At 55.8% G+C, this 55,545-nt stretch carries 57 protein-coding genes and 1 other RNA gene (2 of these 58 only partly in view); 27 read left to right on the forward strand and 31 right to left on the reverse strand.

What is annotated here, in order from left to right:
* The 3 genes from acrB to ykgO form a co-directional block, all read left to right on the forward strand.
* Positions 1–856, forward strand: partial view of a multidrug efflux RND transporter permease subunit AcrB gene (gene acrB / locus AB6T85_RS17975; RefSeq protein ID WP_253455024.1) — the final stretch only. It extends 2,291 nt beyond the left edge of the window; the window shows 856 of its 3,147 coding nt (coding positions 2,292–3,147); the start codon falls outside the window, past its left edge; its stop codon occupies positions 854–856.
* Positions 857–1,300: 444 nt separating this feature from the next.
* On the forward strand, positions 1,301–1,552 hold the full coding sequence (locus tag AB6T85_RS17980; RefSeq protein WP_253455026.1) for a type B 50S ribosomal protein L31: 252 nt from the start codon (positions 1,301–1,303) through the stop codon (positions 1,550–1,552).
* Positions 1,553–1,561: 9 nt separating this feature from the next.
* A complete protein-coding gene (gene ykgO, locus AB6T85_RS17985; RefSeq protein ID WP_125288450.1) occupies positions 1,562–1,702 on the forward strand; it encodes a type B 50S ribosomal protein L36 in 141 nt (46 codons plus the stop codon).
* A gap of 279 nt (positions 1,703–1,981) precedes the next feature.
* Here ykgO and AB6T85_RS17990 read toward each other — a convergent pair whose 3' ends face one another.
* The 3 genes from AB6T85_RS17990 to AB6T85_RS18000 are packed head-to-tail and all read right to left on the reverse strand — an operon-like array spanning position 1,982 to position 4,382.
* Positions 1,982–2,860: a metal ABC transporter substrate-binding protein gene (locus AB6T85_RS17990; protein WP_301729883.1), complete on the reverse strand. Its 879-nt coding sequence runs from the start codon at positions 2,858–2,860 to the stop codon at positions 1,982–1,984.
* Positions 2,857–3,723 (reverse strand): metal ABC transporter permease, encoded by an 867-nt coding sequence (locus AB6T85_RS17995; protein WP_301252350.1) that lies wholly within the window; start codon positions 3,721–3,723, stop codon positions 2,857–2,859. The genes AB6T85_RS17990 and AB6T85_RS17995 overlap by 4 nt, the downstream gene beginning before the upstream one ends.
* Positions 3,720–4,382 carry a metal ABC transporter ATP-binding protein gene (locus tag AB6T85_RS18000; protein ID WP_301252349.1) on the reverse strand — a complete coding sequence of 221 codons (663 nt, stop codon included), beginning with the start codon at positions 4,380–4,382 and terminating at the stop codon, positions 3,720–3,722. The genes AB6T85_RS17995 and AB6T85_RS18000 overlap by 4 nt, the downstream gene beginning before the upstream one ends.
* Positions 4,383–4,793: 411 nt before the next feature.
* On the opposite strand from AB6T85_RS18000, the gene AB6T85_RS18005 reads away from it, so the two are divergent.
* From AB6T85_RS18005 to hha, 3 genes are all read left to right on the forward strand, one after another.
* Positions 4,794–5,147 (forward strand): hypothetical protein, encoded by a 354-nt coding sequence (locus AB6T85_RS18005; protein ID WP_253455033.1) that lies wholly within the window; start codon positions 4,794–4,796, stop codon positions 5,145–5,147.
* A 143-nt stretch (positions 5,148–5,290) separates the two neighbouring features.
* Positions 5,291–5,671, forward strand: a complete 381-nt coding sequence (gene tomB / locus AB6T85_RS18010; protein ID WP_125288630.1) for an Hha toxicity modulator TomB — start codon at positions 5,291–5,293, stop codon at positions 5,669–5,671.
* A 28-nt stretch (positions 5,672–5,699) separates the two neighbouring features.
* Positions 5,700–5,918: a hemolysin expression-modulating protein Hha gene (hha, locus tag AB6T85_RS18015; RefSeq protein WP_125288446.1), complete on the forward strand. Its 219-nt coding sequence runs from the start codon at positions 5,700–5,702 to the stop codon at positions 5,916–5,918.
* Between the two features lie 42 nt (positions 5,919–5,960).
* Here the strand turns inward: hha and ffs are convergent.
* Positions 5,961–6,057: signal recognition particle sRNA small type (gene ffs, locus AB6T85_RS18020), an RNA gene on the reverse strand.
* A gap of 189 nt (positions 6,058–6,246) precedes the next feature.
* Between ffs and AB6T85_RS18025 the strand changes: the two genes are divergently transcribed.
* Positions 6,247–6,558 (forward strand): MGMT family protein, encoded by a 312-nt coding sequence (locus tag AB6T85_RS18025; RefSeq protein ID WP_253455034.1) that lies wholly within the window; start codon positions 6,247–6,249, stop codon positions 6,556–6,558.
* Positions 6,559–6,585: 27 nt separating this feature from the next.
* On the opposite strand, the gene AB6T85_RS18030 is transcribed toward AB6T85_RS18025, so the two are convergent.
* Complete coding sequence (locus AB6T85_RS18030) at positions 6,586–7,146, reverse strand: YbaY family lipoprotein (protein ID WP_301252345.1); 561 nt, start codon at positions 7,144–7,146, stop codon at positions 6,586–6,588.
* Between the two features lie 199 nt (positions 7,147–7,345).
* Between AB6T85_RS18030 and tesB the strand changes: the two genes are divergently transcribed.
* Positions 7,346–8,206: an acyl-CoA thioesterase II gene (tesB, locus tag AB6T85_RS18035; protein WP_301252343.1), complete on the forward strand. Its 861-nt coding sequence runs from the start codon at positions 7,346–7,348 to the stop codon at positions 8,204–8,206.
* Between the two features lie 62 nt (positions 8,207–8,268).
* On the opposite strand, the gene amtB is transcribed toward tesB, so the two are convergent.
* The 4 genes from amtB to AB6T85_RS18055 all read right to left on the reverse strand — a co-directional run bounded on the left by amtB (position 8,269) and on the right by AB6T85_RS18055 (position 13,696).
* Positions 8,269–9,570 carry an ammonium transporter AmtB gene (gene amtB / locus AB6T85_RS18040; RefSeq protein WP_369896320.1) on the reverse strand — a complete coding sequence of 434 codons (1,302 nt, stop codon included), beginning with the start codon at positions 9,568–9,570 and terminating at the stop codon, positions 8,269–8,271.
* 20 nt (positions 9,571–9,590) lie between these two features.
* The gene (gene glnK, locus AB6T85_RS18045; protein WP_125288441.1) at positions 9,591–9,929 is read right to left on the reverse strand and encodes a P-II family nitrogen regulator; all 339 of its coding nucleotides are present in this window, start codon (positions 9,927–9,929) and stop codon (positions 9,591–9,593) included.
* A gap of 250 nt (positions 9,930–10,179) precedes the next feature.
* Positions 10,180–11,934 (reverse strand): SmdB family multidrug efflux ABC transporter permease/ATP-binding protein, encoded by a 1,755-nt coding sequence (locus AB6T85_RS18050; RefSeq protein WP_369896321.1) that lies wholly within the window; start codon positions 11,932–11,934, stop codon positions 10,180–10,182.
* Positions 11,921–13,696 (reverse strand): SmdA family multidrug ABC transporter permease/ATP-binding protein, encoded by a 1,776-nt coding sequence (locus AB6T85_RS18055; RefSeq protein WP_369896350.1) that lies wholly within the window; start codon positions 13,694–13,696, stop codon positions 11,921–11,923. The genes AB6T85_RS18050 and AB6T85_RS18055 overlap by 14 nt, the downstream gene beginning before the upstream one ends.
* A 571-nt stretch (positions 13,697–14,267) precedes the next feature.
* Here AB6T85_RS18055 and queC point away from each other — a divergent pair.
* Positions 14,268–14,963: a 7-cyano-7-deazaguanine synthase QueC gene (gene queC, locus AB6T85_RS18060; protein WP_301252341.1), complete on the forward strand. Its 696-nt coding sequence runs from the start codon at positions 14,268–14,270 to the stop codon at positions 14,961–14,963.
* Here the strand turns inward: queC and AB6T85_RS18065 are convergent.
* The 6 genes from AB6T85_RS18065 to clpX (AB6T85_RS18090) all read right to left on the reverse strand — a co-directional run bounded on the left by AB6T85_RS18065 (position 14,955) and on the right by clpX (AB6T85_RS18090) (position 22,310).
* Entirely contained in the window at positions 14,955–15,356 is a 402-nt protein-coding gene (locus tag AB6T85_RS18065) for an acyl-CoA thioesterase (protein WP_125288629.1), read from the reverse strand. The two genes, queC and AB6T85_RS18065, sit on opposite strands and share 9 nt — an antisense overlap.
* 103 nt (positions 15,357–15,459) lie before the next feature.
* Positions 15,460–15,795 (reverse strand): ComEA family DNA-binding protein, encoded by a 336-nt coding sequence (locus AB6T85_RS18070; protein ID WP_253455045.1) that lies wholly within the window; start codon positions 15,793–15,795, stop codon positions 15,460–15,462.
* Positions 15,796–15,934: 139 nt separating this feature from the next.
* Positions 15,935–17,806 (reverse strand): peptidylprolyl isomerase, encoded by a 1,872-nt coding sequence (gene ppiD / locus AB6T85_RS18075; RefSeq protein WP_253455046.1) that lies wholly within the window; start codon positions 17,804–17,806, stop codon positions 15,935–15,937.
* 200 nt (positions 17,807–18,006) lie between these two features.
* The gene (gene hupB / locus AB6T85_RS18080; RefSeq protein ID WP_125288435.1) at positions 18,007–18,279 is read right to left on the reverse strand and encodes a nucleoid-associated protein HU-beta; all 273 of its coding nucleotides are present in this window, start codon (positions 18,277–18,279) and stop codon (positions 18,007–18,009) included.
* Positions 18,280–18,490: 211 nt separating this feature from the next.
* Positions 18,491–20,845: an endopeptidase La gene (gene lon, locus AB6T85_RS18085; protein ID WP_125288434.1), complete on the reverse strand. Its 2,355-nt coding sequence runs from the start codon at positions 20,843–20,845 to the stop codon at positions 18,491–18,493.
* Between the two features lie 187 nt (positions 20,846–21,032).
* Positions 21,033–22,310: an ATP-dependent protease ATP-binding subunit ClpX gene (gene clpX, locus AB6T85_RS18090; protein ID WP_253455047.1), complete on the reverse strand. Its 1,278-nt coding sequence runs from the start codon at positions 22,308–22,310 to the stop codon at positions 21,033–21,035.
* A gap of 308 nt (positions 22,311–22,618) precedes the next feature.
* On the opposite strand from clpX (AB6T85_RS18090), the gene AB6T85_RS18095 reads away from it, so the two are divergent.
* Positions 22,619–23,203 carry an ATP-dependent Clp protease proteolytic subunit gene (locus AB6T85_RS18095; protein ID WP_253455049.1) on the forward strand — a complete coding sequence of 195 codons (585 nt, stop codon included), beginning with the start codon at positions 22,619–22,621 and terminating at the stop codon, positions 23,201–23,203.
* Between the two features lie 412 nt (positions 23,204–23,615).
* Entirely contained in the window at positions 23,616–24,671 is a 1,056-nt protein-coding gene (locus AB6T85_RS18100) for an acyltransferase family protein (RefSeq protein ID WP_369896322.1), read from the forward strand.
* Between the two features lie 122 nt (positions 24,672–24,793).
* Here the strand turns inward: AB6T85_RS18100 and clpX (AB6T85_RS18105) are convergent, their stop codons facing one another.
* The 4 genes from clpX (AB6T85_RS18105) to bolA form a co-directional block, all read right to left on the reverse strand.
* Complete coding sequence (gene clpX, locus AB6T85_RS18105; RefSeq protein WP_253455051.1) at positions 24,794–26,068, reverse strand: ATP-dependent protease ATP-binding subunit ClpX; 1,275 nt, start codon at positions 26,066–26,068, stop codon at positions 24,794–24,796.
* 88 nt (positions 26,069–26,156) lie between these two features.
* Positions 26,157–26,780, reverse strand: coding sequence for an ATP-dependent Clp endopeptidase proteolytic subunit ClpP (clpP, locus tag AB6T85_RS18110; protein WP_125288429.1), 624 nt, complete (start codon positions 26,778–26,780; stop codon positions 26,157–26,159).
* Positions 26,781–27,106: 326 nt separating this feature from the next.
* Positions 27,107–28,411 carry a trigger factor gene (gene tig / locus AB6T85_RS18115; protein WP_369896323.1) on the reverse strand — a complete coding sequence of 435 codons (1,305 nt, stop codon included), beginning with the start codon at positions 28,409–28,411 and terminating at the stop codon, positions 27,107–27,109.
* 320 nt (positions 28,412–28,731) lie between these two features.
* Complete coding sequence (bolA, locus tag AB6T85_RS18120; protein WP_253455054.1) at positions 28,732–29,046, reverse strand: transcriptional regulator BolA; 315 nt, start codon at positions 29,044–29,046, stop codon at positions 28,732–28,734.
* A gap of 313 nt (positions 29,047–29,359) precedes the next feature.
* Here bolA and AB6T85_RS18125 point away from each other — a divergent pair, with 313 nt between their 5' ends.
* The 8 genes from AB6T85_RS18125 (at position 29,360) to AB6T85_RS18160 (ending at position 38,497) form a co-directional block, all read left to right on the forward strand.
* The gene (locus tag AB6T85_RS18125; RefSeq protein WP_253455055.1) at positions 29,360–29,938 is read left to right on the forward strand and encodes a lipoprotein; all 579 of its coding nucleotides are present in this window, start codon (positions 29,360–29,362) and stop codon (positions 29,936–29,938) included.
* Between the two features lie 44 nt (positions 29,939–29,982).
* A complete protein-coding gene (gene ampG, locus AB6T85_RS18130) occupies positions 29,983–31,458 on the forward strand; it encodes a muropeptide MFS transporter AmpG (protein ID WP_253455057.1) in 1,476 nt (491 codons plus the stop codon).
* 788 nt (positions 31,459–32,246) lie between these two features.
* Positions 32,247–33,176: a cytochrome o ubiquinol oxidase subunit II gene (cyoA, locus tag AB6T85_RS18135; protein ID WP_125288424.1), complete on the forward strand. Its 930-nt coding sequence runs from the start codon at positions 32,247–32,249 to the stop codon at positions 33,174–33,176.
* 4 nt (positions 33,177–33,180) lie between these two features.
* A complete protein-coding gene (cyoB, locus tag AB6T85_RS18140) occupies positions 33,181–35,172 on the forward strand; it encodes a cytochrome o ubiquinol oxidase subunit I (protein ID WP_253455059.1) in 1,992 nt (663 codons plus the stop codon).
* Positions 35,162–35,776: a cytochrome o ubiquinol oxidase subunit III gene (locus AB6T85_RS18145; RefSeq protein WP_253455061.1), complete on the forward strand. Its 615-nt coding sequence runs from the start codon at positions 35,162–35,164 to the stop codon at positions 35,774–35,776. Before cyoB ends, AB6T85_RS18145 begins: the two co-directional genes overlap by 11 nt.
* Positions 35,776–36,105 carry a cytochrome o ubiquinol oxidase subunit IV gene (locus AB6T85_RS18150; protein ID WP_125288421.1) on the forward strand — a complete coding sequence of 110 codons (330 nt, stop codon included), beginning with the start codon at positions 35,776–35,778 and terminating at the stop codon, positions 36,103–36,105. The genes AB6T85_RS18145 and AB6T85_RS18150 overlap by 1 nt, the downstream gene beginning before the upstream one ends.
* A 13-nt stretch (positions 36,106–36,118) precedes the next feature.
* Positions 36,119–37,006 carry a heme o synthase gene (gene cyoE / locus AB6T85_RS18155; RefSeq protein ID WP_125288628.1) on the forward strand — a complete coding sequence of 296 codons (888 nt, stop codon included), beginning with the start codon at positions 36,119–36,121 and terminating at the stop codon, positions 37,004–37,006.
* A 126-nt stretch (positions 37,007–37,132) separates the two neighbouring features.
* Complete coding sequence (locus tag AB6T85_RS18160; RefSeq protein ID WP_253455063.1) at positions 37,133–38,497, forward strand: MFS transporter; 1,365 nt, start codon at positions 37,133–37,135, stop codon at positions 38,495–38,497.
* A 175-nt stretch (positions 38,498–38,672) separates the two neighbouring features.
* Here the strand turns inward: AB6T85_RS18160 and AB6T85_RS18165 are convergent, their stop codons facing one another.
* Positions 38,673–39,164, reverse strand: a complete 492-nt coding sequence (locus AB6T85_RS18165; protein ID WP_301252322.1) for a YajQ family cyclic di-GMP-binding protein — start codon at positions 39,162–39,164, stop codon at positions 38,673–38,675.
* A gap of 150 nt (positions 39,165–39,314) precedes the next feature.
* Here AB6T85_RS18165 and panE point away from each other — a divergent pair, with 150 nt between their 5' ends.
* Together panE and yajL are read left to right on the forward strand one after the other, a co-directional pair.
* Positions 39,315–40,229 (forward strand): 2-dehydropantoate 2-reductase, encoded by a 915-nt coding sequence (gene panE / locus AB6T85_RS18170; protein WP_369896324.1) that lies wholly within the window; start codon positions 39,315–39,317, stop codon positions 40,227–40,229.
* The gene (gene yajL / locus AB6T85_RS18175; RefSeq protein WP_253455067.1) at positions 40,189–40,788 is read left to right on the forward strand and encodes a protein deglycase YajL; all 600 of its coding nucleotides are present in this window, start codon (positions 40,189–40,191) and stop codon (positions 40,786–40,788) included. Before panE ends, yajL begins: the two co-directional genes overlap by 41 nt.
* Before the next feature lie 165 nt (positions 40,789–40,953).
* Here yajL and thiI read toward each other — a convergent pair whose 3' ends face one another.
* The gene (gene thiI / locus AB6T85_RS18180; protein ID WP_125288416.1) at positions 40,954–42,402 is read right to left on the reverse strand and encodes a tRNA uracil 4-sulfurtransferase ThiI; all 1,449 of its coding nucleotides are present in this window, start codon (positions 42,400–42,402) and stop codon (positions 40,954–40,956) included.
* A 231-nt stretch (positions 42,403–42,633) separates the two neighbouring features.
* On the opposite strand from thiI, the gene xseB reads away from it, so the two are divergent.
* The 4 genes from xseB to AB6T85_RS18200 all read left to right on the forward strand — a co-directional run bounded on the left by xseB (position 42,634) and on the right by AB6T85_RS18200 (position 46,718).
* Positions 42,634–42,876, forward strand: coding sequence for an exodeoxyribonuclease VII small subunit (gene xseB, locus AB6T85_RS18185; protein WP_125288415.1), 243 nt, complete (start codon positions 42,634–42,636; stop codon positions 42,874–42,876).
* The gene (gene ispA, locus AB6T85_RS18190; protein WP_369896325.1) at positions 42,876–43,775 is read left to right on the forward strand and encodes a (2E,6E)-farnesyl diphosphate synthase; all 900 of its coding nucleotides are present in this window, start codon (positions 42,876–42,878) and stop codon (positions 43,773–43,775) included. Before xseB ends, ispA begins: the two co-directional genes overlap by 1 nt.
* A 19-nt stretch (positions 43,776–43,794) precedes the next feature.
* Positions 43,795–45,660 carry a 1-deoxy-D-xylulose-5-phosphate synthase gene (gene dxs / locus AB6T85_RS18195; protein WP_253455070.1) on the forward strand — a complete coding sequence of 622 codons (1,866 nt, stop codon included), beginning with the start codon at positions 43,795–43,797 and terminating at the stop codon, positions 45,658–45,660.
* Between the two features lie 83 nt (positions 45,661–45,743).
* Positions 45,744–46,718 (forward strand): aldo/keto reductase, encoded by a 975-nt coding sequence (locus tag AB6T85_RS18200; protein ID WP_369896326.1) that lies wholly within the window; start codon positions 45,744–45,746, stop codon positions 46,716–46,718.
* Between the two features lie 77 nt (positions 46,719–46,795).
* On the opposite strand, the gene pgpA is transcribed toward AB6T85_RS18200, so the two are convergent.
* From pgpA to nrdR, 6 genes are all read right to left on the reverse strand, one after another.
* Complete coding sequence (gene pgpA / locus AB6T85_RS18205; protein WP_369896327.1) at positions 46,796–47,287, reverse strand: phosphatidylglycerophosphatase A; 492 nt, start codon at positions 47,285–47,287, stop codon at positions 46,796–46,798.
* The gene (gene thiL, locus AB6T85_RS18210) at positions 47,280–48,251 is read right to left on the reverse strand and encodes a thiamine-phosphate kinase (protein WP_301252317.1); all 972 of its coding nucleotides are present in this window, start codon (positions 48,249–48,251) and stop codon (positions 47,280–47,282) included. Before thiL ends, pgpA begins: the two co-directional genes overlap by 8 nt.
* A gap of 54 nt (positions 48,252–48,305) precedes the next feature.
* Positions 48,306–48,725: a transcription antitermination factor NusB gene (gene nusB / locus AB6T85_RS18215; RefSeq protein WP_125288408.1), complete on the reverse strand. Its 420-nt coding sequence runs from the start codon at positions 48,723–48,725 to the stop codon at positions 48,306–48,308.
* 16 nt (positions 48,726–48,741) lie between these two features.
* Positions 48,742–49,212, reverse strand: coding sequence for a 6,7-dimethyl-8-ribityllumazine synthase (gene ribH / locus AB6T85_RS18220; RefSeq protein ID WP_125288407.1), 471 nt, complete (start codon positions 49,210–49,212; stop codon positions 48,742–48,744).
* Positions 49,213–49,301: 89 nt separating this feature from the next.
* The gene (ribD, locus tag AB6T85_RS18225) at positions 49,302–50,402 is read right to left on the reverse strand and encodes a bifunctional diaminohydroxyphosphoribosylaminopyrimidine deaminase/5-amino-6-(5-phosphoribosylamino)uracil reductase RibD (protein WP_253455074.1); all 1,101 of its coding nucleotides are present in this window, start codon (positions 50,400–50,402) and stop codon (positions 49,302–49,304) included.
* Positions 50,403–50,405: 3 nt separating this feature from the next.
* Complete coding sequence (gene nrdR / locus AB6T85_RS18230; RefSeq protein WP_125288405.1) at positions 50,406–50,855, reverse strand: transcriptional regulator NrdR; 450 nt, start codon at positions 50,853–50,855, stop codon at positions 50,406–50,408.
* Positions 50,856–51,048: 193 nt separating this feature from the next.
* Here nrdR and lysM point away from each other — a divergent pair, with 193 nt between their 5' ends.
* Both lysM and AB6T85_RS18240 read left to right on the forward strand, forming a co-directional pair.
* On the forward strand, positions 51,049–51,489 hold the full coding sequence (gene lysM, locus AB6T85_RS18235) for a peptidoglycan-binding protein LysM (protein WP_125288404.1): 441 nt from the start codon (positions 51,049–51,051) through the stop codon (positions 51,487–51,489).
* A gap of 6 nt (positions 51,490–51,495) precedes the next feature.
* A complete protein-coding gene (locus AB6T85_RS18240; RefSeq protein WP_253455076.1) occupies positions 51,496–52,044 on the forward strand; it encodes a SadB/YajI family lipoprotein in 549 nt (182 codons plus the stop codon).
* Positions 52,045–52,089: 45 nt separating this feature from the next.
* Here AB6T85_RS18240 and secF read toward each other — a convergent pair whose 3' ends face one another.
* The 4 genes in view from secF to tgt are tightly spaced (at most 27 nt apart) and all read right to left on the reverse strand, a layout consistent with a single transcriptional unit that may run on beyond the window.
* Positions 52,090–53,058 carry a protein translocase subunit SecF gene (secF, locus tag AB6T85_RS18245; RefSeq protein WP_253455077.1) on the reverse strand — a complete coding sequence of 323 codons (969 nt, stop codon included), beginning with the start codon at positions 53,056–53,058 and terminating at the stop codon, positions 52,090–52,092.
* Between the two features lie 10 nt (positions 53,059–53,068).
* Complete coding sequence (gene secD, locus AB6T85_RS18250) at positions 53,069–54,916, reverse strand: protein translocase subunit SecD (RefSeq protein ID WP_369896328.1); 1,848 nt, start codon at positions 54,914–54,916, stop codon at positions 53,069–53,071.
* Positions 54,917–54,943: 27 nt separating this feature from the next.
* The gene (yajC, locus tag AB6T85_RS18255) at positions 54,944–55,276 is read right to left on the reverse strand and encodes a preprotein translocase subunit YajC (protein WP_125288400.1); all 333 of its coding nucleotides are present in this window, start codon (positions 55,274–55,276) and stop codon (positions 54,944–54,946) included.
* A gap of 24 nt (positions 55,277–55,300) precedes the next feature.
* Positions 55,301–55,545, reverse strand: partial view of a tRNA guanosine(34) transglycosylase Tgt gene (gene tgt, locus AB6T85_RS18260; protein WP_125288399.1) — the 3' portion only. The gene runs 880 nt beyond the window's last position; 245 of the gene's 1,125 nt are visible here — the last part of the coding sequence; the start codon falls outside the window, past its right edge; it ends in the stop codon at positions 55,301–55,303.

Raw genomic sequence — 55,545 nt, forward strand, 5'->3', positions numbered from 1 at the left:
CGGTCGTGTGAAGAAAGTTTACGTGATGGGACAAGCCGATGCTCGTATGCTGCCTGGCGATATCGATAAATGGTACGTGCGCGCCTCAAATGGCGAAATGGTGCCGTTCTCGTCCTTCGCCAGCGCGAAATGGCAGTACGGTTCACCACGTCTGGAACGCTATAACGGTCTGCCTTCTATGGAGATCCTGGGTCAGGCTGCGCCAGGCAAAAGTTCGGGCGACGCCATGAACCTGATGGAAGAGCTGGCCTCGAAGCTGCCGAAGGGCATTGGCTACGAGTGGACGGGCATGTCCTATCAGGAACGTCTCTCGGGTAACCAGGCGCCAGCGCTCTATGCTATCTCGCTGATCGTCGTGTTCCTGTGTCTGGCAGCGCTGTATGAGAGCTGGTCGATTCCGTTCTCGGTTATGCTGGTTGTGCCGCTGGGCGTTATCGGCGCCCTGCTGTTCACCACTATGCGCGGCCTGAGCAACGACGTGTACTTTGTGGTAGGCCTGTTGACCACCATCGGGCTGTCGGCGAAGAACGCCATTCTGATCGTCGAGTTCGCCAAAGATTTGATGGAGAAAGAAGGCAAAGGTCTGATAGAAGCGACGCTGGAAGCGGTACGTATGCGTCTTCGTCCTATTCTGATGACCTCGCTGGCCTTTATCCTGGGCGTACTGCCGCTGACCATCAGTACCGGCGCAGGCTCCGGCGCGCAGAACGCGGTAGGTACCGGCGTAATGGGCGGTATGGTAACGGCAACTATTCTGGCTATCTTCTTCGTGCCTGTGTTCTTCGTGGTGGTTCGCCGCCGCTTCAGCAAGCATAAAGAGGATCTGGAACCGCATCATACGGACCGTCCTCACTAAGGCATCCCGCTTGATCTTTAAGAGGCCGCTTTTGCGGCCTCTTTTTTCTTCAGGTGCCGGTAATGCCTGTTTTTGTGACCGTCTCTGGCAGCGCACGCGTCTTCTTCTTTCAATCATCTTCCCGCCATACTTTTTTGTTCTCTGTTTTCGTACCCTGCTACCTTGTTCCCTTATTCCCCTGCTCCCTTGCTCTCCTGCTCTCCTGCTCTCCTGCTCCTTTGCTCCTTTGCTCCCTTGCTCCCTTGCTCCCCTGTTCCCCTGCTCTCCTGCTCTCCTGCTCTCCTGCTCTCCTGCTCCCCTGTTCCAATGTTTTTCTGCTCCGGGGCTCTCTGTTTCTGTGTTCCGTTATCGTTGCTGGTCTGCGTGCCTCCTTTACGCTTGCATTTTAAAATCACGGCGCGCATAATTATTGTTATGTTATAACATACAAAATCAGGGGATTTTATGAAACAAGCAATCCATCCGGCTTACCGCACTGTCGCTTTTCACGACACCAGCGCCGACACCTTTTTTGTCGTCGGCTCTACCATTAAAACCGACCGCACAATCGAGCTGGACGGTAAAACGCTGCCTTATGTAACACTGGACGTCTCTTCGGCTTCCCATGCTTACTACACCGGCAAACAAAAAGAGTTTGCCAAAGAAGGCAGCGCGCACCGCTTTAACCAGCGCTTTGGCCGCTTTTTTAGTAAGTAAGGAGTGAAAATGCAGGTGCTTAACTCGCTGGCTTCGGCCAGAAAACGCCATAAAGACTGCAAGATCGTGCGTCGTCACGGCCGGGTTTTTGTGATTTGCAAAAGCAATCCGCGCTTTAAAGCCGTTCAGGGCAAAAAGAAAAAGCGCTGAGGATATGCAAGCGGCATCAAAGCCGCTTTTGCCATAAAGAATATCGTGCGCGTTCTCTTCCGGTACCGTATCCACCACGTACTCTATTTCTGTCGATTAAATGCCGGGAAAAAGCAACCGGCATGAAGTCTGCTTTTGCCATAAAAAGCGTCTGAAGAATGCGATCCGCCAGAAGGCTGCTTATGCAATAAAAAGCGCTGAGGAATGCAGTCCACAAGAAGGCTACTTTTATCTGGTCAGGAGTATTTATTCAGGCGGGCCGGTTATCGGCCCGCTTTTTTATTTCATGCTGGCCAGCATCGCCGTTACGTTATGACGAAAAGCCGCTTCCAGAGAATCGGCCGCACCGCCTTTTTCCGTCAGCGCTTCCGGGTAGAGCTCGCCACCGGGCCGGGCGCCGGTTGCCGAAGCGATCTGCTGCACCAGGCGAGGATCGGTCTGGTTTTCAATAAAGTAGCTGTGGATATGCTCCTTTTTCAGCTGGGTAATCAGCCCCGCCACGTCGGCAGCGTTGGCCTCAGATTCCGTAGAGAAGCCGACTGGCGACATAAAGGTTACGCCATAGCGCTGGCCAAAATAGCCGAAGGCATCGTGGCTGGTCAGCACTTTACGCTTCGCCGCCGGGATGGCCGCAAACTGGTCAGCGGCCCATTCGTCCAGCTTTTGCAGTCGGGCAATATAGGCCGCGCCGCGCTGGCGGAAGTCGTTTGCATCCTGCGGATCGGCAGCAATCAATGCGTTCATCACGTTGCTGGCATAGATTTCGCCATTTTTCATGCTGTTCCAGGCGTGCGGATCGGTAACCGTTTTCCCCTCCTCCTCCATAGTGCGCGTCGTAATGCCTGCTGAAGCGACAACGACATGGCCTTTGTATTCCGAGGCTGAAATCAGGCGGTCCATCCAGCCTTCCAGCCCCAGGCCGCTGACGAATACCACATCCGCTTTAGCCAGCGCCTGGCTGTCCTGCGGCGTCGGCTCAAAGCTGTGCGGATCGCCATTCGGCCCGACAAGGCTTTTTACCTCTACATGCTCGCCGCCGACCTGCTTAACGATATCGGCCAACACCGTGAAGCTGGCTACCGTCTCCAGCGTTTTCGCCATCGCCAGCGGCGTGGCACACAGGGCGGCCAGCGCCAGCATAAGGGGTAACTTTTTCATCTTTTTTCCTTATCAACAGTAAAAAAACGCGCGCGCAATATTCCGCCGCATGGCCCTACTAAAATCGAGATAAAGAACAGCAGCGCGGCGCAGAGCACCACGGCGGGCCCGGCAGGCAGCGCCAGGTAGAATGAGGCCGACAGACCGCTGAAGCTGGCGATCAGCCCCAGTGTCATGGCGGTGCCAACCATGCCGGGCAGTTCTTTACGCCAGAAGCGGGATGCCGCTGCGGGCAGCATCATCAGCCCCACGCACATCAGCGTGCCGAGAACCTGAAAGCCTGCCACCAGGTTGGTCACAACCAGTATCAGAAAAAGCGCGTGTACCAGCAGTGCAGCCCAGCGGCTCTGCGCGCGTAAAAAAGCAGGGTCGAAGGCATCGATCACCAGCGGACGATAAATCAACGCCAGCGCCAGCAGCGTCACCGACGCTATCGCGCTGACCAGCAGAAGCGAGGGATTATCAACGGCCAGCAACGAGCCGAACAGTACATGCAGCAGATCGACGCTGGAGCCGCGCAGTGAAACCAGCGTCACGCCCAGCGCCAGCGAGCCGAGATAAAAACCGGCAAAACTGGCGTCTTCACGCAGCGGCGTATAGCGGCTGACCGCGCCCGACAGCAGCGCTACCGACAGCCCGGCGATAATGCCGCCAATGCCCATTGCGACCAGCGAAAGGCCGGAAATCAAATAGCCGATAGCCGCGCCGGGCAGCACCGCATGGGAAAGCGCGTCGCCGACCAGGCTCATGCGACGCAGCAGCAAAAAGACGCCCAGCGGCGTGGCGCTGAGCGAAAGCGCAATGCAGGCAACCAGCGCGCGGCGCATAAAGGCGAATTCGATAAAAGGCTGTAAAAGCGTCATGCTGACTCCAACACGATCGGTTCCGGCGATTGCGTGATCCATTCCGCCTGAGTGGAGTCCAGCCGCAGGATCTGCGGGAAGGATCGCGTAACCATCGTCATATCGTGCAGCACCACGATCAGCGTGCAGCCAGCCCGATGCCGCGCCTGCAGCAGCGCCAGCAGCAGACTGGTCGTTGCCGTATCGATGCCGGTAAAAGGTTCATCAAGCAGCAGTAGCGAAGCATCCTGTACCAGTAGCCTGGCAAAAAGCACACGCTGCAGCTGTCCGCCAGAAAGCGTGCCGGGCTGCGCGGCGGCGAATTCAGCCATATTGACCTCTTCCAGCGCCGCCATAATCCGCTGCCTTTCAGGTCGACCGATAGCCCCAAACCAGCCGCAGCGTCGCCAGCAGCCCATCGCCACCAGATCGGCTACGCTGACAGGGAAATTTCTCTCAATTTCGGATTGCTGCGGTAACCATGCTGTATCCTGCGTCAGGCAGCTGAGTTGACCACTTACGGGCGGCAGCAGGCCCGCGAAGGTTTTTAGCAACGTGGATTTTCCACAGCCGTTTGCCCCCACCAGCGCGGTCATTGACCCCGGCTGGAACGTCCCGTTAAGGGACGGGGTAACGGCGCTCCCGCGATAGCCGACCCGGAGATCTGTTAGCGTAATCATGGGGATACCGCCCATCCGCTCAGCGCCAGCAAAGCCAGCACGGCGATCAGAGCAAAAAGTAAACGTGCTCGGGCTGATTGCATCAGTAATGTGGGACGAGAAGAAGCAGTAAAACTTAACATGGCAGCACTATAGTTACGTTATAACATAACAATAGCATATTACGATGATGGAAAGCGCGCTGAACTAAAATGTATCTTTTTATTTCCACAAAAAGTAATAAAAAGAGATGCGGTTATATAAAATTTCTTCACCTTAATCGGGTTTTTCTATCGCAGAAAGCGGGATCCTCTACTAAAATAATTAACAGTCAAATCATCAAGATAGTTTTTTCTCTTTTTAAGCGGCTTGATTATTTTAAAGCTAACAACAATTATCTGTATAAGCGTTTATTAACTCTGTGGAGAAAAAATGCGCAAACGTATTCCTGTCTCTTCAGCGCCTGATGAAGAAAATGAGTCCGAATGGATTAGCCTTATTCAGCGGATTATTCCCAAAATAGAAACCGAGTTAACTGGCTCACTGTTATGGTATTCACAAAATGCGCAATATGTTCCGGGAAGTGTGAAAATTATTTCAGTTGAACAAACGGCGCCGTCGGGTTACAAAATGACTTACAGTTTCTGCTGGAACGTTTTCAACGCCTGTCTTGATATCGATGCAGATGAAACGACCACCCAGTCAGTAAATTTTGAAAGCCAGCCCGATGCGCTGATATTTGATTTTATTGATACGGAACGCGCCGCAGCCGCGGATGAATTGTAATTTTTAGTAATAGTACTCAAAATACAATTTAAGAGAGTTATATTTATTAAAGCACTCGCACGAGATTCAATATCGCTTCCTGGCACCCCGCTCGCAGAAAGCCTGCGGTATACCATTTTTCACTGGCTATGGAGGGGAAAAAGATGGACGAATACTCACCGAAAAGGCATGATATTGCCCAGCTGAAATTTTTGTGTGAAAACCTGTATGATGAAAGTCTGGCCACGTTAGGCGATAGCCATCACGGCTGGGTTAACGATCCAACTTCAGCAATTAACCTGCAGCTTAATGACCTGATTGAGCATATTGCCGGGTTTACCATGAATTACAAAATTAAGCATATTGAAGACAGCGAGTTGATTAGTCAGATTGATGAATATCTTGACGATACCTTTATGCTTTTCAGCAACTACGGTATTAATGGCCAGGATCTTCAGCGCTGGCAGAAATCAGCGAAACGGCTGTTCAACGTTTTTACAGAGGAATGTGCTGTCGTTACCGCACAGACAAGCCATTCATTTTAGTAACCTTTATTTTTTCAATGGTTTAATAATGACAGATAAACTACTTACGAAAACTGATTATCTGATGCGTTTAAGACGATGCCGTTCAATTGACACGCTCGAACGCGTTATCGAAAAAAACAAATACGAATTATCTGATAATGAGCTGGCCGTATTTTATTCAGCGGCGGATCATCGGCTTGCCGAACTCACCATGAATAAGCTTTACGATAAAGTGCCGGTTTCTGTCTGGAAGTTTGTACGATAAGAGATGAAGCGGTGAGGGTTCCCCGGAGGAATTGGGTGGGGGCCCTGCCAGCTACATCCCGGCACACGCGTCACCTGCTGCGGCTGCTTCCTTCCGGATCTGACCGAGTTCACAAGTTAGCGTTGCGGGAGAACCAACCGGGCCCCCATTGATTGCCCCATGTAATGGAGCGAGGGCATTATCAATGAACCCCTGGGCAATTGCAAGCCCGCGCCCAACGACCGTTGTTTTCTTGCACAATATTGCCCTTTCCCCTGCTATTATCCGCCACCTCCCTTCAGCTTAAGACCGCTTTCGATTACTTTATTTGCAGTAACGGGGAGCAGAGATGACTGAACAAGACACTTTTCCACGCCGTATCTGGCAAATTGTTGCCGCTATTCCCTACGGTAAGGTAACCACCTATGGCGATATTGCCCGGCTGGCGGGTTCGCCGCGCGCCGCGCGTCAGGTTGGCGGCGTATTAAAACGGCTACCGGCAGGCAGCAAGCTTCCATGGCACAGAGTCATTAACCGGTTGGGTGAGATTTCGTTGACGGGCGCCGATCTCGATCGCCAACGCCAGGCTTTATTGGCAGAGGGCGTAGAAGTGGATCATAACGGAAAAATTGCGCTGGAGCGCTACCGCTGGCAGGGATGAACCGCCCCCGTAAAGGGGCGGAAACCATTACAGTGAAGTTGGCGCAGGCACGGTTGAGGTCGGCGTCACCAGCGTAGGTGAAGTCGAGGGTACCGCCACAGGCGCGCGTTGAGCCGTCGGTAGGGCTTTCGCCGGCACGGCCTTCAGGTTAAGCGTCTGGTCTTTTGTACCGCCGCCGTTAATAACCGGCTTAATAGAATCGGCTATTAATACGACGTTGCGATCGACAATTACCGCTGCACTCAGCAGGATCCTGGCGTCAGGCTGAATGTCCGCCGGATTGAAAGGCAGGATAAATTTGAACGGCGCCTGTTTACCATCGGTCAGCACTACGCGCTGTGAAATCACTTTTGCCGGTGCGTCTGACAGGGAAGCATCAGAAAGCATCACGGTTAATGAAGCATCAGGCGGCAGGCGCACGTTGGCCGGAAGCGTAATGGTTCCGCTAACGTGCGGCTGGCGCAGCGTATCTGCTTCCCCCGCGACTTTGGAAGCCAGCGTCGGCGTGGGGACATCTCTACCTTTATCAGCACATCCGGAAAGTGCGACCGCCAAAGCGGCGCCGGTCAATACAGGCCAAAGTTTCATTGATTTATTCTCCTTGCGATCAATGCGGGACATAAGGGACAGCAAGCCTGCCCCGTAAGCCTTAATTCTGGCACAGGTTATTGATTTTCGCCTGTAAGCCAAATAAGGAACGCGTGCGGAAGAATATTTTTCCCCGACGTTGACGGCAGCGGGTTCGGTTTCGCAAACTGAAAGGGAACCGACTATTGAGGAAGCCGCCATGAGTCAGGCACTGCACGAACTGTTAAATTTAATGAACCTGGAAAAGCTGGAAGAGGGCCTGTTTCGCGGCCAGAGCGAGGATCTCGGCCTGCGTCAGGTTTTTGGCGGTCAGGTGGTCGGCCAGGCGCTTTATGCCGCCAAGCAGACGGTCCCGGCGGAGCGCATTATCCATTCGTTCCACAGCTACTTTTTGCGGCCCGGCGACAGCCAGAAAGCCATTATTTACGACGTAGAAACCCTGCGCGACGGGCACAGCTTCAGCGCCCGCCGGGTCAGCGCCATCCAGAACGGCCAGCCTATTTTTTATATGACCGCCTCTTTCCAGGCGCCGGAAACGGGTTTTGAGCATCAGAAACCGATGCCGGACGTCGCTGGCCCGGAGTCCCTGACGACGGAAGGCGAAATCGCCAAACAGCTGTCGCATTTTATCCCTGAAAAGGCGCGTGAAAAGTTCCTGTCAGAAAAACCGTTTGAAATCCGCCCGGTTAAATTTCACAACCCGCTGAAAGGCCACGTTGATGAACCGGTGCGCCATGTCTGGCTGCGGGCTAACGGCCCCATGCCGGACGACAGGCGTATACACCAATACCTGCTGGGCTACGCCTCGGACTTTAACTTCCTGCCGGTCGCGCTCCAGCCGCACGGCAAAGGATTTCTGGAACCGGGAATGCAGGTCGCCACTATCGATCACTCGATGTGGTTTCACCGCCCTTTCGACCTGAATCAGTGGCTGCTTTATAGCGTGGAGAGCACGTCGGCATCCGGTGCCAGAGGCTTCGTACGCGGTGAGTTCTTTACTCAGGATGGGATACTGGTCGCTTCAACGGTGCAGGAAGGCGTGATGCGCCTGCGTCAGTAGCTGAAATAACAAACCCCGCAGAGCGCGGGGTTTGTTAGCGAGGGCGGCTCCTGCGAGTCGGCTTACTGGTTATAAGCGTTTTCGCCGTGGCTGTTCACATCCAGACCTTCACGTTCGTGATCCTCGGTTACGCGCAGGCCGACTGTCATATCCGCAACCTTAAAGGCGATAAAGGCGACCACGCCCGTCCAGACCACCGTAATGCCTACGCTATAGAGCTGCACCCAAATCTGATGCCCCATCGTTACGCCAGGGGCATAGCCGACGCCGCCCAGTGAAGAAGAAGCGAAAACGCCGGTCAGGATGCAGCCTACAATACCGCACACGCCGTGCACGCCGAACACGTCACAGGGATCGTCAACGCGCAGCCATCTTTTCAGCACGGTAACACCCCACAGGCCCGCCAGACCGCCGATAATACCGATAACCAACGCGCCGCCGACGCCAACATAGCCACAGGCTGGCGTAATCGCCACCAGACCCGCGATCGCACCGGAGCAGACGCCCAGCAGCGAAGGCTTGCCGCGCAGCGCCCACTCGCCAAACGTCCAGCTCAGCATCGCACCTGCGGTCGCCATAACGGTGTTCAGGAATGCCAGCGCCGCGATTTCGTTAGCCGCGCTCGCCGAACCGGCGTTAAAGCCGAACCAGCCGACATACAGGATCGCCGTGCCGGTGAAGACCATCGGCAGGTTATGTGGTTTAAAGGCTTCTTTGCCAAAGCCCGCACGCTTGCCGACCAGGTAAGCGCCGACCAGACCGGCAACGGCGGCGTTGATATGCACTACGGTGCCGCCGGCAAAGTCCAGCGCGCCGTCCTGCGCCAGCAGTCCACCGGACCAGACCATGTGCGCGATGGGCAGATAGGAGAAAGTGACCCAGATAGCCACAAAGATCAGCACCGCAGAGAAACGAATACGCTCGGCCAGCGCGCCAACGATCAGGCCGACGGTAATACAGGCAAAGGAAGCCTGGAACGAAACGTGAATATACTGGTAGAAGGTTCCAACCAGCGCCGTCAGCTGAATGTTTTTCAACATCGCCATGCTGAAGTCGCCAAAGAAAGCGTTGCCCGTGCTGAAGGCCAGCGAATAGCCGTAGAGCATCCAGATAACGCACACCATCGCAAAGGTCACGGAAACCTGAGTCAGCATGGACAGGACGTTTTTAGCCCGGATGAGGCCGCCGTAGAAAAGCGCAATGCCGGGTAGCGTCATAAACAGCACCAGCGCGGTGCAAATCATCATAAAGGCGTTATCGGCCTTGTCCGCCACGGCTGGCGGTGCCGCCATCGCAAGCGAGGGCAACAGGCTGAGGCTGGCGAGGCCGAAGGTAGTCATTTTTCTCATTTTATCCCATCCCATCACAATTCTTAGCCCCGAGATCAGAGTGCGGCTTCGTCCGCTTCGCCGGTGCGAATACGGATAACCCGCTGTAGTTCAGCGACAAAAATCTTACCGTCGCCAATTTTGCCGGTGTAGGCGGCCTTGCTGATAACGTCGACAACCTCGTCCAGCTGGTCGTCCGCTATCGCCACATCGATTTTAACTTTTGGCAGGAAGTTCACGCTGTATTCAGCGCCGCGATAAAGCTCGGCATGGCCTTTCTGGCGACCAAATCCCTTGACTTCGGTGACGGTCAGGCCCTGAATGCCAATGGCAGAAAGCGCCTCACGCACGTCTTCTAATTTAAACGGTTTGATTACCACGGTAACCAGCTTCATACGATCCCCTCCAGCTAAAGAAAACGGTGATTCCGCCCTGCGTTAACCAAAGCAAAGGCTGTGCCATAAATCAGAAACGTGCGTTTTAAAAGGCGCGGCGGCAGATATTGCGTACGCGTGGCGGCCTGATGATGACATTAAGCATAGAGGGAAAAAGAAAACGCACCATTAAGGTGCGTTACGCGTCGAAATTGTGCATCGCCGCTGTTTTATCAGCTCGGCCGCCTGCTTTTAGTGCAGCGAAGCGGTGTTACGTTTCTTCCAGCTCTTCGCCCGCCAGCTGGAGCTGATACATCTGCCAGTAACGGCCCTGTTTCGCCAACAGCTGCTGATGGTTGCCCTGCTCTACCGCATGGCCTCTGTGCAGCACCAGAATGGTATCCGCATCGATAATAGTAGAGAGTCGGTGAGCGATAACCACCAGCGTGGTTTGCTGACGAACGGCCTTAAGCGCCTTCTGGATCGCCTGCTCCGTGCCGGAATCAATATTCGCCGTCGCTTCATCCAGGATCAGAATTTGCGGCGAGGCGACCAGCACGCGCGCCATCGCCAGCAGCTGCTTCTGACCCACGGAAAGATTGTTACCCTGTTCGCCCAGCCGCGTATAGATATCGTCGGAGAGCGAACGCGCCAGTTCGGCAAGCTGAACGGTTTCCAGCGCGTGCCAGACCGCCTCTTCGCTTATCGAACGCCCCAGCGCCACGTTAGCGAAAAAGGTGTCGGCTAGCACCACCGGATCCTGCTGCACCATCGCCACGCCTTCGCGCAGCACGCCGTGGCTGAGCCCGGTCAGCGGCCTGCCGTCCAGGCGAATTTCACCCTGCTTCACCGGGTAGTAGCCCATCAGCAAGTTAGCGAGCGTGCTTTTCCCGCTGCCGGTATGGCCGACCAGCGCCACAAAGCTGCGCGAAGGCACGCTGAGGTTGATATCGTTGAGCACGTTGCGATCGTCGCGATAGGCGAAGCTCAGATGTTCAATCTCAATGCGCCCCGAGGCCAGCGGCCGACTATCCTGACCATAGTGCTGGCGAGGCGCGTCCATCAGTTCAAAAATGCGCTCGCCGGCCACTACCGCCTGTTGCAGCATCGACTGCTGGGTGGTCAGCTCAATCAGCGGCTCGTTCAGCCTGCCCAGGTAGTTAATAAACGCGTAAAGCACGCCAACCTCGAAGCTGCCGCTGGAGGAGAAGCCAAACAGCAGCATCAGCCCGCACAGGATCATGGCGGAAAACAGGCTGAGCAGCGGCCGGAGCAGAAAGCCATCCAGCCGTAGCGTTTCCATTCTCGCCAGATAGTGCGAGCGGCTCGCTTCGCTCATCCGCTCACCAAAGCGCGCCTGCTGACGAAACTGCTGGATCACGCTCATGCCGCTGATCACTTCATTAAAGCCGTTGTTAATATCGGCCAGATAGCTACGCACTCGCCGTACGATAGGCGTACTGTAGCGCTGATAAATCAGCATCACGGTCAGCACAGCCGGAAAAATCATTATCGCCACCAGCGCCATGCGCCAGTCGAGACTGAACATCGCCACCAGCATGGCACCGATCAGCGCCGCGCTGCGCAGCACGGTGGCTACCACGGTGACGTAGAGATCGCGCACGACTTCGGTGTCATTGGTCACGCGTGAAATAATCTGGCCAACGGGCTGGGTATCAAAAGCGCTCAGCGGCTGGCGCAGCGCGGCGTCCATGACGTCCGTACGCAGCCGCTGCACTACGCCTACCGCCGCCTCGTTAAACAGCAGCGACTGCCAGTAGTGCAGCGCGGCGGCCAGGATTTGCAGCAGGAGAAAGCTGACGGCCAGCCCGGTGACCAGCCCCAGCGGCATGGAATGCTTCGCCACCATGTTATCGATAAAATAGCTGACCAGCACCGGGCCGAGCACTTCCGCCACCGCCGCTATCCACAGCAATACTATCGCCAGGCCAAGCGATTTCCGCCACGGCGAACCGTAGCGCAGCAGGCGTTTCAGCGTGGGCCAGAGCTGATTAAGATTCGCCATGCGGCACCCCTTTCGCGATTTCGTCCTCGTCCAGCGCGGCTTCCAGCTGCTGATAACGATACATATCCTGATACCAGCCGTCCTGGGCAATCAGCGCCTCATGCTGCCCGCGCTGGGCCACCGTGCCCTGCTGCATCACCAGGATTTCACTGGCTTCCGTCAGGGCGGACAAACGGTGCGCGCTGATAATCACGGTTCTTCCTGCGCCCCATTTTCTTAAATTATGCAGTATCTGGTGTTCTGTACGGCCGTCGACCGCCGACAGCGCATCGTCCAGGATCAGGATTTCCGCGTTCAGCAGCAACGCCCTGGCAATAGATATACGCTGTTTCTGTCCTCCGGAAAGCATCACCCCGCGCTCTCCGACTTCGGTATCGTAGCCCTGGGGCAGCCGCAGAATATCTTCATGTACGCAGGCAAGCCGCGCGGCGCGCTCAATATCGCTTTGCTGCGCCGTAGGTCGACCCAATGCGATATTGTTGGCGATGGTGTCGGAAAAAAGAAACGGCGTCTGGCTGACGACCGCCATGCGGCTACGCCAGCTGTCCAGACGCAGCTGCGGCAGCGGAATACCGTGATAGCGGATGTCGCCCTGCGCAATATCGAAGTGCCGCTGGATCAGGCTTAACAGCGTGCTTTTCCCGGCGCCTGTCGGCCCGCACAGCCCCAGCATCTGGCCGGGCTTAAGGTTAACGTTGATATGGCGTAGCGAGGGCTGCTGCGCGCCAGGATAGCAAAATTCCCTGATAGCGATTTGCAGCTGGCCACGATCTTCCGGCAGCGTTTTACTGCCGTCCTCTACCGCCGGCGCCTCTGCCAGCAGCGAGCGAATACGGCTCCAGGCCGCGCTGCCGCGCTCGACGATATTGAACATCCAGGCCAGCGCCAGCATTGGCCAGATCATCAGGCCAAGGTACATGACAAAGCTGGTCAGCTGGCCCAGCGTCATCTGATCGTGCCAGACCAGCCAGCTGCCGCCGCCGATCGCCAGCAGGTTCGACAGTCCGATGGCAATATAAATAGTGGGATCGAAGCGGGCGTCAATCCGCGCCACGCGCAGGTTTTTTTGGCCCGTGTCGCGGGCGATATCGGCGAACTGTGCGGACTGATGGTCTTCCAGCCCAAAGGCTTTGATCATACGAATACTGGTCAGGCTTTCCTGCGTTCTGTCGTTAAGCGACGAAAAGGCGGCCTGAGCATGCTTAAAACGATGATGGAGCTGGTCGCCGTAGCGTTTGATCACTATCGCCATGACCGGCATCGGCAGCAGCGCCAGCAGGGTCAGCTGCCAGCTAATCTGCGTGCTCATCACCACCAGCACCGCCAGCCCCATCACCAGCGAGTCAACCAGCGTCAGCACGCCTTCTCCGGCGGCAAACACCACGCGATCCACATCGTTGGTGGCGCGGGCGATCAAATCACCGGTACGGTGACGCAGGTAAAATTCGGGATGCTGACGGCTAAGCTGACGATAGAAGTCCTGCCGCAGCTCGACGGCAAGCTGATAGGAGGCGCCGAAAAGCAGCACGCGCCAGACGTAGCGCAGCAGATAGACCACAATAGCCGTGAGCAGCATCACGCCCACCCACATCAGCAGGCGCGAAGCACTCATCTGCTGATGGGAGACGCCGTCCACGATAGTACCGACAAGCTTCGGCGGCAGCAGCTGCAGCAGCGCAATGATAATCAGCAGAAAAACGGCGCCAAGATAGCGGCGCCATTCACGCATAAAGTACCAGCTCAACTGGCTGAAAAGTCGCACAATAAACGTCCTGGTCAGGTTCGGGCGAGCGCCGTGGTTCAGCGGCAGCGCCAATGTGTATTTATTTCTCTGGACCGCCGCCATCAGCGCGACCCGGCCGCGAATATAGCCTTCCTGTTCCGGCCATTTCAAGCGTTTCCGGCATGTCGGAGTAATGAGAGACGCGGCATCCGCCATAATTTACGGTGGCCTTGTTCCGCTATCGGGTGCCGTAAAAACAGCCTGGACCCTGTTTTATCTTTTGTATGCGCCTGCAGAAGAATAAATCTCCGTTGCCCCTGTAGTTTACAGGGAATAGCGTAAATGATTTTCCCGTAAATGCGTTACGTTCAGCCTGTTGTTACCTGAAGAAACAGCGTTTTGTTCACGAACCATTGGCACGCATGACCGTAACGACCCGAGCCGCCAGGGCGTTGCCGTCAGGTTTATAGCCATGTTGTCAGCTTCCGCGCGGGCAACACAACGCCGTGCCGGGCTTCGCCTGGCTAACCAACATGCGCGGCTCCTGCCCCTGTTTTTATGCCACGTCAGGCAGTACCATACGCCCCAACAGATTAATGAGGTAAAAAGTATGAAACGTGCAGTGGTGGTATTCAGCGGCGGACAGGATTCAACCACCTGTTTGATCCAGGCTTTGCAGCAGTATGACGAAGTGCACTGCCTGACCTTTGACTATGGTCAGCGGCATCGTGCAGAGATCGATATCGCTCGCGAGCTGGCGCAGTCGCTGGGCGCAAGAGCGCACAAAGTGCTGGACGTCACGCTGCTTAACGAGCTGGCCGTCAGTAGCCTGACCCGCGACAGCATCCCCGTTCCGGCCTGGGATCCCGACGCCAGCGGCCTGCCAAGCACTTTTGTGCCGGGACGTAATATCCTGTTCCTGACGCTGGCCTCGATTTATGCTTACCAGGTTGAGGCCGAAGCGGTAATTACCGGCGTTTGCGAAACCGACTTTTCTGGTTACCCGGACTGCCGCGACGAATTTGTTAAGGCGCTGAACCATGCCGTGGAGCTGGGTATGGCGCGTCTGGTTCGCTTTGAAACGCCGCTGATGTGGCTGAACAAAGCCGAAACCTGGGCGCTGGCGGACTACTGGCAGCAGCTGGCGCTGGTGCGCAACGACACGCTTACCTGCTATAACGGCATCAAGGGCGACGGCTGCGGCGAATGCGCTGCCTGCCATCTGCGCGCCAACGGCCTGCGCGATTACCAGATTAACAGCGCTACGGTGATGCAGGAGATGCAGCGCAAAACCGGGCTACGCTGACAGCATCTCTTCCAGCCGCTGCTTCAGCTCGCCGACGATCGGCTGCGCTTTTTGCGTGCGCAGATCGATGCAGACAAAGGTCAGCGTCGCATCGGCTATTGCTTCCCCCTCCGGCAGCAGCGTGATGGTCTGGCCGATAACGCCACTTTTCCCGCCCAGCTGCACCAGATGGCTGGCAATCGCCAGCTCGTCGCCCAGCACCGCCGGGCGACGGTAGTTAATGTTAATATTGACTACGATAAAAGCCAGCCGGTTATCATTCATCCAGCGAAAGGCGGCCAGTTTTTCCAGCCAGGCCCAGCGCGCCTCTTCCAGAAATTCTAAATAGCGCGCGTTGTTGACGTGTTGGTAAACATCCAAATGATAACCGCGAACCTTAATCGTAATCTGCATAATCTTCTCCCAAAAAAGGCCACACTGACTGGTATGACCTCTTTCAGCGTAGCAGCCCGTACGCCACGATGCGTGGGGCCGCAACGGCAAGTCGAGAAAGCGATCACAGTTTCAGTTTGGTCAGGTTCCTCTCTACCAGCGCATTACCAATACCGGGCACTTCTTTTAGCTGCTCTATCTGCGTAAAAGGGCCGTATTGCTCGCGATAGCTGATAATAGCCTGCGCCTTTTTTAGCCCTACGCCGTTCATTACGGCGCTCAGCTCTTCGGCCGTGGCGTGATTAATACTGACCGATTCGCTTTGCGGCGGTTTCTTTTCCTCGCTCGGCTGCGCGCTGGCCTGCGGCGCGCTGACGTTATCGATGGCCGGCCCGGCGTACAGCGGCGAAGCGCCGCCCAGCAGCAGGGTAAAACATAAAGCCTGTAAGGTTGTTTTCATGCTGTTCTCCTCCATGTGTTTGACAGCAACGTCAGGCTACGCCCAACCAACCGGCGCCACAAACGGCAGATGACAGAAATGGAAAAGGCCGCATAAGCGGCCTTTGGGTTTGCAATAATTTGCAGGATTTTTGCGAGGCTTATTGCGCCTGCGCGGCTGCGCCGTACTTGATCTTGCCTTCTTTGCGCAGGTTGCTCAGCAGCGCTTCGAAGGCGATCTGCGCATTGTTCTGCGTGATGCCCTGCACCATCGCTTTCTTCTGCGCTTCCGGCAGCGTGCCGCTGCGTACCTGATCCAGCGCCAGCAGCACAACGTTGCCCTGCCCGTCCTCGCTGATGCCGTACACAGGCTTGTCTTTGGTCGGCTGCGCCAGCGCGAAGGCGGACTGCGTTATCGCATCCTGACCGCTGCGCGTCAGCGTTTTCTGCTCGCTAAAGCTAAGATTAGCCGCCTTCATGGCATCCATACCCTTGCCCGCCTGCAGATCGGCCAGCAGTTTTTCCGCCTGGGCCTTCGCTTCCGCCTGCGCCTTCTGGTTTTTCAGCGTGGCTACGATTTCGGCACTGACCTCGGCCAGCGGCTTAACCGCTTCCGGCTTGTGGGCGGCGATACGCAGCACAAAAGCACGATCGCCATCAACCGTGATGATATCGGAGTTGCTGCCCGGCGCGCCGTTATCCCCCAGCAGACCACCGTTAAAGATCGCCTGCTCTACCGCTCTGAAATTCAGCTCGGCCGGTGGATTGTCGTGGCTGAACCAGTCCGTTTCCACCGCTTTTACGCCTGCCGCTTCTTCCGCGCTCGCCAGCGACTCGTTGTCGTTGCTGGCCGCGTCGCTCACTTTCTGCTGCAGCTTGTAATAAGCGTCGACGGCCGTTTCGTGTTTCACCTTAGCGGCGATGTCGTCGTGTACGGCCGCCAGCGGTTTGATCTGCTGCGGCTGAACGTCATCAAGACGAGCAACGATAAAGCCGACGGAGGATTTGATCACGCCCGACAGCTGACCTTTCTGCGTCAGGTTAGCGCTTTTCAGCTCGTCCGGCGTGGTATCCGGCTCCAGCCAGCCCATATCGCCGCCTTTACGGGCAGAGATAGGATCGATGGATTTCTCTTTCGCCAGCGCGGCAAAATCGCCACCTTTTTTCAGCGCGTCCAGAACCGCCTGCGCATCGGCTTCGGTTTTGGTTTGGATCACGCTGAAACGGCTGCGCTGCGGCTGGGTATAATCCTGCTGATGGCTGTCGTACCAGCTTTGAATATCGCTTTCGCTCGGTGCTTTCTGCAACGAGGCCGCATCCAGCTTGATATAGCTGACGCGGAACTGCTCCGGCGCCATAAAGCTGTTTTTATTCTGCTCGTAGTAGTTTTTGACTTCTTCGTCGCTGACGTTCTGCTTCGCTGCCAGCGCCGCGACGTTAATAGTCGCTTCACGCACCAGGCGCTCCTGAGAAACCAGCGCGGCCAGCGATTCAGTTTCGCCCGGCAGCATAAAGTCTGTGCGGGTCACCGCCGCAATCAGCTGCTGCGTGGTCAGCTGCTTGCGCAGCGCCTGAGCGTACTGATCGGCAGTGAGATTCATCTGGTTAATAATCGCCAGATAACGGGCGTTATCGAATTTGCCGTTAGTCTGGAAGGCCGGCTGGTTGAAAATAGCCTGCTTGATCTGATCGTCGCTAACCGCCAGCTGCAGATCTTTCGCATACTGATCCAGCAGCGCTTCATCTACCAGCTGAGAAAGCGCCTGCTGGCGGATCTGCTGAAGATAAGCGGGATTGCTGGCCAGCTGTGAGAACTGCTCGCCCAGCATTTCCTGCTGACGTGAACGTTCGTTGCTGAACGCTCTTTCCAACTGGGCGCGACTGATTTCCTGGCCATTGACCTTAGCTGCATAATCTCCATTGCCGCCGATCAGGTAGTTGCCCACCCCGGTCAGAACAAAAGAGAGGATGATCAGACCCAGTATAATTTTGAGCACGACATGGTTCGACGCCGCGCGTAAATTGTCCATCATGGTGTGACAACACTCCGCTGTATTATGAATGTAAACCCTTGCGCTTGCTTCCCACGTTCCCGGGGCGCTCCACGCCGCTGCGTATCAGGCTCTTGCGACCGTTGAAACAAAAAAGGCACATCATAGTGTGATGTGCCTCGTATGGTACATGAGAACGTCAGGACAGTCCTCATTCCACCGAAGAAATTGCTTGCCTGACGTTAATTAACCGCGTCTTTCAGCGCCTTACCGGCGCGGAATCCCGGGACTTTGCCCGCAGGAATAGTAATTTCTTTACCGGTTTGCGGGTTGCGTCCGGTACGCTCTGCGCGCTCACGCACGGAAAATGTGCCAAACCCTACCAGCGCCACTTCGTCGCCCGCTTTAAGAGAGTCGGTTACCGCTTCCATAAAAGCATCCAGCACGCGTCCCGCCGCTGCTTTAGAGATATCAGCGTTTGCAGCAATGTTGTCGATCAACTGTGACTTATTCACTCAATCATCCCCTCTTTATTATTTACTTCGCAAACGGGCTTCCCCCCGTTACGAGCACGCATCAATTATCGTTGTTTGTCGAGTCGTAAAAGCAGGGCCTGTTCAGACCTTCACCGGCTTAACAGCCCCCTAAATTAACGGCACAAAAAAAAGCTGGCAAGTACGAATTCGTCTGCCAGCTCTGGATTTAGGGTCTTTTTGTCTTATATCACTATTTCGCCGTGGCAACCTGCATGCCGTATGGGGCATTTTGCAGGGCCAGGGTCAGCACTTCTTCGATACGCTTAACCGGGTGGATATCCAGATCGGCAATCACGTTGTCCGGAATTTCTTCCAGATCGCGCTTGTTTTCATCCGGGATCAGCACGGTTTTGATGCCGCCGCGATGCGCTGCCAGCAGCTTCTCTTTCAGGCCGCCGATAGGCAGAACCTGGCCGCGAAGCGTGATCTCGCCGGTCATCGCCACGTCGGCGCGCACCGGGTTACCGGTCAGACAGGAAACCAGCGCCGTACACATAGCGATACCCGCACTTGGGCCATCTTTCGGCGTGGCGCCTTCCGGCACGTGCACGTGGATGTCGCGTTTTTCGTAGAAGTCGCCGTTAATGCCCAGCTTCTCTGCACGCGCGCGTACCACGGTCAGTGCCGCCTGGATGGACTCCTGCATCACCTCGCCCAGCGAGCCGGTATAGGTCAGCTTGCCTTTGCCCGGCACGCACGCGGTTTCGATGGTCAGCAGATCGCCGCCCACTTCCGTCCATGCCAGACCCGTAACCTGTCCTACGCGGTTTTCGCTGTCGGCGCGGCCATAGTCGAAACGCTGCACGCCCAGGAAATCCTTCAGGTTATCGGCATTGATTTCGATATGGGTAACGCTCTTATCCATCAGCAGCGTTTTCACTGCTTTACGGCACAGCTTAGACAGCTCACGCTCAAGGCTACGCACGCCCGCTTCACGGGTGTAATAACGAATGATACCCACGATGGCGCTGTCGTCTACGGTCAGCTCGCTCGCTTTCAGGGCGTTACGCTCAATCTGCTTCGGCAGCAGGTGCTGTTTGGCAATATTAAGCTTTTCGTCCTCGGTATAGCCCGACAGACGGATCACTTCCATACGGTCCAGCAGCGGTGCCGGAATGTTCATGGAGTTAGACGTCGCTACAAACATCACGTCGGAAAGGTCGTAATCGACTTCCAGATAGTGATCGTTAAAAGCGATGTTCTGCTCGGGATCCAATACCTCCAGCAGGGCCGATGCCGGGTCGCCGCGCATGTCCGAGGACATTTTATCGATCTCATCCAGCAGGAACAGCGGGTTCTTCACGCCAACCTTCGCCATTTTCTGGATCAGCTTGCCCGGCATAGAACCAATATAGGTACGACGGTGCCCACGGATTTCCGCTTCGTCGCGCACGCCGCCCAGCGCCATACGGACATATTTACGGCCGGTCGCCTTAGCGATCGACTGGCCCAGCGAGGTTTTACCCACGCCCGGCGGTCCCACCAGGCACAGGATCGGCCCTTTGATTTTGCTGACGCGGCTCTGCACCGCTAAATATTCCAGGATACGGTCTTTCACGCGCTCCAGGCCAAAGTGATCGGTATCCAGCGTTTCCTGCGCCTTCACCAGATCTTTCTTCACCTTGCTGCGCGCGTTCCACGGCACCTGGACCATCCAGTCGATATAGCCGCGCACCACCGTTGCTTCCGCCGACATTGGCGACATCATCTTCAGCTTCTGCAGCTCGGCTTCGGTTTTATCGCGCGCCTCTTTTGGCATTTTCGCCGCGTCGATTTTGCGCTTCAGCGCTTCGTTTTCGTCCGGCGCGTCGTCCATTTCGCCCAGTTCTTTCTGAATCGCCTTCATCTGCTCATTCAGATAGTACTCGCGCTGGCTCTTTTCCATCTGCTTTTTCACGCGGTTACGAATGCGTTTTTCCACCTGCAGCAGATCGATTTCCGACTCCATCATCGCCATCAGATATTCCAGACGTTCATTGACGTCGGACATCTCCAGCACGGACTGTTTGTCGGCCAGCTTCAGCGGCATATGGGCGGCGACGGTATCCGCAAGACGCGCGGCGTCTTCAATGCTGTTCAGCGAGGTCAGCACTTCCGGCGGGATTTTCTTGTTCAGTTTGATATAGCCTTCAAACTGGTTAATCGCCGTGCGGACCAGCACTTCCTGCTCGCGTTCGTCAATTTCAGGCGAAACCAGATATTCCGCCTGAGCCGTAAAATGGTCACCGTTATCGGCAAGCGTAGTGATATGCGCGCGCTGCAGCCCTTCGACCAGCACTTTTACCGTGCCGTCAGGCAGCTTCAGCATCTGTAAAATTGACGCTACGGTCCCTACAGAGAAGAGATCGTTAATGCCAGGTTCATCCGTTGAAGCCTCTTTCTGTGCGACCAGCATGATCTTTTTGTCATGATCCATGGCGGCTTCAAGGCAGCGAATCGATTTTTCACGGCCTACAAACAACGGAATTACCATGTGCGGATAAACCACTACGTCACGCAACGGCAACACAGGGATTTCAATGCGTTCAGAACGCTCAGGATTCATAGAGCTCTCTCTTAGTTTAATTTCCGCCAGGGTGAGGGGAACCGCAATCGTCAGGCATGCAGTTTTACCCACAGGTAGTTGAGTATATGGGGATGAATGTAAGACATTCAACGTTATGTGCGAGAGAAAAGTAAATGGGGGAAAAATTTCCCCCATTTGCGCTAACCGGTTGGAAAGATGTGGTTATTTATTCGCCAGATGCCTGCTGCGCCTCGCCCTTGCCGTAAATCAGCATCGGATCCGATTCGCCCGCGATAACCGACTCGTCGATCACCACTTTTTCCACGTCGTCCATCGACGGCAGGTCGTACATCGTGTCCAGCAGCGCGCCCTCCACGATTGAGCGCAGCCCGCGCGCCCCGGTTTTGCGCGACATCGCCTTGCCCGCTATCGCCTTCAGCGCCTCTTCGCGGAACTCCAGCTCCACCCCTTCCAGGCTGAACAGCGCCTGATACTGCTTGGTCAGCGCGTTCTTCGGCTCGCACAGGATCTGGATCAGCGCTTCCTCGCTCAGCTCGGTCAGCGTCGCCACCACCGGCAGACGACCGATAAACTCCGGGATCAGACCGAACTTAATCAGGTCCTCCGGCTCCACCTGCGCCAGCAGCTCGCCTTCCGTCGCCTTCTCCGCCTTGCCTTTTACCGTCGCGCCAAAGCCGATGCCCGAGCCGGTATCCACGCGCTGCGAGATAACCTTGTCCAGCCCGGCAAACGCGCCGCCGCAGATAAACAGGATTTTCGAGGTGTCCACCTGCAGAAACTCCTGCTGCGGATGCTTGCGCCCGCCCTGCGGCGGCACCGCGGCGACCGTGCCCTCAATCAGCTTCAGCAGCGCCTGCTGCACGCCCTCGCCCGACACGTCGCGCGTGATGGACGGGTTGTCCGACTTGCGGGAAATCTTGTCGATTTCATCGATGTAAACGATGCCGCGCTGCGCTTTTTGCACGTCGTAGTCGCACTTCTGCAGCAGCTTCTGGATGATGTTTTCCACGTCCTCGCCCACGTAGCCCGCTTCGGTCAGCGTGGTGGCGTCGGCCATGGTAAACGGCACGTCCAGCAGGCGCGCCAGCGTTTCCGCCAGCAGCGTCTTGCCGCTGCCGGTCGGGCCAATCAGCAGGATGTTGCTTTTGCCCAGCTCGATGCCGTTGCTGGTGTCGCCGTTGCGCAGGCGCTTGTAGTGGTTGTAGACCGCCACCGCCAGCACCTTCTTCGCCCGCTCCTGGCCGATAACGTAGTCGTCCAGGTGCTCGCGGATTTCGTGCGGCGTCGGCAGCGAACTGCGCTCGCGGTGATGGGGCGCAACTTCTTTGATCTCTTCGCGAATAATGTCGTTACATAAATCGACGCATTCGTCGCAGATATAGACTGACGGGCCGGCAATCAGCTTGCGGACTTCATGCTGGCTTTTGCCGCAAAAAGAGCAGTACAGCAGCTTCCCTGAACCGTCTTTGCGCTTATCTGTCATCAGTTAACCTCATGGCTTATCAGCGGCCCTTACAGGCTGTGTTCATTAATGGACCAGATCCTAATATAGCGCATTTCAGGGGCGTTTTGGCAGCAAAACCGGGACGCGCTGCGCCTGTCAGCCGCCGTGATTTTTTATCAGTATCCGGTAAGGCAGCGGTTGCCAGGTGATGAAAAGTAACGGGAACGGCTAATAAGCCGCTGTTTTGGCAGGCAATCATTCAGCGCCGCCACAGTTGATTTAGCTGTTGAATGGATTATGCTAAACTCTTGTCACTTATACAGATCGTTTCCTATGGAGTCTAAATAATGTCTCAGGAGCCAAAGAAAGAGAGCCCGGAAGAGAAATCCTCTCTGGCGCTTAACAAGTTACTGCAAGCCCGATCTGTGATCATTTCTGGCGAAATCGATCAGGCGCTGGCGGAGAAAGTTACCGCCCAGCTGCTGATCCTGCAGGAAATGGGCGATGAGCCGATCAAGCTGTTTATCAACAGTCAGGGTGGCCACGTCGAAGCTGGCGATACCATTCACGATATGATCAAGTTCGTGAAGCCGAAGGTACAGGTTATCGGCACCGGCTGGGTAGCCAGCGCGGGCATCACCATTTTCCTGGCGGCGGAGAAAGAAGATCGCTATACGCTGCCTAATACCCGCTTTATGATCCACCAGCCGCTGGGCGGCGTGCGCGGCAAGGTTTCTGATATCGAAATCGAAGCCAACGAGCTGCTGCGCGCGCGCGACCGTATCAACCGGCTGATCAGCAAAGCGACCGGCCAGCCGCTGGAAAAAGTGGAACAGGACACGGACAGCAACTACTGGATGGGTCCACAGCAGGCGATTGAATACGGCATCGCCAGCCATCTGATCACCCACTGGGACGAGCTGAAAGGTTAATCCCTTTTCCTTCCTTCTGAAGCCTCCTTAACCGGAGGCTGAGGTTGCTGACAAACTCCTGCCCTTTCATTAAGTCGCGTTCGGGCCGGAGAATAACACCAGAGGCAGATCGGAACACGGACACGCCGTAGATCCGTCCGTGGAGGCTCGGTTGGCGCGTCCATGCGCCAAACGGTCCGTTTATCCGCTCAGCCTCTGCTGTACGAAGCTGATGTTTCGCTGTAAAAAACCAGTTCGTACAGACCCTTTAATTTTCAGCAGCCTGAAGCCTCCTTAACCGGAGGCTTTTTTTATTCTGCCTCACTGCCAAATCATAAGTAAAACTAAGCATTATCCGAATCTCCCGCCCAGGAATATGTACCAGCCATAACTCCGTGTATATTCCTTGCCGTTTATGGTTAAGGAAAAGAAAATGATCCGTAAAGAAATCTACAATCTGCAGATTGTCAGGGGGCTGGCCGCGCTGTGCGTGGTGCTGGAGCATCTCTCACCCCGCGCCGTTGCTCATTTCTTCAGTGCAGGACAGGTTGGCGTATCGATGTTCTTCTTCCTGAGCGGCTATATTATGATGCATACCTTCAGAGAGGATCAGTCAGCGGGCGCCTTTATTAAAAACAGAATAAAAAGGATCTACCCCGCCTACCTCATCCTCTCCATTCCCCTTATCTTATATACGCTCCACAAGACCGGCTCATTAACTTATCTTCTGCATAATCTCTTTCTCATCCCCTGGACGGAGTGGGACAGAGAGGCGTTGCCCTATAACTGGTCGGAATCGATGGCGAATCCGGCGGCCTGGACGCTGGTCTACGAGTTCTATTTTTATCTGCTGCTTTGCGTAGGCAAAACATTGCTGAATAAAAAAGCCTTTGTTTTCTCCTTTACCACCGTAGCGATGCTCGCCATTCTTATTGCGACCAACATGACCTGGGGTAATGACGGCTATCTGGGCTGGCACGGCGTTACGTTCAAATCCGTGGCGGGCAACCTTGCGCTGCTGTCGTTTATCGTCGGCATGTGCGGACGGCAGCTGGGTTTCCACCACGTGAAAAAAAATCCCGCCGTATTTTTGCTGATCCCTGTCGCTATGCTGCTGCTGTGGCTGATGGCCAGACAGGGCGTAACCAATCTGCAAATCCGCGATCTGCTGGGGTCATGCCTGCCTTCATGGACCTTTGTGCTGCTGATGGCCAACATGGAGGATTTTAAAGGCTTTGCCTACGATAAACTTCACGCTATCGGCATGTACTCCTATTCGCTCTATCTTTTCCATGCCAACTTTTATACCGCGAAGTGGATTGTCTTTAATAATCTTGCCCGTGTCGGCCTGGATTCTTCCCCGATCAAGGTGGCGGTTCTGCTGCTGTTTATCGCGCTGTCGCTGTTTATTTCAAAACATCTCTACCATTTGATTGAAAGAGGCGGCGCGTGGAAGATGCTGCGGAGCCGTAGCGTCAGAGCAGGCTGAGGGCACGACAGGCAGCAGGCTCCACATCTGGCTTTTCAGGCGGTCAATGGCTGAAGGATCGGGCCGATAAAAAAAGAGAGCCGGAAGGCTCTCTTTTTCAGGGGGGCAGGTCGTACAGAGAACTATTCGCCGGACGCCTGCTGCGCCTCGCCCTTGCCGTAAATCAGCATCGGATCCGATTCGCCCGCGATAACCGACTCGTCGATCACCACTTTTTCCACGTCGTCCATCGACGGCAGGTCGTACATCGTGTCCAGCAGCGCGCCCTCCACGATTGAGCGCAGCCCGCGCGCCCCGGTTTTGCGCGACATCGCCTTGCCCGCTATCGCCTTCAGCGCCTCTTCGCGGAACTCCAGCTCCACCCCTTCCAGGCTGAACAGCGCCTGATACTGCTTGGTCAGCGCGTTCTTCGGCTCGCACAGGATCTGGATCAGCGCTTCCTCGCTCAGCTCGGTCAGCGTCGCCACCACCGGCAGACGACCGATAAACTCCGGGATCAGACCGAACTTAATCAGGTCCTCCGGCTCCACCTGCGCCAGCAGCTCGCCTTCCGTCGCCTTCTCCGCCTTGCCTTTTACCGTCGCGCCAAAGCCGATGCCCGAGCCGGTATCCACGCGCTGCGAGATAACCTTGTCCAGCCCGGCAAACGCGCCGCCGCAGATAAACAGGATTTTCGAGGTGTCCACCTGCAGAAACTCCTGCTGCGGATGCTTGCGCCCGCCCTGCGGCGGCACCGCGGCGACCGTGCCCTCAATCAGCTTCAGCAGCGCCTGCTGCACGCCCTCGCCCGACACGTCGCGCGTGATGGACGGGTTGTCCGACTTGCGGGAAATCTTGTCGATTTCATCGATGTAAACAATGCCGCGCTGCGCTTTCTGCACGTCGTAGTCGCACTTCTGCAGCAGCTTCTGGATGATGTTTTCCACGTCCTCGCCCACGTAGCCCGCTTCGGTCAGCGTGGTGGCGTCGGCCATGGTAAACGGTACGTCCAGCAGGCGCGCCAGCGTTTCCGCCAGCAGCGTCTTGCCGCTGCCGGTCGGGCCAATCAGCAGGATGTTGCTTTTGCCCAGCTCGATGCCGTTGCTGGTGTCGCCGTTGCGCAGGCGCTTGTAGTGGTTGTAGACCGCCACCGCCAGCACCTTCTTCGCCCGCTCCTGGCCGATAACGTAGTCGTCCAGATGCTCGCGGATTTCGTGCGGCGTCGGCAGCGAACTGCGCTCGCGGTGGGGCGCGACTTCTTTGATCTCTTCGCGAATGATGTCGTTACATAAATCGACGCATTCGTCGCAGACATACACTGACGGGCCGGCAATCAGCTTGCGGACTTCATGCTGGCTCTTGCCGCAAAAAGAGCAGTACAGCAGCTTCCCTGAACCGTCTTTGCGCTTATCTGTCATTAACTTGCCCCTCTTGTTTAACGCTGACGGCCCAGGCCGTCAGTCTGCCTTTATGACGGCAGCAATCTCTTTTACCAACCAGCGCCGCTTAACCGCGCTGGTTCAAAATGGCGTCGACCAGACCGTACTCCACCGACTCGCTGGCAGAAAGGAAACGATCGCGCTGGGTGTCGCGCTCGATGGTTTCGACGCTCTGACCGGTATGTTTGGCCATCAGCTCATTCATCATCTGCTTGGTTTTGATAATTTCACGCGCGTGAATATCGATATCCGACGCCTGACCCTGGAAGCCGCCCAGCGGCTGGTGGATCATCACGCGGGAATGCGGCAGGCAGTAGCGTTTGCCTTTCGCGCCGGCGGTCAACAGGAAAGAACCCATTGAGCAGGCCTGGCCCATACAGATGGTGCTGACGTCAGGTTTGATAAATTGCATGGTGTCGTAAATAGACATGCCCGCGGTAATTACGCCACCAGGAGAGTTAATATAAAGGTGGATATCTTTTTCCGGGTTTTCTGCTTCCAGAAACAGCATCTGCGCGACGATCAGGTTCGCCATATGATCCTCGACCTGGCCGGTCAGGAAGATAATGCGCTCCTTCAGCAGGCGGGAAAAGATGTCGTAAGAACGCTCTCCGCGAGAAGTTTGTTCAACCACCATTGGCACTAAAGCCATATGAGGTGCTGTTTGTTCACGTTCGCCACTGTATGACATTACCGTCTCCTGGATTTTTCATTTGGCCACACTACCAATTCTACTTGAGAGCGTTCCGGAACACTATGTCCCCAACTTTATTCACCCGAAAGCTATCGGCGATCCTAAAGCCTTACCGTAACTTTACTATCTGGGGATACACCCCCGCTAATTCAAGCATAACAACGTTTTCAGGCGGCTGCTAACCAGGAAAAGTAGCATAGTCGATAATTTGCCGCTTTAATGAGCGAATAAGGCCCATAATGTCACGCCATCCGGCGGATAAAAGAAAAAAGCCCGCGGTCTTGATGACCGCGGGCTTTAATTTATCCTGAAAAATCAGACGATCAGGCCGTTTGGGTCTGGTTCATCAGTTCCTGGAAGTTTGTCGCTTTTTCGGTCACTTTGGCTTTTTCCAGCACGGCTTCCACCGCCTGTTCTTCCAGCGCGACGTTGCGCATGTTGTTCATCAGCTCGTTATTTTTGCTGTAGAACTCGATCACTTCAGCCGGATCTTCGTAGGCAGACGCCATCTCTTCGATCAGGGTCTTCACGCGATCTTCATCCGCTTTCAGCTCGTGGCTGCGGATAACTTCGCCCAGCAGCAGACCAACCACCACGCGGCGCTTAGCCTGCTCTTCGAACAGTTCGCGAGGCAGCTCAAGAGCCTGCTTCTCGTTACCGCCGAAGCGCTGTGCAGCCTGACGCTTCAGCACGTCGATTTCGCTGTCGATCAGGGCAGCCGGCACCTCGATTTCGTTAGCGCTGACCAGGCCGTCGATAGCCTGAGTCTTCACACGGTTACGCACGGCGCCTTTCAGCTCGCGCTCCATGTTTTTACGCACTTCGGTACGCAGACCCGCTACGGAGCCATCTTCCACGCCGAAACGCTTGATGAACTCTTCGGTGAATTCCGGCAGCTCGCGCTCTTCAACTTTCTTCAGCACGATCTCGAACTTCGCCGCTTTCCCTTTCAGGTTTTCAGCGTGGTAGTCTTCCGGGAAGTTCACGTCGATAGTGAAGGTTTCGCCCGCTTTGTGGCCAACCACACCGTCTTCAAAGCCTGGGATCATACGACCCTGGCCCATCGCCAGTACGAAGTCGGACGCTTTGCCGCCTTCGAACTCTTCGCCGTCTACAGAGCCGGAGAAGTCGATGGTCACGCGATCTTCAGCTGCCGCTGCGCGATCGGTTTCTTTCCAGGTCGCCTGCTGCTTGCGCAGGGTATCCAGCATGGCATCGACGTCTTCGTCGGTCACGGAAACAACCGGTTTTTCAACTTCGATTGCTTCCAGGCCTTTCAGCTCGACTTCCGGATAGACTTCGAACTCTACGGAGAAAGTGAAGTCTTCGCCGGTTTTGTATTCGCCCGGCACGTAATTTGGCGCGCCAGCCGGATTGATTTTCTCTTTGATGATCGCATCAACAAAGTTGCGCTGCATCAGATCGCCCAGCACGTCCTGACGAACAGACGCGCCGTAACGCTGTGCAACCACGGTCATCGGCACTTTCCCTTTACGGAAACCGTCGATACGCACTTTTTTCGCTACGCTGACCAGCTCATTTTTCACCGCGTTTTCGATCACATCTTTAGCAACGGTAATCGTAACGCGACGGCCCAGGCCCTGAGTTGTTTCTACTGAAACTTGCATCTTATTACCTCAAAAAATCACGTGCTCGGTCAACTTCAGACTCGCTCTACCCGTCAGGGCAAAGTAAGACTAAGAACCGGGACGGCCTCTGATGTCAGAACCGCATTCCCTGTTGTCAGAAGCGTCCCGAAGACATTCGGAAAAACAGACGCAGCATTATAGCGGCAACGGCAAAGCGAGTCGAGGCTGCAACGCGCCGCCATTTTGTTAAGGTTCACGCTTTTTGCATCTGAAAGGAGTAAAAGAAAGGGTTAACGCGGTTTTTTCGACCAGAAACAACAAAGCGGCCCGCAGGCCGCTTCAGATTTTCAGAGATTGCCTCAGGCCAGCGTACCGGCACCGCGACAGTTGGGCGAAGCCGGAACCGTGTCCTGTAACCCTACCCACTCTTTTTCGGTATAGGTATGCAGCGCCAGCGCGTGAACGCTTCCCGCCAGCTCGTCGGCCAGCACGCCATAAATGGCGCGATGCCGCATCAGAAAGCGCTGGTTAAGAAAGCTGTCGCTGACGATAACTATCTTGAAGTGACTTTCCGCCCCTGCAGGCACATTGTGACGATAGCTTTCGTCATGAACCTCCAGGTGCACGGGTGTAAATGCCGTTCTCAACTTTTCTTCTATTTGTTCGCGGATCATAACCACACTCCTCTACGACCTGATGCGCCCCATCTTATTCAATATTAGCCGGATTTCGCCGCCTGCCGATCCGTTTACGGAATTCGCCGCCTGCCGATCCGTTTACGGAAAAATATCCGCCGTTCAGGCGCGCTACTGTGCATTTTCCCGCTGGCGGCTGCAACTGTCCGCGCCCAGAAAGCGCGTCCGACCGCCCGGGTGAAAAGATAAGGTAATGAATTTGCGCGTCGCCGGGGCTTCCTCTTGCTACAGGCAATGTTATGATGACCTCGGTTTTGTCCGGACTACACCCCATAAAATCGAGAACATAAGCATGCTAAAAAAATTATTCTTCCCTCTGCTGGCGGTATTTATGCTGGCCGGCTGCGCCACCAACAGCACCACGTTGAACGTTTCGCCAGTCATCAAACTGCCGCAGCAGGATCCGAGCCTGATGGGCGTCACCGTCAGCATTAACGGTGCCGATCAGCGTAGCGATAAAGCGCTCGCCAAAGTGAACCGCGACGGCCAGCTGGTCACGCTGACCCCGTCCCGCGATCTGCGTTTCCTGCTTCAGGAAGTGCTGGAGAAACAAATGGGCGCGCGCGGCTATATGATCGGCCCGAACGGCGCGGTTGATTTGCAGATCGTGGTGAACAACCTTTATTCAGACGTTACCCAGGGCAACGTGCGCTACAGCATTACCACCAAGGCCGATATCTCTATTATTGCTACCGCAAAAAACGGCAACAAGCAGGTGAAAAACTACCGTCAGACCTACAGCGTCGAAGGCGCGTTTAACGCCACCAACGATAAGATCACCAACGCGGTCAACGCGACGCTGGGCGACGTCATCGACGATATGGCGCAGGACACCAGCATTCACGAGTTTATCAAGCAAAACGCCCGTTAATATAGCCTTGCCCGCCGCGCTGGCGGGCACTGTTTAAGGTTTGTATGCCCAGTCACTATCTGCAAATTTTCACCCGTCGTAACGCCGCCCTTCTGCTCCTGCTCGGTTTCTCTTCCGGTTTGCCGCTGGCGCTGACGTCCGGCACGTTACAGGCCTGGATGGCCGTAGAAAATGTCGACATTAAAACCATCGGCTTTTTTTCGCTGGTTGGGCAGGCGTACGTCTTTAAGTTTCTCTGGTCGCCGCTGATGGACCGCTATACGCCGCCGTTTTTAGGACGTCGGCGCGGCTGGCTGTTGGTGACCCAGCTGCTGCTGATCGTCGCTATTGCGCTGATGGGCTTTATGCAGCCGTCACGCGATCTGACGCTGCTCGCCTCGCTGGCGGTGCTGGTCGCCTTCTGTTCCGCCTCGCAGGATATTGTTTTTGACGCCTGGAAAACGGATATCCTGCCTGCCGAAGAGCGCGGCAGCGGCGCGGCAATCAGCGTGTTCGGCTACCGGCTGGCGATGCTGGTTTCCGGCGGGCTGGCGCTCTGGCTGGCCGACCGTTATCTGGGCTGGCAGGCCATCTGGTGGCTGATGGCCGCGATGATGGTGCCGGGCGTGATCGCCACGCTACTGGCGAAGGAACCGGATGAGGCAATAGTGCAGCCGCGCTCGCTGGAAGAAGCGGTGATTGCGCCGCTGCGCGATTTTTTCACCCGTAATAATGCCTGGCTGATCCTGTCGTTGATTGTCCTTTATAAGCTTGGCGACGCCTTTGCCGCCAGCCTGACCACTATCTTCCTTATTCGCGGCGTGGGCTTTGACGCAGGCGACGTGGGGCTGGTGAACAAAACGCTTGGTCTGTTCGCCACGATTATCGGCGCGCTGTTCGGCGGCGTACTGATGCAGCGGCTGAGCCTTTATCGCGCGCTGATGCTGTTTGGCATCCTACAGGCGCTGTCAAACCTGGCTTACTGGCTGCTGTCGGTGACCGACAAACACCTTTACAGCATGGCGGCGGCCGTCTTTGCAGAGAATCTGTGCGGCGGTATGGGCACGGCGGCCTTTGTGGCGCTGCTGATGACGCTGTGCAACAAGTCGTTTTCCGCCACGCAGTTCGCGCTGCTTTCTGCCCTGTCCGCCGTCGGTCGCGTCTATGTCGGGCCGGTCGCGGGCTGGTTTGTGGCAGGCTGGGGCTGGCCCGCGTTTTACGCCTTTTCCGTCGCGGCGGCGCTGCCGGGGATGGTGCTGCTGGCGGGCTGTAAGCGCACGCTGGACAGGGCAGAGAAAACGCGCGAGTTCGCTCCCCGCGATCGTTGGCCACAGGCCTACCGCTGGGCTATCCGTCTGCTGCTGTTGGGCTGCGCGCTGGCGGGGATTGCGCTGGCGCTGCTGGCACTGGATGCCCTGGGCGTGGCGCATATCGACCATTTACTCGCAACGCTGTTTGGCGGTGCGGCGCTGCTGGGGTTGGCGGGCGTGATGCTGGGTTCGCTGCTCGATTATCTGGCGCAACGCAGCGCGCAGGACTAAGGTCATTTGCCGTCCGGCAATCGGACGGCGGTTCCTGTTGTCACCCGTCTGTACGGGCCGGGCCGGGCTTCACTCATTGATGTGCGTTTGCCATTGTCAACAACAATTGATAACCAGAGTGAATAGTGTGATAAACCTCACGTAACAAGCTCGCTCACCCGAGAAAGCGGATGCAGACCACCCCGGATTTAAGGCAAACTCAGTGCCGTCTGATTACATCGGGTTAGCATTGAAGAAGCCGGAATACATTAGCAGCGCTGTTCTGTGCACCCTTAACGGCTATTATTTATTGCCCATAGCAGAAAATAAGCTAACAGCAACGTAACAAACGCCCTTTTTTTTCGCTGTAAATAGCGGCAGTGGTGTAGGTAATTTAATCATTTTTTAACAATTCCACCGCTGCGCTTATTTTGCCTCGTCCGTTATTTCCTAAAGATTCTCGTCTTTACATTTACAATAAAACGAGAAAACACAACCGCTACGAAACTATTTTTGTTTATTTGACATAGATCAAATGCTACAGCTATGTTAAATAATTGAGTACCAATTTCGCTGTTTATAGCGACCCTGATTTCTGAAGGGGATTTTCCATCTGTTTTTGTTATATCACCCCCAAAGCCCTGCTATTATTCATATTTTGTCACCCTCCGAAACATGTGTGACAGTGTTTGCAAAAGGTGTCAACACCTCGCTGACACAAGCTGTTGCTGGTTTACAGTACTGAAACGTTCCCGTAAAATGCCGCCACACTTAAACGACAATAGAGCCCTTGTCATTGAGGTCGTTAAATGAGACTCAGGAAATACAATAAAAGTTTGGGGATTCTGTCATTAATCGCAGGCACTGTATTGTTAAGTGGCTGTGATAGTGCATTGTTGAGTCCCAAAGGACAGGTTGCAATGGAGCAACGTTCGCTGATACTGACAGCCTTCGGCTTGATGATGATCGTCGTTATTCCCGCAGTCCTGATGGCCGTGGTGTTCGCCTGGAAATATCGGGCATCGAATACCGAAGCAAAATACAGTCCAAACTGGTCACACTCGAATAAAGTGGAAGCCGTGGTATGGACTGTGCCCATCCTTATCATTCTCTTCCTTGGCGTCCTGACGTGGAAATCAACCCACGCGCTGGAACCAAGCAAACCGTTGGCTTCCAATGTGAAACCCATTGAGATTGATGTGGTGGCGCTGGACTGGAAATGGCTGTTTATCTACCCTGAACAGGGTATTGCAACCGTTAACCAGATTGCTTTCCCGGCCAACACGCCAGTGACCTTTAAGATCACTTCGAACTCCGTGATGAACTCCTTCTTCATTCCTACCCTCGGTAGCCAGATTTACGCTATGGCGGGTATGCAGACTCAGCTGAACCTGATCGCGAATGAGGCCGGCACGTTTGACGGTATCTCCTCTAACTTCAGCGGTCGCGGCTTCTCCGGCATGAAGTTCAAAGCTATCGCCACACCTGATAATGCAGCATTCGATCAGTGGGTAGCGAAAGCGAAAGAGTCTTCTAACCAGCTGATGACCATGGATGATTTCGAGAAACTGGCTGCGCCAAGCGAAAACCATCCGGTGGAGTTCTTCTCTACGGCGAATCCTGATTTGTTCAAGCAGGTTATTGGCAAATTCAAGATGAACCACGGGAATATGGCTATGTCCTCTGAGCATGAAGGCATGGACATGAACGACGCCTCTCACGCGGGAGCCGAGGAATAATACGATGTTGGGAAAATTAACCCTTGATGCTGTTCCGTACCATGAGCCGATTATCATGGTTACGGTTGCCGCCATCATTCTTGGTGGTCTGGCTGTTGCTGGAGCAATCACTTACTTCGGTAAGTGGCAATACCTGTGGACTGAATGGCTGACGTCAGTCGACCATAAAAAACTGGGTATCATGTATATCATCGTGGCTTTCGTCATGTTGCTGCGCGGCTTTGCCGATGCGGTCATGATGCGTAGCCAGCAGGTGATGGCCTCGATGGGCGATCCAGGCTTCCTGCCGCCTCATCACTACGACCAGATCTTCACCGCTCACGGCGTGATCATGATCTTCTTCGTAGCAATGCCGTTCGTTATCGGTCTGATGAACATTGCTGTTCCTTTGCAGATCGGCGCGCGCGACGTGGCCTTCCCGTTCCTGAACAACCTGAGCTTCTGGTTCACGGCTGTGGGCGTGGTGCTGGTTAACCTGTCACTGGGTGTGGGCGAGTTTGCTCAGACCGGCTGGCTGGCTTATCCACCGCTTTCCGGCGCGGAATACAGTCCGGGGGTCGGGGTCGACTACTGGATCTGGAGTCTGCAGCTCTCCGGTATCGGGACGACATTAACAGGTATTAACTTCTTCGTTACTATCCTGAGAATGCGCGCTCCGGGCATGACCATGTTCAAAATGCCTGTGTTTACCTGGGCATCCCTGTGTACTAACGTACTGATCATCGTCTCCTTCCCGGTTCTGACCGTGACGCTGGCGCTGCTGACCCTTGACCGTTATCTGGGCTTCCATTTCTTTACCAACGAAATGGGCGGCAACATGATGATGTACGTCAACCTGATTTGGGTCTGGGGACATCCGGAAGTTTATATCCTGGTTCTGCCTGTCTTCGGCGTGTTCTCCGAAGTGGTTGCAACCTTCTCGAAAAAACGCCTGTTTGGTTACACCTCGCTGGTTTGGGCAACGGTTGTTATCACCGTCCTTTCCTTCATCGTGTGGCTGCACCACTTCTTTACGATGGGTGCCGGTGCGAACGTTAACGCCTTCTTCGGTATCATGACGATGATTATCGCCATCCCGACCGGTGTTAAGATCTTCAACTGGCTGTTCACCATGTACCAGGGCCGCATTCAGATGCACTCTGCCATGCTGTGGACCGTAGGCTTCCTGGTCACCTTCTCTGTAGGTGGTATGACCGGTGTTCTGCTGGCGGTGCCAGGTGCTGACTTCGTTCTGCACAACAGTCTGTTCCTGATTGCCCACTTCCATAACGTTATTATCGGTGGTGTGGTATTCGGTTGCTTTGCTGGCGTGACTTACTGGTTCCCGAAAGCGTTCGGCTTCTGCCTGAACGAAAAATGGGGTATCCGCGCCTTCTGGTTCTGGATCATTGGTTTCTTTGTTGCCTTTATGCCGCTGTACGCGCTGGGCTTCATGGGTATGACCCGTCGTCTGAGCCAGAATATCGATCCTCAGTTCCACACTCTGCTGGTGGTTGCGGCAGTCGGTGCTGCACTGATCGCTTGTGGCGTCCTGTGCCAGCTTACCCAGTTCTGGGTATCTGTACGTGACCGCGAGCAGCTGCGCGACCTGACCGGTGACCCGTGGGGCGGTCGTACGCTGGAGTGGGCAACCTCTTCACCACCACCGTTCTACAACTTTGCTGAAGTGCCTGTTATCCACGAGCGCGATGCGTTCTGGGAAATGAAAGAGAAAGGCGAAGCGTACAAACGTCCTGCTAAGTATGAAGAGATCCACATGCCGAAAAACAGCGGCGCGGGTCTGGTCATCGGTCTGTTCAGCATGGTGTTTGGTTTTGCCGCTATCTGGCACATCTGGTGGCTGGCTGGTCTCACCTTCCTCGGCATGATCCTTACCTGGATTATCAAGAGCTTCGACGATGACGTGGATTACTACGTTCCCGTTGCCGAGATCGAAAAAATCGAGAATCAGCACTTTGACGAAATTAGCAAAGCAGGTCTGAAAAATGTCAACTGAAACTCTGACTAAGCACCACGACGCCCATGCGGAGCATGGGCATCACGATGCAGGAGCCAATAAGCTGTTTGGCTTCTGGATCTACCTGATGAGCGACTGCATCATCTTCGCCACGCTGTTCGCGACCTATGCTGTTATGGTCAACAACACCGCTGGCGGCCCGTCAGGGAAAGATATTTTTGAATTACCGTTTGTTCTGGTTGAAACCGCCCTGCTGCTGTTCAGCTCCATTACCTACGGCTTTGCCGTTATCAGCATGGAAAAAGGGACTAAGTCTGCCGTTCTCGGCTGGCTGGGCCTGACCTTCCTGTTTGGTCTTGGCTTTATCGGGATGGAAATCTATGAGTTCCATCACCTGATTACCGAAGGCTTTGGTCCGCAGCGCAGCGGCTTCCTGTCGGCGTTCTTCACGCTGGTAGGTACGCACGGTCTGCACGTGACGTCAGGTCTGATCTGGATGCTGGTGCTGATGTATCAGGTTGCCACTAAGGGCCTGACCTCCACCAACCACACCCGCGTGATGTGCCTGAGCATGTTCTGGCACTTCCTGGACGTTGTCTGGATCTGCGTATTTACCATTGTTTATCTGCTGGGGGCCATGTAATGAGCAAGACATTAAGCGATCATGGTACCTCTCACGGTAACGTGAAGACTTATATGATCGGCTTTATTCTGTCGATCATTCTGACTGCGATTCCATTCTGGATCGTCATGGAAGGCGGCGCGTCTAAAACGACGATGCTGGCCGTGGTGGTGATTGCAGCCGTGGTACAGGTGCTGGTGCATCTTTATTACTTCCTGCACCTCAGCACGTCTACCGATCAGCGTTGGAATCTGGTGGCGATAGTGTTTTCCGCCGTCATCATTCTGATTGTCGTAGTGGGCTCTATATGGATTATGTGGAACCTCAATTACAACATGATGGTCCGTTAAAGAGTCGCCTGTGATGATTAAGCAATACCTGCAAGTAACGAAACCAGGAATTATTTTCGGGAATTTAATTTCTGTCATCGGGGGATTTCTGCTGGCTTCTAAAGGCAGCATCGACTATTCCCTGTTTCTCACCACCTTAGTCGGCGTCTCGCTGGTGGTCGCATCGGGTTGTGTTTATAACAACTTTATTGACCGCGACATCGACGTAAAAATGGAGAGAACCAGAAACCGTGTGCTGGTAAAAGGCCTCATTTCTCCGACAGTCTCTCTGGTTTATGCAACCGTTCTGGGTATTGCTGGATTCGCGTTGCTGTATCTCGGAGCAAACCCGCTGGCCATGTGGCTGGCGGTGATGGGCTTTGTGGTTTACGTCGGTATTTACAGCCTCTATATGAAGCGTAAATCCGTCTACGGCACGCTGATTGGTAGCCTTTCCGGCGCTGCGCCGCCGGTTATCGGCTACTGTGCCGTCAGCAACCAGTTCGACGCTGGCGCGCTGATCCTGCTGGCTATCTTTAGCCTGTGGCAGATGCCGCATTCCTATGCGATTGCTATCTTCCGCTTTAAAGATTACCAGGCAGCGAATATCCCGGTTCTGCCGGTGGTAAAAGGCATCTCCGTGGCGAAAAACCATATCACGCTGTATATCCTGGCGTTTATGGTTGCGACACTGATGCTGACGCTGGTGGGCTACGCGGGCTACAAATATCTGGTGGTCGCCGCCGCCGTGAGCGTATGGTGGCTGGGAATGGCGCTTTCGGGCTATAAGACGCAGAACGATCGCGTCTGGGCACGCAAGCTGTTCGTTTTCTCCATCGTCGCCATCACCGCGCTAAGCGTGATGATGTCGGTTGACTTTATGACGCCGGCCTCAAAGGATTTACTGACTTACGTCTGGTAACTTCCACCTCCTCCGAAGGGCGCGATTATCGCGCCCTTTCTTTTTGTTACCACTTCTCGTTAATAATAATTTTACCCACCTTTCCCAACGCCTTAAAATATGCTCACCAGATAAACTGAGGTAGTAATGAACGATAATAAAATGACTCCGGTCGAACTGCGTGCGACATGGGGTTTGGGAACGGTATTCTCCCTGCGTATGCTGGGCATGTTTATGGTTCTGCCCGTCCTGACCACTTACGGCATGGCATTACAGGGAGCCAGCGAAGCGCTGATAGGTCTTGCTATCGGCATCTACGGTTTGGCACAGGCCGTGTTTCAAATTCCTTTTGGTCTGCTTTCCGACCGTATCGGCCGCAAGCCGCTGATTGTCGGCGGACTACTGATTTTCGTGCTCGGCAGCGTGATTGCCGCCAGCACCAACTCTATTTGGGGTGTGATCCTGGGCCGCGCTTTACAGGGTTCCGGCGCGATTGCGGCGGCGGTAATGGCTCTGCTTTCCGACCTGACGCGCGAGCAGAACCGCACCAAAGCAATGGCCTTTATCGGTATCAGCTTCGGCGTTACCTTTGCGATTGCGATGGTGCTTGGGCCGATTGTGACCCATGCGCTTGGTCTGCATGCGCTGTTCTGGATGATTGCGCTGCTGGCGTCCAGCGGCATTGTGATCACGCTGCTGGTGGTGCCTTCTGCCTCTAACCATATGCTTAACCGCGAATCCGGCATTGTTAAGGGCAGCTTCCGCGCGGTGCTGGCCAACAGCCGCCTGGTCAAGCTGAACTTCGGCATTATGTGCCTGCATATTCTGCTGATGTCCAGCTTCGTGGCGCTGCCCGGCGAGTTCGAGCAGGCTGGCTTCCCGGCGGAGCAGCACTGGAAAGTCTATCTGGTCACCATGCTGATCGCTTTCTGCGGCGTGATCCCGTTTATTATCTATGCGGAAGTGAAGCGCCAGATGAAGCGGGTATTTATCGCCTGCGTGGCGATTATCCTGATCGCAGAAATCGTGCTCTGGGGCGCGGGCAACCACTTCTGGACGCAGGTCTTAGGCGTGCAGCTGTTCTTTATCGGCTTTAACCTGATGGAGGCGATTTTGCCTTCGCTGGTCAGTAAAGAATCGCCACCGGGCTATAAGGGCACCGCGATGGGCGTCTACTCCACCAGCCAGTTTATTGGCGTGGCGATCGGCGGTAGCCTGGGCGGCTGGCTGTATGGCCACTTCGATGCCTCCACCGTCTTTGTGGTCGGCGCTTTTATCGCCGTAGTCTGGCTGCTGGTGAGCTGCACCATGCAGGAGCCGCCGTACGTCAGCAGCCTGCGTATCGTGCTGCACGATGATATTACCGACACCGCCGCGCTGGAAAAACGCCTGAGGGCGCAGCCTGGCGTCGCCGCCGTCTTTATCGTGCCGGAAGAGCGAAGCGCCTACGTGAAGATTGACAGCAAAGTCACCAATCGCCCCGAGCTGGAAGCGCTGGTCGGCAGCTGCTGATTATCTGTTAATGGGGCCTGTCGCCCCATTATTTCCGGCCTCGCTCCCCGCCCTCCCCTCTTTGTCGCGCTGCGTAATGCCGTGATAACGCCTTTACGATGACAAAGTCTGGCGGAAGCGGTGGAATTCAGGCGGGGAAAACTGAATAAAAGGGCGATGCATCGCCCTTTTATTATTAATCGCGGAAGTTTTTAAACTGGAAAGGCTGCCCCAGGTCGCCGCCGCGCACCAGCGCCATCGCGCCCTGAAGATCGTCACGGGACTTACCGGTCACGCGCACTTCTTCACCCTGCACCTGAGACTGCACTTTCAGCTTGCTGTCTTTGATCAGCTTGACGATTTTTTTCGCCACGTCAGACGGGATGCCTTTTTTCAGTTTGACTTCCACGCTCCAGCTTTTGCCGCTGTGCTCAATCTCTTCCGGCACTTCCAGCGCGCCGCCTTCAATGCTGCGCTTGAGCAGTTTCTCGCGCAGAATATCGATCAGCTGCTTCACCTGAAAATCAGACTCGCTCAGCACCTTGATCGTTTCGTTTTTCTCGTTCAGCTCATAACTGGCCGTCACGTTGCGAAAATCGAAACGGGTGGAAATTTCACGGTTGGCGTTTTCAACGGCGTTGCGCACTTCCTGCAGGTCGATTTCAGATACGATATCGAATGATGGCATGATTTTTTCTCCTGATTCTGTTGTGACAGGCATAATACCGACTTAGCATCAGTAAAAAAACCATCGGCATGGAAAGCTATAATAAGAACAGCTCTGCCAGCGCGGCCTTCGGCCCGGCAGAATTAATCCAACCCGCTGCGGAGAGGAAGAATGAAGATTACCGTATTGGGATGCGGCGCTTTAGGGCAGATCTGGCTGGCTGCGCTGGACGCTCAGGGCAATGAGGTGCAGGGGTGGCTACGCGTACCGCAGCCTTATTGCTCGGTCAACGTGGTGGATCTTGAGGGCAACATAAGTAACAAAACCTTTATTGCCAACGACCCTGCTTTTTTAGCGGAAAGCGACCTGCTGCTGGTAACGCTGAAAGCGTGGCAGGTATCCGAAGCGGTAAAAAATTTGCGGTTTATTCTGCGTGAAGACTGCCCGATCCTGCTGCTGCATAATGGCATGGGCACACTTGACGAGCTTAAAATGCTCACGCAGCCGCTGCTGCGCGGGATCACGACCCATGCGGCAAAGCGCGACGGCACCATGGTTATCCATGTTGCTTCCGGCATTACCCACATCGGCCCGACTTCTCCGGACGGCGCCATGCTCAGCAGGCTGGCAGAAACGCTGCAACAGGCGCTGCCGGACGTCGCCTGGCATAACAATGTCTCCTCCGCCGCCTGGCAAAAGCTGGCCGTAAACTGCGTGATCAATCCGCTGACGGTTCAGTATGACTGCACCAACGGCGAGCTGCTTAACCATCCGCAGGAGGTGGCCCTGCTCTGCGATGAAGTGGCGATGGTTATGGAGCGTGAAGGTGAACATACCTCTCGCGAGGCGCTGCTGGACTACGTGAAAGAGATTATTACCGCGACCGCCGCCAATACCTCTTCCATGCTGCAGGATATCCGCGCGCAGCGGCGTACGGAGATTGACTATATTACCGGCTACGTTATCCGTCGTGCGCGGGCGCAGGGGCTGACCACGCCGGAAAACAGCCGACTTTATGAAATGATTAAGCGTAAGGAACAAGATTATGAGCGCGAGCGTACTGGTTTGCCTGGCACCTGGCAGTGAAGAAACCGAAGCCGTTACCACTATCGATCTGCTGGTGCGCGCGGGCTTCACGGTCACTACCGCCAGCGTAACGGATGACGGCAGCAAAGAAATCCGCTGTTCGCGCGGCGTACGGCTGTTAACCGATGCCACGCTGGTTGAGGTAGCCGACAACGATTTTGCCGCCATCGTGCTGCCCGGCGGCCTGAAAGGCGCGGAAGCCTTTCGCGACAGCCCGCTGCTGGTGGAAACGGTGCGGCAGTTTCACCAGTCCGGCCGTATTGTCGCGGCGATCTGCGCAGCGGCCGGCACGGTGCTGGTGCCGCATAAGCTGTTTCCGATTGCCAATATGACCGGCTTTCCCGGCCTCAAGGAAACTATTCCCGAAAGCCAGTGGATGGATAAACGCGTAGTTTGGGATCGCCGCTTCAATCTGCTCACCAGCCAGGCGCCCGGCACCGCGATCGACTTTGCCCTGAAGCTGATCGATCTGTTGGCAGGTAAAGAGAAAGCGCATGAGGTGGCGCAGCAGCTGGTGCCGGCGGCGGGTATTTTTGACTATCGGGAATGGGTGGAATAGATCCGGCCTGCGCGACTACCCGTTTGAGCGGCGTCGCTGACGGGCAAAGGCCTGCTGGCGACAGAGAAGCAGCCAGGCCAGCGCTTTAGCCGGTAACCTGTTGCGAACAAAAGCGGAGTTAAGAGATAAAAAAGGCGCTGAAGCCAGCGCCTTTTACCTTTCCGCTTACGGACGGTAAACCTTAACGTTTTTAAAGCCCTGCTCGTGTAAATAGAGCGCCTGCAAACGGCTCATTACGCCCCGATCGCAGTAAAGCAGCCAGGTTTTGCTCTGATCCAGATCGCCGAACTGGGTGCTGAGTTTATAGAACGGCATGCCTTTTACCTCAACGCCTTCCAGCTCCAGCGGCTTGTCATCCTGCTCGTCAGGCGAGCGGATATCCAGCACCACGTCGTTGTCGCCAAACGACACCACGGTTTCGACTTCCACCACTTCCTGCTCGGTCTCTTCCGCAATCTGACGGATATCGACATTGGTGGCTTCTTCGATAGCTTTCTCCAGCACGGCAAAATCAAAGTTCTGCTCTTCCGCTTCGATTTTCGCCTTTACCGCTTTTACCGTTGGGCTTTTCGAGATCACGCCGCAATACTCCGGCATGGTGCGGGCAAAATCTTCCGTGCCGATATGGCGCGCCAGCTTGATGATGTGCTCTTTGTCATGCGAAATCAGCGGGCGCAGGATCAGCGTATCGGAAGCGTTGTCGATCAGCCGCAGGTTAGTCAGCGTCTGGCTGGAGACCTGGCCCAGCGCTTCGCCGGTCACCAGCGCCTGCACGCCGTAGCGCTCGGCGATAGTCGAGGCCGCACGCACCATCATGCGTTTCAGCACCACGCCCATCTGGCCGTCGTCCACTTTTTCCAGAATCTCGCCAACCACCGGCTCGAAGTTGATAGCCACGAAGCGCACCTTGTGCGAGCGGCCAAAACGGTTCCACAGATAATGCGCCACCTGACGCACGCCGATTTCATGCGCCGCGCCGCCAAGGTTAAAGAAGCAGTAGTGCACGCGGCAGCCGCGACGCATCAGCATATAGCTGGACACGCCGGAGTCGAAGCCGCCGGAGATCAGCGACAGCACGTCTTCCTGGCTGCCGATAGGGAAACCGCCGATGCCTTCATAGCGTCCGGTGATCAGCAGCAGGCGATCGTCTTCGATCTCCAGGTTGACCGTGACCTGCGGATGGTTCAGCTTGACCTGCGCGCTCTGGACGTGCTGATTCAGCCCGCCGCCTACATAGCGCTCAACGTCCTGCGAGCTGAACTCATGCTTGCCGCGACGCTTGACGCGTACGGAGAAGGTTTTGCCTTCGATACGCTCGCGGTTCATCGCCAGCGTCTGCTCAAAAATGTTGTGCAGATCGGTATAGCCGCGCTCTTCGACTTCCAGCACGTGATGAATACCGGGAATGCGCGACAGTTCGTCAATAATATAGCCGCGCTGGCTTTCGTTTTTGGAACGGACTTCGATATGGTCCCAGTGGCGCACCACGGCCAGCGTCTCGTCGCACTGTTTCAATACGTTACGAATGTTCGTCGTTAACATTTTGATAAAACGCAGGCGAACGGACTGGCTTTTAATGGTGATTTCAGGGAATAATTTAATGATAAACTTCATGGTGGCACGGGCTCAACGGGCAATTAAGTGCTGAAATGGAGCGCACTTAGCTGGTAAAATCAGAGAATTGCAAAGTAGCTTACGCCCTTCACATCCAGGGGAGATGAGTGTATCACATCTGCCCGGCGACTGCTTCTTCAACAGCGCCCGGAATCATTATTTTGCTAATCAATTTGAGTCGGCTACCATGAGTGACCTGACAGACTAAAACATCACCGAGCAACCGTTATTATGCCGAAAAAAGCCGAACAGCCCGCCAGTTTTGAAACCTCGCTTGCCCAGCTGGAGCAAATTGTCTCCCGTCTTGAAAGCGGCGAGCTGCCGCTGGAAGAGGCGCTCAACGAATTTGAACGCGGCGTGCAGCTGGCGCGAGCGGGCCAGCAGAAACTGCAGCAGGCGGAACAGCGTGTGCAAATCCTGCTTAACGACGACAAAAATGGCGACCTTCAGCCCTTCACGCCGGAAAACGACTGATGGATTTTAGCGCTCTTCTTACCGCGCATCACGCGCGCGTCAACCAGGCTTTACAACGCTTTATTACCGCGCTGCCCTTTCAGCAGTCTCCGCTGGTGAATGCCATGGAGTACGGCGCGCTGCTCGGCGGCAAGCGCCTGCGCCCGTTTCTGGTGTATGCTACCGGCAAAATGTTTCATGCTGACGATGCCGCGCTGGATGCGCCCGCTGCGGCGGTCGAGTGCATTCATGCCTACTCGCTGATCCATGACGATCTGCCTGCGATGGACGATGACAGCCTGCGTCGCGGCCAGCCGACCTGCCATATTAAATTCAGCGAAGATACGGCTATTTTGGCCGGTGACGCGCTACAAACGCTGGCCTTCACTATACTTGCCGATACGCCTTTGCCTGGCGTAACGGCAGAGTACCGTATTGCGATGATTTCCGAGCTGGCGCAGGCCAGCGGCGTTGCGGGCATGTGCGGCGGCCAGGCGCTGGATCTGGCGGCGGAAGGCCAGCAGGTCGGTCTGCGCGAGCTTGAGCAAATTCACCGTTATAAAACCGGCGCGCTGATCCGTTGCGCGGTTCGCCTGGGCGCTTTGACCGCCGGCGACAGAGGACGCGACGCGCTGCCCGCGCTCGATCGCTATGCCGAAGCCATCGGCCTGGCGTTTCAGGTGCAGGACGATATTCTGGATGTGGTGGGCGACACCGCCATCATCGGCAAACGCCAGGGAGCCGATCAGCAGTTAGGAAAAAGTACCTACCCGGCGTTGATGGGACTTGAGCGCGCGCGGGCAAAAGCGTGGGAGCTCTGTCAGGAGTCGCTCAGCGCACTGGAAATACTTGCCGCGCAAGGCTTTGACACAGCATCACTACAGCTGCTTGCAAGTTACATAATTGAACGCAATAAATAACTTTCACAATGAGTCTCTGATGAGTTTTGATACTGCAAAATATCCAACGCTGGCGCAGGCCGCTTCGGTACAAGAACTACGTTCGCTTCCTAAAGAGAGCCTGCCAAAACTCTGTGATGAGCTACGACAGTATTTACTCGACAGCGTCAGCCGCTCCAGCGGCCACTTTGCCTCCGGACTGGGCGTGGTAGAGCTGACCGTTGCCCTGCACTATGTCTATAACACGCCTTTTGATCATTTGATTTGGGACGTGGGTCACCAGGCCTATCCGCATAAAATTCTGACCGGCCGCCGCGATCGTATTGGCACTATCCGTCAGAAAAACGGCCTGCATCCGTTCCCATGGCGCGACGAAAGCGAATATGACGTGCTGAACGTCGGCCACTCCAGTACCTCGATCAGCGCCGGACTGGGCATGGCCGTTGCCGCAGAGAAAGAAGGCAAAGGCCGCCGCACCGCCTGCGTGATCGGCGACGGCGCCATCACGGCGGGCATGGCGTTTGAGGCGATGAACCACGCGGGCGATATCAAATCCGATCTGCTGGTCGTGCTGAACGACAACGAGATGTCGATTTCGGAAAACGTCGGCGCGCTGAACAACCGCCTGGCGCAAATCCTTTCCGGTAAAACCTACTCGAAGCTGCGCGAAGGCGGCAAAAAAGTGCTGACCGGCCTGCCGCCGATCAAAGAGCTGGTCAGACGCACCGAAGAGCATCTGAAAGGTATGGTGGTGCCCGGCACGCTGTTTGAAGAGCTGGGCTTTAACTATATTGGCCCGGTCGACGGCCACGACGTGCTGACGCTGGTGCAGACGCTGAAAAACATGCGCGATCTGAAAGGCCCGCAGTTCCTGCATATCATGACCAAAAAAGGCAAAGGCTACGCCCCTGCGGAGAAAGATCCGATTAGCTGGCACGCCGTACCGAAATTCGATCCGGCCAGCGGCCTGCTGCCGAAAGCGATCGAAGGTCTGCCGAGCTACTCGAAGATTTTCGGCCAGTGGCTGAGCGAAACCGCCGCCGATGACAACAAGCTGATGGCCGTTACGCCTGCCATGCGTGAAGGCTCCGGCATGGTCAGCTTTTCGCGCGACTATCCGGCGCAATATTTTGACGTGGCGATTGCCGAACAGCACGCCGTCACCTTTGCCGCCGGACTGGCGATTGGCGGCTATAAGCCCGTGGTCGCCATTTACTCGACGTTTTTGCAGCGCGCCTACGATCAGCTGATCCACGACGTAGCGATCCAGAAGCTGCCGGTGCTGTTTGCTATCGATCGCGGCGGCATCGTTGGCGCGGACGGTCAGACGCACCAGGGCGCTTTTGATATCTCATTCCTGCGCTGCATTCCGAATATGGTGATCATGACGCCAAGCGACGAGAACGAATGCCGTCAGATGCTCTATACCGGCTATCACTATAGCGCTGGCCCAAGCGCGGTACGCTATCCTCGCGGCACCGGAACCGGCGCGGAGCTGCAGCCGTTGCAGTCGCTGCCGCTGGGCAAAGGCGTGGTGAAACGCGAAGGCGAGAAGCTGGCAATCCTGAACTTCGGCACGCTGCTGCCGGAAGCCGCCGCCGTCGCGGAATCGCTGAACGCCACGCTGGTGGATATGCGCTTTGTGAAGCCGCTGGACGAGGCGCTGATCGTTGAGCTGGCCGCCAGCCACGAGGCGCTGATCACGCTGGAAGAAGGCGCGATTAAAGGCGGCGCGGGCAGCGGCGTGATTGAAGCGCTGATGGCGAAACGCGTGCTGGTGCCGGTGCTGAATATCGGCCTGCCGGATGAGTTTATTCCGCAGGGCACCCAAGAAGAGATCCGCCACGATTATCAGCTGGACGCCGAAGGCATCGAACAGCAGATTAAGCGCTGGCTGGCGCTGTAATACCGCACGAGGCTCCCCTTCCGGGGAGCCTGTACCTGCTATGCTTAGGCCTTTGCGCCTTTTTAACATCAGCAGGAGCACGCATGAAAACCCTTCCGTTAGGCAATACCGATCTCACCGTTTCCCGTTTGTGCCTGGGCTGTATGACCTATGGCGAACCCCAACGCGGCCGCCACGCCTGGACACTGCCTGAAGAGAGCAGCCGCCCGCTGATCAAACAGGCGCTGGACGCGGGCATTAACTTCTTCGATACCGCCAACAGCTATTCCGACGGCAGCAGCGAAGAGATTGTGGGCCGCGCATTGAAAGACTACGCGCGCCGCGAAGATATCGTGCTGGCGACCAAAGTCTACTTTCCGATGAGTAATCTTGCCGGCGGCCTTTCACGCGCCAGCATTATGCAGTCGATTGATGACAGCCTGACGCGCCTGGGCACCGACTACGTGGATTTATTGCAGATCCACCGCTGGGACTACAACACGCCGCTGGAAGAGACGCTGGAGGCGCTGCACGACGTGGTGAAGGCCGGGAAAGCGCGCTATATCGGCGCGTCTTCTATGTATGCCTGGCAGTTCGCTAAGGCGCTCTACACGGCGGATCGTCACGGCTGGACAAGGTTTGTCAGCATGCAGGATCAGTACAATCTGATCCAACGTGAGGAGGAGCGCGAAATGCACCCGCTCTGCCAGGCAGAAAATATCGCCGTGCTGCCGTGGAGCCCGCTGGCGCGCGGTCGCCTGACCCGTCCGTGGGGTGAAACCACCGCGCGTACCGCTTCCGACGAATACGGCAGCACGCTGTATGCCAGAAGCGAAGAGAACGACGGCGTGATTGCGCAGCGCGTGGCGGCTATTGCCGAAGCTCGCGGTGTGAGCCGTGCACAGATAGCGCTGGCATGGCTGTTGGCAAAACCGGTGGTCACCTCGCCGATTATCGGCGCTTCACGCGCAGAGCAGCTGGCCGATCTGGTAAAAGCAGTGGATATTGAGCTGACGCAGGAAGAGATCGCGGAACTGGAAAGCGTTTATCAGCCGCATCACGTGGTGGGATTTGAATAAGCCGCGCCGCTGTTGCGCCAGGACTAAAGCATAAAGCAAAGAGGCCAGCTATGCTGGCCTCCTTTTTACACGGCTCGCTACAGCGCCAGATGGTGCCCGGCATAATAGAGAATACCGGCGGAAATAATGCCGGCGACAATATCATCTATCATAATGCCCATGCCCCCGTGGACGTTGCGGTCAAACCAGCGGATCGGCCACGGCTTCCACATATCCAGGATGCGGAAAATCACGAATCCGGCCAGCACCCACTGCCAGCTGTTCACCGGGATCGCCATCAGCGTGATCCACATACCGATAAACTCGTCCCAGACGATGCTGCCGTGGTCGTGCAGGCCCATATCTTTCGCGGTGCGATGGCAGAGATAAACGCCGATGCAGATGCCGAACATCACCAGCAGAGAGTAGATATCCGGCGGCAGAAACGACATCAGATACCAGAAAGGAATAGCCGCCAGCGATCCCATGGTGCCGGGCACCACCGGACTTAATCCGCTGCCAAAACCGGTTGCCAGCAGGTGCCAGGGATTGCTCATCTTCAGGCGTTTTTTCGCCTCGTGCTTATCCAAAGTGATCAAATCCTTTCAGTTTGCGCTCGACGGGCCGGTTGTTTTCCAGCAGTACCAGCCCTTCTGACTGCGGCGCCAGCTGGCCTACACAGGTAAAAGGCACGCCATAATGCCCCAGCGCCACGTCCAGCGCGCCGCGATTGATTTCCGGGACGGTAAAGCAGAGTTCGTAGTCTTCACCGCCGCTCAGCGCCCAGCTGATTGCCTGCTCCGGGTCAAAATGGCTTTTCATCACCCCAGAAAGCGGCAGCGCATCCAGATGCAGACGAGCGCCGCAGCCGCTGGCTTTCAGGATATGCCCCAAATCGGAGATCAGCCCGTCGGAGATATCGATAGCGGCGCTGGCCAGGTCGCGCAGCGCCTGCCCTTGCAGAATGCGCGGCATCGGGCGCAAGTGGCGTTTGATTAAGGCTTCATGCGCGGCGGGATCGTTAATTTTGATATGGTGCTGCAACAGCGCCAGGCCTGCCGCGCTGTCGCCCAGCGTGCCGGTAACGTAAATCCAGTCGCCGGGCTTTGCGCCAGACCGCTTCAACGCCCTGCCCTGCGGCACCAGGCCGTGAATGCTCAGCGTCATGCTCAGCGGGCCGCGCGTGGTATCGCCGCCGATCAGCTGCATATTGTAATAATCCAGCAGTTCGAACAGGCTGTCGCTGAACTCTTTCAGCCAGGCTTCGTTTACCTCGGGCAGCGTCAGCGCCAGCGTCAGCCAGGCGGGATCGGCGCCCATTGCCGCCAAATCGCTGAGATTGACCGCCAGCGCTTTATAACCGAGATCGGCGGGATGGATGTCACGCAAAAAGTGTACGCCCGCTACCAGCGTATCGGTGCTGATCGCCAGCGTCTGTTTTTCGGGCAGGTTAAGCAGGGCGCAGTCATCGCCAATGCCTTTTTCCACATCACGACGAGAGCTAGTTATGCGATCAAAATAGCGCGTGATAAGTTCAAATTCGCCACATGCCATAATGCTTTCCAGCAGAAAAAAGGAAGAAGGCCGGATAAGACCGGCCTGAGAGGATTACTTCTTGTTGGGGCGGATATGCGGAGCGGCTTTATCCAGCACGCCGTTAACGAACTTGTGGCTGTCTTCAGCGCCAAACACTTTCGCCAGCTCAATCCCCTCGTTAATAGCCACTTTGTAGGGAACGTCGGAGCGCTTGCTCAGCTCGTACAGCGAAATGCGCAGAATCGCCTTCTCCACCTGACCCAGCTCTTCCAGCTGGCGGGAAAGGTAAGGCTTCATCAGGCCGTCAAGGTACGCGCTGTTGGTCGCAACGCCGCCCAGCAGCTCGCGGAAATAGCTGATATCAACGTCTTTGACGTCTTGCTCCGCCAGAAACTGGTATTCGACATCAGAGATGTCGTTCTTTGACAACTGCCAGGAGTAAAGCGCCTGGACAGCACATTCACGGGCGCGGCGACGAGCAGCAGGTTTCACAAAATTCCCCTTAAAATCAGGCTTTGATGGCTTTCAATACGTTAATCATTTCAAGTGCGGTCAGAGCGGCTTCCGCCCCTTTGTTACCCGCTTTGGTTCCGGCGCGCTCAATGGCCTGCTCGATGTTTTCCGTCGTCAGAACACCAAAGGCAACCGGAATATCGCTGTTCATAGCGACGCTGGCCAGGCCAGAACTGGCTTCGCCAGCAACATATTCGAAGTGGGCGGTGCCACCGCGGATCACGGTGCCCAGTGCCACAACCGCGTCGTATTTGCCGGCGTTCGCCAGCGCACGCGCCGTCATTGGCATTTCATAGGCGCCCGGCACCCAGATAACGGTGATGTTTTCATCTTTTACCTGGCCGATACGCTTCAGCGCATCAAGGGCACCGCTCAGCAGGCTGTCGTTGATAAAATTGTTGAAACGCGCAATAACAATGGCCACGCGCGCGTCAGGAGTAGCAACAGCAGCTTCAATAACGTTCATAATCTTCCTTTCAGGGTTTGTTATGGCCCCGCAGGGGGGCGGATTCTATCACACTCTTTAACGCTCTGCTTCCGCTTTTCTGCAGAGCGCTATCGCGGCGTCAGCGTCAGGCGCAAATCTGGCCCAACCTGACGACTATCGCTGAATATAAACGTCGGCGCTTCAGCAAGTTGTGCTAAAGCGGGCAGATGGCACAAACCGCGTGCCGCATCGCCCAATAATTTCGGCGCAAGATAAACGATCAGCTCATCAACCACGCCCGCGCTCAGCAGCGCACCGGAAAGCGCAGCGCCTGCTTCTACCCAGACGCTGTTGATCTGGCGGCGTCCCAGCAGCATCAGCAGGGAAACCAGATCGGTTTGCCCATTGAGGCGCGGCACGCAAAATTGTTGCACGTTATCCGGCCAGCTTAGCCCGTCGGGCTGCTGACGCGCCAGCCAGGTTTCCCCCGGCTGGGAAATCAGCCGATGCTGCGGCGTAACGCGATTGTGGCTGTCGATAACCACTCTGACCGGCTGGCGTAAATCCTGCTGCGCATAGATTGCGCGCACGTCCTGGTTCAGCTCGTCCCAGCGCACGGTCAGCGAGGGATCGTCCGCCCGCACCGTCGCGCTGGTGGTCAGGATCGCGGCGCTTTGCGCCCGCAGGCGCTGCACGTCGCGTCGCGCCTCTGGCGAGGTGATCCACTGGCTTTCGCCGCTTGCCATTGCCGTACGGCCATCCAGCGACGCGCCCAGCTTCAGCTGCACCCAGGGAAAGCCGGTGCGCATCCGCTTCAGAAAGCCGCGATTCAGCGCTTCCGCTTCCTGCATCATCAGCCCGTGGCTGACCTCGATACCGGCCTGCTGCAAGCGGTAAAGGCCGCGCCCCGCCACTTCCGGGTTGGGATCCTGCATGGCGGCGACGACTCGGGCTACGCCTGCGGCAATCAACGCCTCACAGCATGGCGGCGTGCGGCCATGGTGGCTACAGGGCTCCAGCGTGACGTAAGCCGTCGCGCCGCGCGCCTTTTCGCCAGCCATACGCAGAGCGTGAACTTCAGCATGGGGTTCGCCTGCGCGAAAATGGTAGCCTTCGCCGACAATCTCCCCGTCGCGTACAATAACGCAGCCTACGTTCGGATTGGGCGTTGTGGTAAAGCGTCCGCGCCTGGCCAGTTCAAGCGCGCGGGCCATATAGATTTCATCCATGCCTTAATCCTGTAAGCGGGCGATCTCTTCGCCGAATTCGCGGATATCTTCAAAGCTGCGGTAAACCGAGGCGAAGCGAATATAGGCCACCTTATCCAGCTTTTTCAGCTCGTCCATCACCAGATTGCCGATCATCTTGCTGGGTACTTCCCGTTCGCCGGTGGAGCGCAGCTTGCTTTTGATATGGCTGACGGCGTTTTCAACGTCGTCCGAGCTGACCGGCCGCTTCTCCAGCGCCTTCATGATACCGCTGCACAGCTTGTCTTCATTGAAGGGCTCACGGATATCATTGCTTTTCACCACGCGCGGCATCACCAGCTCGGCCACTTCAAAAGTGGTGAAGCGTTCATGGCACACCAGGCACTGACGGCGACGGCGCACCGAGGTTCCTTCCCCCACAAGGCGGGAATCGATAACTTTGGTATCCACAGCAGAACAGAACGGGCAATGCATGATAATTCCTGGATCCTGGAAAAGTGAACACAGTGTAGCGCGAAGTGGCGAGCAACAAAATATCGGGTTGCCCTTCTTTCCCCCGCCGAATCGCTTTGTCTGGCATCTGACCAGGTATCTCCTCGTTCTTCCGCTATAATGAGAGAACGCTCAGGCGTAACTTTTTTAAAAACAAGGATTAGCCGGAGGAAATATGGGTTTATTTAACTTTGTAAAAGAAGCTGGCGAGAAGCTGTGGGATTCCGTAAGCGGCGCTGGTGAAGACCAGAGCGCGAAGCTGAAAGAATATATCCACAAGCTGGGCCTGCCGGGCAGCGACAAGGTGGACGTTAAGGTGGATGGCGATAAGGCCAGCATCAGCGGCGACAGCATTTCGCAAGAGCTGAAGGAAAAAATCCTGGTAGCGGCCGGTAACGTAGCCGGTATCACCCACGTTGAGGATAATGTGAAGGTGGCTGAAACCGCGACCGAAGCAAAATTCTATACGGTGAAGAAAGGCGACACGCTGAGCGCTATCTCGAAAGAAGTGTATGGCGATCCGAACAAGTACAATCAAATCTTTGAGGCTAACAAGCCGATGCTCTCCGATCCGAACAAGATCTATCCGGGTCAGACCTTACGCATTCCTCAGTAGGCAATTATGGCCGGATACCTGAAAAAGGCCTCGCTGCTGCCGCTGGTTGTTTTGCTGGCAAGCTGCGCCTCACCGCAGCAGCCGCAGATCAACAAGCTGCATAACCAGGTGGGCAAGCTCAACAATGAGATGCAGCAGCTTACCGAGCAGGCAACGGCGCTGACGCGGCAGAATATGCTTAACGGCAATTCTACCCAGGGCGCCTGGCTGCTGCCGGCCACCAATACGGCCGTGCCGCTGCAAAGCCAGCTGGGCGAGGTGAAGCTGTCGCTGAGCCATATAGAAAATGAAGCCAACGGCACGCGGGCGATGCTGCATATTCGCTCTGCCGGCGACAACAATCTGCCTGCGTTCAGCGCAACGGTAGAATGGGGCGAGCTGGATCCGACTACCGGCAAACCGCTACAGGTAAACAGCCAGAGCCAGACCTTCAGCGTGGCGGCCTCGTTGCTGCCTCGTAGCGAAGTCACGGTGCCGCTGCGCCTGAGCAATCTGCCGCCGGAACAGCTGGGCTATGTCCGGGTTCATGACGTTGTGGCCCAGACGAAACCATAAAAAAAGCGCCGCAGATGCGGCGCTTTTTATTTAACAGCGGAAAGCTTAAGGCAGAATCGAAGGCTGATCGGCGCCCTCTTTCTCCACTTTCTGCTGCAGCAGATGCTCGCGTTTCATCCCCAGTTTCAGCGCCAGCGCCGAGGCCACGTAGATAGATGAAATTGTCCCGATGGACACGCCGATTAGCATGGTCAGCGAGAAGCCTTCCAGCAGCGCGCCGCCAAAGATAAACAGCATCAGCACCACCACCAGCGTGGTGGCGGAGGTCATAATAGTACGGCTCAGCGTCTGCGTCAGCGAGACGTTGAAGATTTCGTAAGGCGTACCGCGACGGATCTTGCGGAAGTTCTCACGAATACGGTCCGATACCACGATGCTGTCGTTCAGCGAGTAACCGATAACCGACATCAGCGACGCGATAATGGTCAAATCAATCTCAATATGGAACAGAGAAAGAATGCCCATGGTGATAATCACGTCATGCGCCAGCGCCAGCACGGCGCCTAACGCCAGTCGCCACTCGAAGCGGAAACCGACGTAAACCAGGATGGCTATCAGCGCCACCAGCAGCGCCATGCCGCCGGTCTGCGCCAGATCGCTGCCCACGCTTGGGCCAACAAACTCAATGCGCTTCACGGTGCCGTTTTGCGCCGTCGCCTGATTGATAATGCTGACGACCTTGTTGCCCAGCTCCTGGCCCGCGTTGCCTTCGTGCGGCGACATACGCACCAGCACGTCGCGGCTGCTGCCGAAGTTCTGCACCTGCGGATCGGTAAAGCCCGCTTTCTCCAGCGCGCCGCGCAGGTTATCCAGCTCGGCCGGTTTCTCCAGGGTAATTTCAATCACCGTACCGCCGGTGAAATCCAGACCCCAGTTAAACCCTTTCAGGCCCATGATCGCAAATGAGGCGATCAGCAGCAGGCCGGAAAGAGTAAAGGCCAGCTTGTCCCAGCGCATAAAGTCATGGACTTTACGGCCGTAGTTCAGTTGTTCAACGCTATAGTCCTGTGCCACAACGCACTCCTCAAATAGACAGCTTGTTGATGCGTTTACCGCCGTACAGCAGGTTGACGATGGCGCGGGTACCGACAATAGCGGTAAACATAGAGGTCACTACACCGATAGCCGTGGTGATAGCGAAGCCTTTAATGGATCCCGTACCGACAGCATAAAGGATAATAGCCGTGATCAGCGTGGTGACGTTGGCGTCGATAATACTGGAGAACGCGCCGCTGTAGCCTTCATGGATCGCCTGCTGAACGGAGCGTCCGTTCTTCAGCTCTTCCTTGATACGTTCGTTAATCAGTACGTTAGCATCAACGGCGACCGCCAGCGTCAGCACGATACCGGCAATACCCGGCATGGTCAGCGTGGCGCCGGGCAGCAGAGACATAATCCCCACAATCAGCACCAGGTTTGCCACCAGCGCAGTGGTCGCAATCACGCCGAATTTACGGTAGTAAACCACCATAAACACGATAGAGGCGATCAGGCCCCACAGGCAGGCTTCCAGACCCTGAGTAATGTTCTGCGCGCCCATAGTTGGACCAATGGTGCGTTCTTCCACAATCTGGATTGGCGCAATCAGCGCGCCCGCACGCAGCAGCAGCGACAGCTGACGCGCTTCGTTTGGATTGCTGATGCCGGTGATGCGGAAGCTGTTGCCCAGGCGAGACTGGATATTCGCGACGTTAATCACTTCTTCCTGCTTTGCCAGGATAGCGCGACCGTTGGCGTCTTTCTTACCGCTGTCTTTGTATTCCACAAACAGCGTTGCCATCGGCTTGCCGATATTATCCTTGGTGAAGTTGGACATGATGTTGCCGCCCGCGCTGTCCAGCGAGATGTTAACCTGTGCCTGGTTGTACTCATCCATGCTCGACGTCGAGTCAGTGATGTGATCACCGGTCAGGATCACGCGCTTGTACAGCGTTACCGGCTGGCCGTCGCGGGTATTTTTCACTTCGGAATCGCCCGGTACGCGGCCGTTGGCGGCAGCGGTAGGATCGACGGAGGTGTTAACCAGACGGAATTCCAGCGTGGCGGTCGCGCCCAGGATCTCTTTAGCACGCGCGGTATCCTGAATACCCGGCAGCTCGACCACGATGCGGTCAGCGCCCTGACGCTGCACCAGCGGTTCGGCAACGCCAAGCTGGTTCACGCGATTACGCAGGATAGTAATGTTCTGCTGAACCGCATATTCGCGCGCTTCACGCAGGCGGTCATCCGACATGACCGCACGCAGCAGGTTGCTGCCGCTGGCGTTGATCACCAGATCGCGATGGCGGCCGGTCAGATAGCTGACGGCGTCGTCACGCGCCTGTGCGTCACGGAAACGAATTTCCAGACCGTAGTTATCGGTTTTACGCACGTTGGTGTAGGGAATATTTTTGTCGCGCAGATCGCTTCTGAGGTTATCGATATTCTGCTCCTGGAGCTTGCCCAGGGCGGTATCCATATCGACTTCCATCAGGAAGTGCACGCCGCCGCGCAGATCGAGACCGAGTTTCATCGGTTCTGCGGCCAGCATACTCAGCCAGCCTGGCGTGGCTGGAGCAAGGTTGAGCGCGACAACGTAGTCTTCGCCCAGCGTTTTGATGATGGCGTCACGAGCGCGCAGCTGCACGTCGCCGTTAGCGAAGCGCGCCATGATAGCGCCGTTTTCCAGCGCAATGGATTTGCTCTGGATTTTCTCTTCGTTTAAAACATTCTGGATCTGATTCAGCGTCTGTTCACTGGCGGCGCTTCCGCGCGCGCCGGTGATCTGAACAGCCGGATCCTCACCATACAGGTTGGGAAGCGCATAGAGCAGACCGACGATAAGCACGACGATCAGCATGATGTACTTCCACAAAGGATAACGGTTTAACACGGCAGTTCCCTTAGGGAAAACAAAAAATTACAGCGCCTTCATCGTACCTTTCGGCAGAACGGCAGCCACGAAATCACGTTTGACCACAACTTCCGTCGTCTCGTTCAGCGCGATAGCTACATAGCCGGTATCCGCCACTTTGGTTACGCGTCCGACCAGGCCGCCGGTGGTCAGCACTTCGTCACCCTTGCTGATGGAATCCATCAGTTTTTTATGCTCTTTGCTACGTTTCTGCTGTGGACGCAGGATCATGAAATAGAAGATCAGACCAAAAACCACCAGCATGATGACCAGCGAATACGGGCTTCCCTGTGCTGGCGCACCCGCAGCAGCCACTGCATCAGAAATGAACAAGCTCATTAATTTTCCCTCATTGATTAATTATCAGACGTTTAACGGCGGAACCGCTTTGCCCGTCCGCGCATAAAATTCGGTAACAAAGTGCTCTAATTTACCCTCTTCAATAGCCTTGCGTAAACCAGCCATCAGGCGCTGGTAGTAGCGCAGGTTATGAATAGTGTTAAGACGCGCACCCAGTATTTCGTTGCAACGATCCAGATGATACAAATAGGCGCGGCTATAGTTGCGACAGGTGTAGCAATCACACTCCGCATCCAGCGGCGCCGTAT

This window comes from Erwinia aeris (assembly GCF_041224955.1).
Lineage (GTDB): Bacteria > Pseudomonadota > Gammaproteobacteria > Enterobacterales > Enterobacteriaceae > Erwinia > Erwinia aeris.

What these genes read in the sequence shown, in the direction of transcription:
- cyoA (WP_125288424.1), top strand. Translation starts at nt 32,247, where the DNA reads ATGAGACTCAGGAAATACAATAAAAGTTTGGGGATTCTGTCATTAATC.
- tomB (WP_125288630.1), top strand. Translation starts at nt 5,291, where the DNA reads ATGGACGAATACTCACCGAAAAGGCATGATATTGCCCAGCTGAAATTT.
- clpX (WP_253455047.1), bottom strand. Translation starts at nt 22,310, where the DNA reads ATGACAGATAAGCGCAAAGACGGTTCAGGGAAGCTGCTGTACTGCTCT.
- dxs (WP_253455070.1), top strand. Translation starts at nt 43,795, where the DNA reads ATGAGTTTTGATACTGCAAAATATCCAACGCTGGCGCAGGCCGCTTCG.
- ribD (WP_253455074.1), bottom strand. Translation starts at nt 50,402, where the DNA reads ATGGATGAAATCTATATGGCCCGCGCGCTTGAACTGGCCAGGCGCGGA.
- lon (WP_125288434.1), bottom strand. Translation starts at nt 20,845, where the DNA reads ATGAATCCTGAGCGTTCTGAACGCATTGAAATCCCTGTGTTGCCGTTG.
- yajL (WP_253455067.1), top strand. Translation starts at nt 40,189, where the DNA reads ATGAGCGCGAGCGTACTGGTTTGCCTGGCACCTGGCAGTGAAGAAACC.
- AB6T85_RS18050 (WP_369896321.1), bottom strand. Translation starts at nt 11,934, where the DNA reads ATGGCGAATCTTAATCAGCTCTGGCCCACGCTGAAACGCCTGCTGCGC.
- AB6T85_RS17980 (WP_253455026.1), top strand. Translation starts at nt 1,301, where the DNA reads ATGAAACAAGCAATCCATCCGGCTTACCGCACTGTCGCTTTTCACGAC.
- ribH (WP_125288407.1), bottom strand. Translation starts at nt 49,212, where the DNA reads ATGAACGTTATTGAAGCTGCTGTTGCTACTCCTGACGCGCGCGTGGCC.
- AB6T85_RS18025 (WP_253455034.1), top strand. Translation starts at nt 6,247, where the DNA reads ATGACTGAACAAGACACTTTTCCACGCCGTATCTGGCAAATTGTTGCC.
- glnK (WP_125288441.1), bottom strand. Translation starts at nt 9,929, where the DNA reads ATGAAGCTGGTTACCGTGGTAATCAAACCGTTTAAATTAGAAGACGTG.
- AB6T85_RS17990 (WP_301729883.1), bottom strand. Translation starts at nt 2,860, where the DNA reads ATGAAAAAGTTACCCCTTATGCTGGCGCTGGCCGCCCTGTGTGCCACG.
- lysM (WP_125288404.1), top strand. Translation starts at nt 51,049, where the DNA reads ATGGGTTTATTTAACTTTGTAAAAGAAGCTGGCGAGAAGCTGTGGGAT.
- nrdR (WP_125288405.1), bottom strand. Translation starts at nt 50,855, where the DNA reads ATGCATTGCCCGTTCTGTTCTGCTGTGGATACCAAAGTTATCGATTCC.
- AB6T85_RS18150 (WP_125288421.1), top strand. Translation starts at nt 35,776, where the DNA reads ATGAGCAAGACATTAAGCGATCATGGTACCTCTCACGGTAACGTGAAG.
- AB6T85_RS18100 (WP_369896322.1), top strand. Translation starts at nt 23,616, where the DNA reads ATGATCCGTAAAGAAATCTACAATCTGCAGATTGTCAGGGGGCTGGCC.
- AB6T85_RS18200 (WP_369896326.1), top strand. Translation starts at nt 45,744, where the DNA reads ATGAAAACCCTTCCGTTAGGCAATACCGATCTCACCGTTTCCCGTTTG.
- cyoB (WP_253455059.1), top strand. Translation starts at nt 33,181, where the DNA reads ATGTTGGGAAAATTAACCCTTGATGCTGTTCCGTACCATGAGCCGATT.
- amtB (WP_369896320.1), bottom strand. Translation starts at nt 9,570, where the DNA reads ATGGGATGGGATAAAATGAGAAAAATGACTACCTTCGGCCTCGCCAGC.
- yajC (WP_125288400.1), bottom strand. Translation starts at nt 55,276, where the DNA reads ATGAGCTTGTTCATTTCTGATGCAGTGGCTGCTGCGGGTGCGCCAGCA.
- bolA (WP_253455054.1), bottom strand. Translation starts at nt 29,046, where the DNA reads ATGATCCGCGAACAAATAGAAGAAAAGTTGAGAACGGCATTTACACCC.
- thiI (WP_125288416.1), bottom strand. Translation starts at nt 42,402, where the DNA reads ATGAAGTTTATCATTAAATTATTCCCTGAAATCACCATTAAAAGCCAG.
- AB6T85_RS18125 (WP_253455055.1), top strand. Translation starts at nt 29,360, where the DNA reads ATGCTAAAAAAATTATTCTTCCCTCTGCTGGCGGTATTTATGCTGGCC.
- clpP (WP_125288429.1), bottom strand. Translation starts at nt 26,780, where the DNA reads ATGTCATACAGTGGCGAACGTGAACAAACAGCACCTCATATGGCTTTA.
- panE (WP_369896324.1), top strand. Translation starts at nt 39,315, where the DNA reads ATGAAGATTACCGTATTGGGATGCGGCGCTTTAGGGCAGATCTGGCTG.
- ppiD (WP_253455046.1), bottom strand. Translation starts at nt 17,806, where the DNA reads ATGATGGACAATTTACGCGCGGCGTCGAACCATGTCGTGCTCAAAATT.
- cyoE (WP_125288628.1), top strand. Translation starts at nt 36,119, where the DNA reads ATGATTAAGCAATACCTGCAAGTAACGAAACCAGGAATTATTTTCGGG.
- hha (WP_125288446.1), top strand. Translation starts at nt 5,700, where the DNA reads ATGACAGATAAACTACTTACGAAAACTGATTATCTGATGCGTTTAAGA.
- ispA (WP_369896325.1), top strand. Translation starts at nt 42,876, where the DNA reads ATGGATTTTAGCGCTCTTCTTACCGCGCATCACGCGCGCGTCAACCAG.
- tesB (WP_301252343.1), top strand. Translation starts at nt 7,346, where the DNA reads ATGAGTCAGGCACTGCACGAACTGTTAAATTTAATGAACCTGGAAAAG.
- AB6T85_RS18065 (WP_125288629.1), bottom strand. Translation starts at nt 15,356, where the DNA reads ATGCAGATTACGATTAAGGTTCGCGGTTATCATTTGGATGTTTACCAA.
- AB6T85_RS18070 (WP_253455045.1), bottom strand. Translation starts at nt 15,795, where the DNA reads ATGAAAACAACCTTACAGGCTTTATGTTTTACCCTGCTGCTGGGCGGC.
- AB6T85_RS18160 (WP_253455063.1), top strand. Translation starts at nt 37,133, where the DNA reads ATGAACGATAATAAAATGACTCCGGTCGAACTGCGTGCGACATGGGGT.
- AB6T85_RS18145 (WP_253455061.1), top strand. Translation starts at nt 35,162, where the DNA reads ATGTCAACTGAAACTCTGACTAAGCACCACGACGCCCATGCGGAGCAT.
- AB6T85_RS18005 (WP_253455033.1), top strand. Translation starts at nt 4,794, where the DNA reads ATGCGCAAACGTATTCCTGTCTCTTCAGCGCCTGATGAAGAAAATGAG.
- AB6T85_RS18000 (WP_301252349.1), bottom strand. Translation starts at nt 4,382, where the DNA reads ATGATTACGCTAACAGATCTCCGGGTCGGCTATCGCGGGAGCGCCGTT.
- queC (WP_301252341.1), top strand. Translation starts at nt 14,268, where the DNA reads ATGAAACGTGCAGTGGTGGTATTCAGCGGCGGACAGGATTCAACCACC.
- AB6T85_RS18240 (WP_253455076.1), top strand. Translation starts at nt 51,496, where the DNA reads ATGGCCGGATACCTGAAAAAGGCCTCGCTGCTGCCGCTGGTTGTTTTG.
- AB6T85_RS17995 (WP_301252350.1), bottom strand. Translation starts at nt 3,723, where the DNA reads ATGACGCTTTTACAGCCTTTTATCGAATTCGCCTTTATGCGCCGCGCG.
- AB6T85_RS18030 (WP_301252345.1), bottom strand. Translation starts at nt 7,146, where the DNA reads ATGAAACTTTGGCCTGTATTGACCGGCGCCGCTTTGGCGGTCGCACTT.
- tig (WP_369896323.1), bottom strand. Translation starts at nt 28,411, where the DNA reads ATGCAAGTTTCAGTAGAAACAACTCAGGGCCTGGGCCGTCGCGTTACG.
- AB6T85_RS18095 (WP_253455049.1), top strand. Translation starts at nt 22,619, where the DNA reads ATGTCTCAGGAGCCAAAGAAAGAGAGCCCGGAAGAGAAATCCTCTCTG.
- AB6T85_RS18165 (WP_301252322.1), bottom strand. Translation starts at nt 39,164, where the DNA reads ATGCCATCATTCGATATCGTATCTGAAATCGACCTGCAGGAAGTGCGC.
- clpX (WP_253455051.1), bottom strand. Translation starts at nt 26,068, where the DNA reads ATGACAGATAAGCGCAAAGACGGTTCAGGGAAGCTGCTGTACTGCTCT.
- ykgO (WP_125288450.1), top strand. Translation starts at nt 1,562, where the DNA reads ATGCAGGTGCTTAACTCGCTGGCTTCGGCCAGAAAACGCCATAAAGAC.
- ampG (WP_253455057.1), top strand. Translation starts at nt 29,983, where the DNA reads ATGCCCAGTCACTATCTGCAAATTTTCACCCGTCGTAACGCCGCCCTT.
- xseB (WP_125288415.1), top strand. Translation starts at nt 42,634, where the DNA reads ATGCCGAAAAAAGCCGAACAGCCCGCCAGTTTTGAAACCTCGCTTGCC.
- thiL (WP_301252317.1), bottom strand. Translation starts at nt 48,251, where the DNA reads ATGGCATGTGGCGAATTTGAACTTATCACGCGCTATTTTGATCGCATA.